This window comes from Nocardioides caeni, assembly GCF_004912195.1.
In the GTDB taxonomy this organism is placed as follows: domain Bacteria; phylum Actinomycetota; class Actinomycetes; order Propionibacteriales; family Nocardioidaceae; genus Nocardioides; species Nocardioides caeni.
In genome coordinates, this window is record NZ_STGW01000020.1 from 1 (window position 1) to 40,518 (window position 40,518).

Sequence of the window (40,518 nt, forward strand, 5' to 3'; positions counted from 1 at the left end):
TAGGTGTGCACGTCGTGGCGCAGGTGCATCCGGGAGATGAGGACCGACTGCTGGCGGCAGTATTTCGTGATCCCCTCCTTGCCGTGGCGGCGCCCGATTCCCGAGCCCGGCTTGGCGCCGCCCATCGGCAGCTCGAGGGCGGTGTAGTTGACGACGGCGTCGTTGACGTTGACCGCTCCCACCTCCAGCCTCCGGGCCACCGCCTCGGCGCGGGCGAGGTCCTTGCCGAAGACCGACCCGGACAGGCCGTAGTCCGAGTCGTTCGCCAGTCGGATCGCCTCCTCGGCGTCGGCGACCTTCATGACCGGCATTGTGGGCCCGAAGGTCTCCTCGCGCATGATCGCCATGTCGTGATCGACGTCGACGAGCACCGTCGGCGGGTACCAGTTCCCCGGCCGATCCGGCCGCTTTCCGCCGGTGAGGGCGCGAGCGCCCGCGGCAAGGGCCTCGGACACGTGCCGCTCGACGATGTCGACCTGCGGAGGGAAGGTGAGCGCGCCGACGTCGACACTGCCCGGTCCCATCGGCACGCCCTGACGCAGCCGGGAGACCTTCGTCGTCACCCTCGCGACGAAGTCGTCATAGATCGGGGCCTCGACATAGACCCGCTCGATCGAGATGCAGGTCTGGCCGGCGTTGAGCATCGAGTAGTAGGTGGCATGGGTCGCCGCCCGCTCGACGTCCGCGTCGGCGAGCACGATCATCGGGTCCTTGCCACCCAGCTCGAGGGACGCCGGGATCAGCCGCTCGGCAGCCCGGACGCCGACCTTGCGGCCGGTCGCGGTCGAGCCGGTGAACATGATCATGTCGACCTCGTCGATGATCGCGGCTCCCGTCTCCCCACGGCCGGTCAGCACCTGGAAGACGTCGGCGGGCAGCCCGCAGGAGAGCAGACCCTCGGCGAGCTGCAATGAGGTGAACGGGGTGTATTCCGACGGCTTGAGGAGCACGGAGTTGCCGGCCGCCAGCGCCGGGATGCAGTCGCCGAAGGAGTTGGTCAACGGATAATTCCACGGGCCGATGACACCGATGAGCCCCATCGGCCGATAGCGCTGGATCAGCCGCTTCCCGGCGACCAGGGGCTGTGCGGTGCGGATCCTGGTGTCCGCGAGGTAGGTCGGCGCCTCCTTGGCCCAGAAGCCGAAAGCCGCGGCGCCGTAGTTGATCTCCGCGAGCAGTGCATCTTCATAGGCCTTCCCGGTCTCGGCCGAGATGGTCGCGACGATCTCGTCGGCGTGGTCCATGATCCAACGCTGCATGCGGCGCATGATCGCCGCGCGGCCGCCGTAGCCCAGCGCCTCCCAGGCCGGTTGGGCTGCACGGCCCCGGGCTGCAGCGTCGGCAACCGCGGCTGCCGACAGGTCGGGCACGGGGCCGATGATCTCGCCCGTCGCGGGATTCTCGACCTCGATCGAGACCGCGGCCGAGGCGGCAGCCAGTGTGGCCATGAGAGCTACTCCTTTGACTTGATGCACGACACGCTGTTGCGGCCGCTCCCCAGCCTGCTCCCCATCGAACCCGCAGTTCACGGACGTCCGTACAAAAGTTGGTCACCCCATCGTGGCGATGGTCCAAGCCGGGTCCCGATGGTGGACGGGACGGCGGGCCGGGAATCATCAGACCCGCCTGCAGGCGTCGGGTGATCGCCCGGTCGGGGCACTTCGGAGAGGTCGGCAGCCGGACACAAGCAAGGCCCCACGACTTTGGATGATGATCCAAGTCGCGGGGGCCCCGAGCGAGCGTAGTTTGCTCGTCATGCAGACCACGACCGATCCCTCGGAGACCGGCACCCGCGTGCAGCTTCGCCAGCCGGTGACCGGACTACCGGACCCCGGTGAGCGCGTGCCGTCCATGGCATGGCCCACGGGTGTCCTCTATGTGGGCACGCTCGGACTCTTCGCCCTGGGCATGGCGGGCTACTTCGTCTGGGACTGGTCGCTGTGGCTGACCGTCCCCATCGGCGCCGCCGTCACCTTCTTGATGTTCAGCGTGCTGCATGAGTCGACGCACCACGCGATCAGCAGCAACACCCGGGTCAACAACCTGTTCGGGCACCTGTCGGTCCCGTTCGTGGTGGCGTGGTCGACCTACCCGCTGGTGAAGTTCATCCACATCGAGCACCACCGCAACACCAACGAGCCGAAGTCGATCGACCCCGACGCCTGGTGCGACGAGGGCCCGAAGGTGCTGCTCCCGCTCCGCTGGATGACGATCGACATCTGGTACGTCGTGTTCTACATGCGGCGCCTCAAGGACCGACCCAGCAAGGAGGTCGTGACCACCTTCACCCTCTTCACCGCCGTGTGGGGGTTGTTCGGGACGATCATCGCCCTCGGCGGTGGCGTCGACCTGCTGCTCGCCCTGCTCGTGCCCAACCGCTTCGGCGTGATGGTGCTCGCCTGGTGGTTCGACTACCTGCCCCACCACGGGCTGACGAAGACCCAGCGCGAGGACAAGTACCAGGCCACCCGGGTTCGAGTCGGCGGGGAGAGCGTGCTGACCCCGCTTTTCGTCTACCAGAACTACCACCTGGTCCACCATCTGCACCCCAGCATCCCCTTCTACCGCTACATCGTCGCGTGGAAGCGCAACGAGGAGGCCTACCTCGACCGCAATGCCGCGATCTCCACGTGGTTCGGCCGGTCGCTGACGACCAGTGAGTACCGCACCTGGCGGCGCCTGACCGACAAGCTCGAGCTCGCCACTCCCGGCACGGCCGAGCGGCCGGTCTTCCACCCGCTGCGGGTGAAGTCGGTGGAGCCGATCACCTCCGAGAGCATGGCCGTCACGTTCGACGTACCGCCCGATCTGGCGCACCGCTATCGCTATCTCCAGGGCCAGCACATCACCCTCCGTGCGGTGATCAACGGCCGCGAGGAGCGCCGTAGCTATTCGCTGATCGAGCCGGTCTCCGCCAACACCCTGCGTGTCGGCGTGAAGCAGATCCCCAACGGCGTGTTCTCCACCTATGTCAACAACCAGCTCGCCGCCGGGGACATCCTCGACGTGATGACGCCCACCGGCATCTTCAACGTGCGCCTCGACAAGGACTTCGAGCACCACCACGTCGCGCTGGCAGCGGGCTCCGGCGTCACGCCGATGATGTCGACCATCGCGACCACGCTGGAGACCGAGCCCAAGAGTCGCTTCACCCTGATCTATGGCAACCGCACCACCGAGTCCACGATGTTTCGCGACCGGCTCGACGCGTTGCAGGAGCAGTACGGCGGCCGGCTGACCGTCCACCACGTCCTCTCCGACGAGCTCGGCGGAGGCCTCACCGGCCAGATCACCCCTGAGCTCGTCAAGGAGCTCATCAAGGACCCGCGCGGGGTCTATGCCTGGTTCCTGTGCGGGCCGCAGGCGATGATCGACACGATGCGCACCGCGCTCGGCAACATGACCGACCTCAGCAGGGTGCTCAGCGAGGTCTTCTTCGTGGTCGACTCCGGCCCCGGCGTGAGCGTCGACGTCGACATCGAGAGCGAGGTCGTCGTCGCCCTCGACGGCGTCGAGACGAGTCTCAGGGTCCACTCGCAGGGCGACACGATCCTCGATGCCGCGCTGCAGGCGGGCATCGACCCGCCGTACTCCTGCGCAGGCGGAGCCTGCGGAACCTGCAAGGCGAAGGTGCTGCTCGGCAAGGCCGTCATGGACCAGAACCACGTGTTGGACGAGACGGAGGTCGAGGACGGTTTCATCCTCACCTGTCAGGCCCACCCGGTCACCCAAGAGGTCCGGATCGACTACGACGCCTGAACGTTGGCCCTTGGCTGGCGATGCAGCGGCATGCTCATCGGACCTCCCGGGTCAGTCCGGCAGGTTCATCTCCACCTGGGCCAGCACCGGGTCGCGCAGGCCGGCGGCGTCGTGGTCCCACCAGACGTCGCGATAGACGACGCGACCGGTCATCCACGGCTCGCGGGCAGGCAGCGCGACCATCTGGAACGCGGGGCCCGGGATGCGGCGCGACGGTGACTCGATGCCGTGGACGGACGCGGGCTCCCAGCCGCGGCGGCCGTAGTAGCCCGGGTCGCCCTCGAGGACGACGAGCGGCGCGCCGAGTCGCTCCGCCTCGGCGACCGCCGCGGCCAGCAGGGCGGCGCCGACACCGGTCCCCTGTCGCTCGGGTACGACGGACAGCGGACTCAGCACGAGCACGTCGACGAGCTCGGGGCGGGTGTCGAGCCAGGCATGGCTGAGGCCGACATGGCCCGCGATCGCACCGTCCCCATCCTCCGCGACGAGCTCGGCCCGGGCGTGGCCGCGCGCCACGACGTCCGCCCACAGGGCGGCGACGTGGTCGCCCTCGTCGGCGAAGGCGGCGGTGATCACCGCCGCGACGGCGTCGCGGTCGACGTCCAGGATCGGGCGGATCAGCGGAGCAGTCATGGGCACAGCATGCCCGCCACGAGCCGGGCCGGTCGGCGGGCGTCGTACCGCGGGCGAGAGACCTCCGTACCTCGGGTGAGAAACAGGCGTACTTCGGCGGGTCAGGCGGTGGGGTGCTCCTGGGCGAACGCCTGGACGGAGGCGAGGTCGTAGTGGCCGGCGTCGGTGCCGAGACCCTGGGCGACCTGGGCGGCGGTGGCGCAGCCGAGACGGGCGGAGGCGACGGGGTCGTGGCCGAGCGAGAGCCCGCGCAGGTAGCCGGCGGAGAAGGCGTCGCCGCAGCCGGTGGTGTCGACGACGTCGATGGCGTGGGCCGGGACCTCGGTGACGCCGTCGGCGGTCGCGACCAGGGCGCCGCGGCGGCCCTGGGTGACGGCGACGCAGCCGACGCCCATCGCGACGAGCGCCTGCGCGCCCTCCGCGAGGGTGGCGGCGCCGGTGAAGCCGAGCACCTGCTCGTCGTTGGGCAGCAGGTGGTCGGTGTGGGGGAGGGCGGCCCCGATCCAGGCGAGCATGTCGGGGTCGCCCGGCGCCAGCACGTCGACGGAGGTGGTGACGCCGGCCGCGCGGGCGCGGGCGAGCAGCTCGCCGGCGGCGTCGCCGCCGAGGAACTCCGGCCCGCCGAGGTGCAGGTGCGTCAGTTCGTCGAGCAGGTCGGCCGGAAGGTCGTCCAGCGTGAAGGTGCCGTTGGCTCCGATGCAGTGCCACGCCGGCCGATCGCCGTTGGACCGCACCGGCAGCACCGATGCCGACGTCTGCGTGTCCTCACGCTGGACGAGGCCGCGGGTCTCGACACCCTCGCGGCCGAGGAGCGCGATCAGGTTCTCGCTCAGCAGGTCGGTGCCCACGGCGCCGTAGGAGTGCACCTCCGCGCCGAGCCGGGCGAGCACCAGTGCCGCGCCGCCAGCGGTGCCGGCCGGGGACATCCGGATCGTCTCGACCAGCTGACCGTCGGATCCCTCGGGGATCGACTCGATGCCGATGACGTGAATGTCGAGCACGTGCACGCCGACGGTGGCGACCTTCATCGGTTCTCCTGGGTGCTGCCGTAGTTGCGTTCGATCGCGACGCGGATGACGTCGGCCTGCTGGTCGTCGGTGAGGACACGCGGCGTGCCGAGGGCGCTCGCTCGGTGGTGGAGCTGGCACAGCCACTCCAGCAGCAGGGCATTGTCGACCGCCTTGCCGAGGGTCGCTCCCACCGCCACCGAGCCGTGGTTGGCCATCAGCGCCGCGCTGCGGCCGGCGAGGGCGGTGCGCACCGAGGCGGCGAGCTCGTCGGTCCCGAAGGTGGCGTACGGCGCCACGGGGATCGCGCCGCCGAGCGCGAGCTGTTGGTAGTGCAGCACCGGCAGCTCGTCGAGCACGCACGCGACCGCGGTCGCGAAGGGCGCGTGGGTGTGGACGACGGCGCCCACCTGCCCCAACTGAGTGGACGGCCGGTCGGCGTAGATGCCGAAGTGCAGGGCCAGCTCCGAGGTCGGTGCGAGGTCGCCCTCGACGACGGCACCGTCGAGGTCGACGAGGGTGACCTGTCCGGGCGTGCACGAATCCAGGTGCGCACCGGTCGCGGTGACGGCGACGAGATCGCCCAGCCGCGCGCTCACGTTGCCGGCGGTGCCGATGAGGAGGCCGGCAGCCGCGAGCTCCCGCGCCGCCTCGGCGACGTCGCGGCGCAGCTCGCCGCGCTCGGCGGGGGTCGTGCTCACCCGGCCACGTCGATCCGGCCGAGGTAGGCGGTGACCACCTCGATCGCCTGCTCGACGAGGAAGGTGTCGCCCTGGGGGTCGTGCTCGAACGCGAGCTGGAAGGCGCGGTCGCCGAGCTCGACGGCCAGGCCGGCGATGGCGGACAGCTCGTCGGGGGTGAAGGCGCCCGGGGCGATCAGGCCGGCGTCGTCGGCGAAGGCGAGCAGGTTGGCGGCGATGCGCTTGTTGTGGTGACGGCCGTAGTCATAGATCGCACTGTTGGTGCGCCCGCGCATCCAGATCTGCATGAAGGCGGGCCGACGGTGATAGACGGCCACGAAGGCTCGCATCGACGTCTCGACCAGCGTCGCGAGCGTGATCTCGCCCCGCTCGGCGGCAGCCGCGAGGTCGAGCGCGACCTGGTCGTCCATCTCGGCCATGTCGCGCTCGCAGAGGGCGAGCAGGACCGCCTCCTTGTCGGAGAAGTACTGATAGAGCGAGGCCACCGGCAGCTCGGCACGCTCGGCGATCGACCGCGTGGTCAGGCCCTCGACGCCGTCGGAGAGGACGAGCTCCGAGGTGGCGTCGAGGATGCGCTCGACCCGCTCGCGCGATCGCGCCTGCGTGGGTAGCCGACGGCGGGTCCCGGTCGTTGAGCCCCCAGCTGGGTCAGGAGACGCAACGGTGGCGGAGGACATGGCGAGAGTGTAGCCTCCAATCCGAATCTGACACAGATTCATGTTCTTCCGTCGAGGTCACCGGAGGTGTCGACCATGGAGATCGCCAACGGACCCGCCTGGGATGTCGGCCGGCGCGGTGTCCTGCTCGGTGGCGCGGCGGGTGCGCTCGCCCTCGGCTCCCTGGCCACCGAGGCCCTCGAGGCCGAGGTCAACGCCGCCACCCGCGGCGGCCGGCTGCCGGCCGCGGTCGACGTCGTCGTGGTCGGCGGAGGGATCTCCGGCCTCGTCGCCGCTCGCCGGGTCGCGCGCTCCGGCCGCTCCGTCCTCGTCGCCGAGGCGCGCGACCGCGTCGGCGGCCGGGTGCTCAACCACCACCTCCGCACCGGCGGCACCATCGAGGCCGGCGGCGCCTTCGTGGGGCCGACCCAGGGTCACATCAAGGCGCTGGCCAAGGAGCTGGGCATCGCGACCTTCGACGAGTACGTCGCCGGGCAGAACGTCTACCTCTCCTCGCTCACCGGCCGGCAGCTCTACACCGGCACCGTCCCGCCCGACCCGCTGATCCTCGTCGACGCGGCCCTGCTGCAGATGCAGCTCGACGGGTGGGCCGCCGACATGCCGGTGGACGCGCCGTGGGCGCACCCGAAGGCGAAGGAGTGGGACGCCACGACGTTGGGCGACCACATCCAGCGCACCTCCCTCAACGGCACGGGCGTCAACCGGCTCCTGGCGTGCTGGACCCAGCCGACCTTCGGCGCCGACCCCGACCAGCTCTCCCTGCTCTTCGTGATCCACTACCTCGCCTGCTCGGGCGACGAGCGCAACGTCGGCACCTTCGCGCGCAGCTCCGACACCATCGACGGCGCGCAGGAGAGCCGCTTCGTCGGCGGCTCGCAGCGCATCCCGCTCGGCCTGGCCCGCCAGCTCGGCGACCGGGTCGCCCTCAACGCCGCCGTGCGCCGGATCGAGCACCGGCCCGGCCACGCCCTCGTGCACACCGCCCGAGGCCGCGTGCGCGCCAAGCGGGTGATCGTGGCCGCCCCGCCCAAGCAGGTGCTCGGCATCGACTTCGCGCCGGGCATGCCCGTTGGGCGTCGTACCCTCCTGCAGCGGCAGCAGATGGGCCGGCTGATGAAGTGCGACGCCGTCTATGAGACGCCGTTCTGGCGTGAGGCCGGGCTCAGCGGCTTCGGGATCGCCGACTCCGGCGCCGTCCGCGCCGCGTTCGACAACGGCGTGAAGAACACCGATCACGGCATCCTGCTGGCCTTCGTCGGTGGCTCCACCTGGCGGCAGTACGGCAATCTCTCGCTGGCCGAGCGCCGTCGCGCCGTGCTGCAGGGCTTCGCCGCGATGTTCGGCGAGCAGGCGCTGCACCCGATCGAATACACCGCGCAGGACTGGACCAAGGAGCGGTGGACCAAGGGTGGCCCGACCGCGATCTGCCCACCGGGCGTGCTGTCCACCCATGGACGCCACCTGGTCCGACCGTTCGGGCGCGTGCACTGGGCCGGCACCGAGACCTCGACCTACTGGACCGGCTACATGGACGGCGCGGTCCGCGCCGGCAAGCGCGCCGCCGTCGAGGTCCTGGAGCAGCTGCGATGAGCGCCCCTACGACGCCCCGCCGCACGATCGCGCTGGCCGCCCTCACGGCCGTGGTCGGCCTGGCCGGCTCGCTGCTGACCGCGCCGACCGCTGCCGCGCCGGCCCGCGAGGTCGGGCACACGCGGGTGCTCGCGCGGATCCAGAAGCCCGGCTTCCCGGCCTACGTCCACGTCCACACCAACGGCCGCGTCTACGTCGGGACCTACACCAACCCGGCGGGCGATGCGATGCGCTCGCGGGTCTTCGAATACACCGGCAGCGGCACCCTGCTGCGGTCGTGGACCGTGCCGGGTCAGGACCTCGCCGCCCCTCGCGGCGTGCAGGTCGCGACCTCGGACGCACGCGGACGACTCGTGGTGCTGGAGAAGTCGCGCGGACGGGTGCTGACGCTGGATCCGCGCACCGGCCGCTTCCGGCTGCAGGCCACGATCCCGGACTCCCCGGACGCCGGGAAGCCGATCCCCAACTACGCGGCCTGGGGCCCGGACGGTGCGCTCTATGTCAGCGACTACGGCCAGGCCGTGATCTGGCGGATCCCGGCCGCGGGCGGTGTGCCGCGCGCGTGGTTCCGCAGCGCGGCGCTCGACGGCCTGGAGTTCGGCACGACCGGCATCGTCTACCAGCCGTCGACGCGCTCCTTCCTGATCAGCCAGCAGACGACGTCCGATCCGCTCGACCTGCTGCGCGGCCACCTCTACCGGCTCCGGGTGCGTGCCGACGGCCGTCCGGGTGCGCTGAGCACCGTGTGGACGTCGGGTCCGCTCGACCTGCCCGACGGCTTCGGCATCGCCCGCTCGGGCAACATCTACCTCTCGCTGCTCGGCACCAACCAGCTGGTGAAGCTGAGCCCGCAGGGCCGGGTCGTCCGCCGTTTCCCCGCCGCCAACGGCTCGGGCGTCGATTTCGACAGTCCCTCCAACGCCACCTTCCTCGGCACCCGCGTCCTGGTCGCCAACCAGTCGGCGGTGATCAGCACCCCCGACCACCACGTGATCCTCGACGTCGAGGTCGGCGAGCGCGGCCTGCCCCTCCACCTTCCGACCCGCTCCCGCCTGCGCTGAGACACCCCCCGGTCATCGAGGAGCGAGCGCCAGCGAGCGTCATGAGATGCCTGTGCGGACCTTGCGGAGGTTCCCGCCGGGGTCTCGTGACGCCCGCTCGTTCCTCGCGGGCTCCTCGACCAACGACGGGGCCGAGTCACCTTCCCCGGCCGAGGTCGTTGGACCTCGGGTGGGCGCGCTCGGCGTCCCCCGGGGAGGGAAGTCATGAAGCGTCATCTGGCCCGTTGTGCGACCGTCGTCGCCGCGATCCTCGGCCTCGGTGTCCTCGCGCCGACCGGGGTCGCGGCCGCGGACGACGAGCCGTTGCCCGTGCCGTACTCGTTCCTGCCCAACGCCGCATTCGGCGGCCTGCCCGGTGCGAACGCGCCCGGCACCAACGACTGGTCGTGCAGGCCGACCGCCCGGCACCCCCGCCCGGTGGTCCTGGTCCACGGCCTGATCGGCAACCGGTCCACCAACTGGCAGACCTACGGGCCGCTGCTGAAGAACAACGGCTACTGCGTCTTCGCCCTCACCTACGGCGTCGAGTACGACGTCACGCCCGCCAACCTCTTCGGCGGCGTCGAGGACATGCGCCGGAGCGCGGGCGAGCTCAAGACGTTCGTCGACAGGGTGCTCCGGGCGACCGGTGCCCGGCGGGTCGACCTGGTCGGCCACTCCGAGGGCACCGTGATGCCGCAGTGGTATCTCAAGTTCCTCGGCGGCGCGACGAAGGTCCGCAACTACGTCGGCCTGGCGTCGGCCTACAAGGGCACCTCGATCGCATCGATCGGCGACGGGTTCGCGCCCTTCCTCCCCGACGGCATGCTGCCGACCCTCTGCAAGTCCTGCCTGCAGTTCTCGCCCAACTCCGGCTTCATGAGGAAGCTGCACCAGGGCGGCCTGCTGCAGGAGGGCGTGCGCTACACCAGCATCGTCACGAAGTACGACGAGCTCGTGCTGCCCTACACCAACGGCACCATGAAGGGCGTGAAGAACATCGTCCTGCAGGACGTCTGCCCGCAGGACTTCTCCGAGCACTTCCAGATCGCGTCGAGTCGCAACGCCGCGCGTCTCGTCCTCAACGCGCTCGACCCGGCCCACTCCAGGCCGGTCAGCTGCGCGCTGGTGCTGCCGTTCGTCGGGGAGCTGATCCCCGGCCTGTTGTGAGGCCTCGCCAGAAGTTCGCGATTTCGCCGCGGCGCAGGGCCCTGCTCGCCTAGCCTTGTCCTCGTCGTGGAGGGACGGCGGTTCGACGGTCCCCATTTCTGGAGGGGACTGCAGCATGCTCGCGCTCGTACGTCGTCGTCGCGCGTCCGCGACCACGACCACGACCACGACCATGGTGAGGGCGTTCGTCCTCGCGGCGGTCGGCGCCGTCGGCGCCTCGCTGCTCGCGATCGTCGGGTCGGGTGTGTCGGCCGCACCGGCCGGGGCGGCGCCCGGCGCCGCGCCGCTGCGGGTGATGGTCGTCGGGGACTCGATCTCGCAGGGCTTCGGTGGCGACGCGACCTGGCGCTACTGGTTCTGGCGCGAGACGCAGCGTCAAGGCGTCCCCCTCGACTTCGTCGGGCCGGACACCGGCTTCGTGACCGGCTACGGCACCCGCTACGAGTTCGCGGACCCTCGCTTCGACCGTGACCACGCTGCCCGCGGGGGCTCGACCATCAACAACCATCTCGCGCGGATCGACGGGCTGATGGCCACCTATGCGCCGCAGGTCGTGGTGATCGAGCTGGGCGTCAACGACGCCCTGCGCGGCGACAACGGAGCGACCATCGCCGCGGAGCTCGAGGAGATGGTGGAGCGTGTCTGGAGCAGCGCTGCCGGGACCCGTGTCGTCCTGGCCGGGGTGCCGCGGATCGTCGCCCGGCCGGAGGTGTCGGCTGCGGCCGCGGAGGCCAACCGGCTGCTGGCGCAGCGGTTCGCCCTGGACTCGCGGGTGCTGCGGGTGGTCGACACCGCTGCCCCAGCGACGAGGACGGGGCGTCTGACCTCCGACGGCCTGCACCCGAACGCCACGGGCCAGACCCACCTGGCCCAGCGCTTCGCGGAGGCCTTCCGCAGCGGCGGCTACCTCCCGCAGGAGCCGGCGATCTTCCACGAGCGCACGTGGTCGCCCAAGGTCATTCCTCGCGTCGTCCCCCGCACCGTGGGAGGCCGGCGGACGGTCGTCGTCGACTGGCGCGTCGCCGCGGCCGAGGTGCGGATGCGGCGGGTCCGCATCCGGATCTCCCAGCGCGGCTCCGGTCTGGTGCGCGACACGGCGTGGCTGCCCAGCCGCAGCGACCGGATCTCCCTGCGGGTCGGCCCCGGCGTCTACGACGTGCAGCTCGTCCCCCGGCGCGCCAGCATGATCGGAGCGCCCGGCCCGCGGGTCCGGGTCCGGGTGAGATGACGGCGGCCAGCCGCCCGGTCCCGAATAGGCTTCGGCCATGTCTGACCAGTCCTCCGCCACCTTGACCGCCCGGGAAGCCATCACGGCCGTCCAGGGGCACGAGGCGTGGGCGATCATCCGACGCTCGACCCGGGCCGGCGACAAGGACACGGTCGGCGTCCTCGGCGGCACCCGCAGCGTGGTCGACTCGATCGCCGACATCCCGCTCGAGACCGGCGTCGCCGCGCCGGGCCGCACCTGCGACCGCCTGGTCGCCGTGCCGTTCCGGCAGGTCACCGAGCGCGGCTTCGAGGCGCACGACGACGGGACGCCGCTCGTGGTCGTCGACGTGCAGGCCGAGCACGAGTTCTCGGTCGCCGAGGTGATCGCGGCCATCGACGAGGTGCCGGTCGACTTCACCGACCGCGGCGGCTTCGACACCGACGACGACGCCTACGCCAAGATCGTCGAGCAGATCATCGACGAGGAGATCGGGCAGGGCGAGGGCGCCAACCTGGTCATCGGCCGCAACTACCGCGCCGTCGTCGCGGACTGGAGCGCCGAGGTCGCGCTCACCGTCTATCGACGTCTCCTCGAGCGCGAGCGCGGCGCCTACTGGACCTTCATCTTCTTCACCGGCGACCGCTACCTGATCGGCGCCAGCCCCGAGCGGCACGTCTCCGTCCACGGCGGCGACGTCCGGATGAACCCCATCTCCGGCACCTTCCACCTGCGCCCGCCGGCCGGCGAGACCCGCAGCACGCAGGCACGTCTCGCGGAGTTCCTCACCGACGAGAAGGAGATCTACGAGCTCTTCATGGTCGTCGACGAAGAGCTCAAGATGATGTGCGAGATCTGCACGGAAGGCGGCCAGGTGCTCGGCCCGTTCCTCAAGCCGATGACCCACCTCATCCACACCGAGTACCTCCTCGCGGGCCGCACCACCCGCGACGTCCGCGAGGTCCTCCGGGACACGATGTACGCCGCCACGGTCACCGGCTCGCCCGTCGAGAACGCCTGCCGGCTCATCAAGCAGTACGAGCCCGAGGGTCGCGGCTACTACGCCGCTGCGCTCGCGATCTTCGGCCGTGACGCCGACGGCGCCCCCGTCGTCGACTCCCCGATCGTCATCCGCACCGCGGACGTCGACCTCGACGGCCGGCTCAAGGTCACCGCCGGGGCGACCCTCGTGCGCGACTCCGTGCCGTCGTACGAGGTGGCGGAGACCCACGCCAAGGCCGGCGGCATCCTGTCGGCCTTCGGGCTGGCCGCCGCCGCACCCACCCCGACGACCGACGTCGCCACCCTCGTCGCCGACGAGGAGGTGCTGATCGCGCTCAACGCCCGCAACAACCGGCTCTCCGGCTTCTGGCTCGCCGACCAGGCGGGCACGCCGGTCGACCCGCGGCTGATCGGCAAGACCGCCGTCATCCTCGACGGCGAGGACGACTTCGTGAACATGCTGCGCCACATGCTGATGCGGATGGGCATCGGCTCCAGCGTGATCCGGCACGAGCAGTACGTCGACGGCTGCCTCGACGGCTTCGACCTCGTCATCGTCGGCCCCGGGCCGGGCGATCCGCGCGACGACGCGGACCCCAAGATGGCCAACCTGCGCGCAGCCGTGCGTTGGCTGCTCGACCACGAGCAGCCGTTCCTCGCGATCTGCCTGGGCCACCAGGCGCTGTGCCACACCCTCGGCATCCCGCTGGCCTACAAGGACATCGTCTTCCAGGGCACGCAGGCCGCGGTCCTCCTCGACGGCAAGCCGCAGCGGGTGGGCTTCTACAACACGTTCGTCGGTCGTCCCGACGCGTCGACGCCTCTCCCCGACGGGGTCCGCGTCGACGCCGACGCCGGGTCCGGCGACATCAACGCGCTGGCGGGTCCGCACTATCGCGGCGTGCAGTTCCATGCCGAGTCGATCCTCACCGAGCGCGGCTTCGAGATCGTGCACGACCTGGTCGTCGACGTCCTGCTGTGACGACCGGTGGTCATCGAGGAGCGAGCGCAGGACCCTTGGTCATCGAGGAGCGAGCGCCAGCGAGCGTCACGAGATGTCGGTGCTCACCTCGACGGGGCGACCACAGGGGTCTCGTGACGCCCCGTTCGTTCCTCGCGGGGCTCCTCGACCACCAGAGGCGCTCGTTCCTCGACCACCGACGGAGCGAGTGCCGTGACCGCTGACGTGGTCGTGGTCGACCACCACGACTCCTACACCTGGAACCTCGTCCACCTCGTCGCCGGTGTCACGGGGGTGCTGCCGACGGTGGTGCAGTGGGACGAGCCGGTCGACCTCGCGTCGTACTCCCACATCGTGCTCTCGCCGGGGCCCGGTCACCCGGACGAGTACCGCTGGGAGCACTTCGGGCAGGACCGGCCGGTGCTCGGCGTCTGCCTCGGCCTGCAGGCCATGGTGGTGGCCTTCGGCGGCGAGGTCGGCCGGGTCGGGCCGGCGCACGGGACGATCGAGCAGGTGACCCACGACGGGCGGGGAGTGTTCGCCGGCCTGCCCGCGACCTTCGACGCGGTGCGCTACCACTCGCTGGCGGCGGTCCGGCTGTCCGACCAGCTCGAGGCGACCGCCTGGGCCGGCGACGGCACGCTGATGGGTGCGCGCCACCGGAGCCTGCCGATCGAGGGCGTCCAGTTCCACCCCGAGTCGGTGCTGTCGGAGCACGGCGCGAGGTTGGTCGCCAATTTCCTCGGCGCGGCCGGGCCCGACGGGCCCGGCCGTCCGGAGGCGGGCGTCAGCGGACCTGCTGGTTGAGCTTCATCAGTCGGACGTTGAAGTCGGCGTCGAAGGCGATCGCCTCGATGTGCAGTGTGTCCCTGGTCAGCCCCCTGATCGCCGCGGTCCGCCAGGCGCCCGGCCGGGTGGGCTCGGTGAAGCTGGGTTGTGCCCGGCTCTTTGCGAGGGTCCTCTGCAGCGCCGAGGTGCCCTCGAGCCAGCGGCGCTTCGAGAAGTCGTAGGTCCACCAGATCCTGCCGCGCTTCTGGGCGACGAAGGCGCCGACCATCACGACCCCGTTGCCGACGTCCGAGCTCGTGCCCCGGATGACCCGCCACGACGAGGCCAGGCCGGGCCTGGCCGGTCGCGTGATCCTCACGGTGGGGGCGATGTCGTCGAGCCGGACCCAGACCGTCGGCAGCGCGACGTCACTGGTGTTGCCGAACTCGTCGGTCAGCCGCACGACCGGGGTGAACTTCCCGGCGCGCGAGTAGGTCAGGTGGAAGGGCGTGTCCGCCGCCCAGTCCCGGGCCGCGGAGCCGTCGCCGGGCAGCACGCTCCGGCTCACGGTGTCCGGGTCCACGCTGACCTGGGTGATGGAGAACGCCGCGCTTGCCGGCTCCTCCTCGTCGCCGAGGTAGGAGAGGAAGGCGGTCGTGCGGGAGAGCTGGAAGCTGCCCTCGGGAGCCGTGGTGTCCAGCGGCGGCGGGGTGAACTTCACGACGGCGACGTCGCCGGTGGCCGGCGCGATGGGCTGCACGGCGATCCAGTAGTCGACGCCGTCCGTCAGGCTGCTGGACACGAGGGTGGCCGAGGTGGCCGCCGTGTCCTTGTTGCCGAAGGCCTTGCCCGGGTCGGAGGTGCCGTCCTCGCGATTGGCGATGAGCACGCTGTATCTCGTCGCGTCCGGGTTCGCCGTCCAGGCTGCGGAGATCTCCCAGCCGTCGTTGCTTCCCGGCTTCTGCACGACGGTCACGCTCAGGTCCGTGACCGGGTCGTCGGGGGCGGCCTGCGCGGGCGCGAGTCCGCCCAGCAGCAGGGTGACCACCAGGGGTGGCAGGACGAGGGACGGGCGAAAACTCATGTGCAGGAACCTTCGATGGGGGGTGGCGGCCGGGATCGACCGGCCCCCATGAGACGACACCGACTCTGCCCGCGTCAGGCGATTCGCGAAGTCGAGACCTTCGTCATGGTCGGGCGCTGCTGTCGAGTGGTGCCCGACGGCGGGGCGTGCAGCCGGGAGGGGTTGGCGGAGCCGTGGGAGGCTGGGTGCCATGGTGACCCAGGGCGACCCCGTCGAGGCGTTCGCACGGGTCCAGGCGCGGCACGACCGTTGCGTGTGGCTCGACGGAGGTGGTGCCCGCGACTGGTCGCGTCGCCGCTCCGTGATCGGTTGGCTGGACGAGGACGACGTGTCGTTGACCTACTCCGCCGCGCGGCGCGAGGTGACCCGCCACGCAGGCGGTCGCTCCGTGCTGGTCGGGGACGACCCGTTCGTCGTCCTCGAGGAGGAGCTGGCCGCGGGTCGCGCGAGTGACCAGTGGTTCGGCTACTTCGGCTACGCCGCGCGGCCCGACCTGCCAGCCGACCCGGACCCCGATCTCCCCGACGCGGTGTGGATGCGACCCAGCCACCTGCGGGAGTTCGACCACACCGTGGAGGCCGACGCGCGGGTCGGCGTCTCCGGGCGCGGGATCGGTGAGGCGGGGGAGGGCGCCGGCGCCTCCGAGCCGCCCGCGTCGTACGCCGCCGCCTTCGCGCGGGTCCAGGAGCACCTGCATGCCGGCAACTCCTACGAGGTCAACCTGACCTACCGCCAGCGGGTGGCGAGCAACCTCAGCCCGGCGGCCGCCTACCTGCGGTTGCGGGCGCTGAATCCCGCTCCCTACGCGGGTTTCCTCCAGCACGACATCGCGGACGCCCCGGCCTGGCTGCTCAGCTCCTCGCCGGAGCGCTACGCGCTGATCACCGACGACCGCGTCCTGGAGACCAAGCCCATCAAGGGCACCACGCCCCGCGGCGCCACCCCCGACGACGACACCGCGGCCCGCGAGCACCTCGCCGGCGACCCCAAGTTCCACAGCGAGAACCTGATGATCGTCGACCTGCTGCGCAACGACCTCGCGATGGTCTGCGACGTGGGCACCGTCGAGGTGCCGGTGCTGATGGACGTCGAGTCCTATGCCTCGGTCCACCAGCTCGTGTCGACCGTCCGCGGCCGGCTCCGCGCCGACGTGACCACGATGGCCGCGCTGCGCGCACTCTTTCCGGCCGGCTCGATGACCGGCGCCCCGAAGCTGCGGACGATGGAGATCATCGGCGAGGTCGAGGACCGCCCGCGTGGCGCCTACAGCGGTGCCTTCGGCTGGGTCTCCGGCGACGGCCGCGCCGACCTCGGTGTCATCATCCGCACCCTGGCCACCGCCGACGGCCGCGACTACGTGCTCGGCACCGGAGGCGGCATCACCGTCGCCAGCGACGAGGCCGAGGAGTGGGCCGAGACCGAGTGGAAGGCCGCCCGGCTGCTCCAGGCGGTCAGCCCTTCGCTCGTCGAGTAGCCGGCGAGTCTCAGCTCCCTTCGCCGCGCACGTCCGAGGCCTCGGCATGCTGTGACAGCCGGGCGAGGGTGGCCTCGACGCCGCGCACGATCCGCTGCTCGTCGTAGGGCTTCGGGTCGACGACGTCGACCTGCTGGATGAGGCCGCCGTTCTGGACGAAGCCGGTGACATAGAGCTGGTCCTTCGTCGCGTTGACGACGACGCGCGCATCGTCGGCTCCCGCGATCGCCGGCTCGGTGACCTCGGTCCCGTTGCCGACCTGCATGGTCTTCCAGGCCTCGTCGAGGGTGCCCGAGAACAGCAGATAGCTCGAGGTGAGCGCGGGCTCGTCGCCCTCGGGGTCCTTCGGGGTGAAGCGGCACTCGGGGGACTGCTCGGTGCCGGCGTCCTTGGTCGCGTCGGTACCGAACTGCTTCTTCACGAAGCCGACCCCGAGTGCGTCGCACGGGTTCCACAGCGCGGGGGTCTCGGTCGGGAGGTCGGGCTTGGCGCCGACCTCGTCGTCGCCTCCGCAGCCGGCCAGCGCCAGGACGGGTACGACGAGTAGTGCGGCCGCGCGCCGCGGGGTCCCGGCCGCCTCACGCATCGCTCTGCTCCCGTCCGGGCAGGCGCAGCACCAGTCGTGCGCCACCGGTGGCGTTGGCCGTCGCCTCCACCGTGCCGGCGTGCCGCTCCGCCACCTGCCGCACGATCGCCAGCCCGAGGCCCGAGCCGGGCAGGGTCCGGGCGTCGGGCGAGCGCCAGAAGCGGTCGAAGATCTGGGCCCGGTCGTCCTCCGCGATCCCGGGTCCCTGGTCGTCGACGGTCAGCACACCGTCGCTGAGTCGCACCGTCACCTGGCCTCCTTCGGGGCTCCACTTGGCAGCATTGTCGAGCAGGTTGGTGATCGCGCGCTCCAGCTCGGCGGCCTCGCCGACGACCCACCACGGGCGGGTGAAGACCTCGAAGTCGAGGCTGGGCGCGCGGCGTCGTACCCGCTGCACGGCGTGGTCGACGACGTCGGCGAGGTCCACCGGCTCGACCTGGACCTTCACCGGCTCGTCGCGGGCCAGCTCCGTGAGGTCACCGATGAGCGTGGTCAGCTCCTCGATCTGGGCCTTGACGTCGTCGAGCAGCTCGTCGCGCGACTCGGCGGGCAGCTGGGGTCCGGCACCGCGAACGCTCATCGTCAGCAGCTCGATGTTGGTGCGCAGCGCGGTCAGTGGCGTGCGCAGCTCGTGGCTGGCGTCCGCGACGAGCTGCCGTTGTCGCAGCCGACTGGCGTCGAGGGCGCGCAGCATCTGGTTGAACGCCGTCGCCAGGCGGGCGATCTCGTCGTCGCCCTCGATCGGCAGCGGCCGGAAGTCCTCGGTGCGGGCCACGTGCTCCACCGAGTCGGTGAGTTTCCGGACCGGCCGCAGGCCGTTGCTCGCGACCAGCCAGCCGGCCATGCCGGCCGCGATGACCCCGAACGCGCCGAACGCCAGGGTCACCCAGCCGAGGGTGGCGAGGATCCGGTCCTGGTCCTCCAGGGGCTGCGCGATGATGAGCGCGATGCCGTCCTGCTGGGTGGGGACGGTCACGACCCGATAGCGGTCGCCGGCGACCACGATGGTGCGCAGCGACTCCTCGGTCTCGCCGGCGGCGACCTCGAGCTCCGGCGTGCCGAGCTCCATCGTCGGCCCGCGGTCGATGACCTTGAGGATGCCGCGGTCGGTCAGGAAGGCGATCCGGACGTCGGCCGCTCCGAGCGCCCACGGCGGCACGCCCTCGACGCTCGCGCTGAGCAGGATGTCGGTGCGGGCGGCCTTGTGGGCGCGGTCGACCAGCGAGTCGTCGAGCGTCTGCTGCATCTGCACGCGGGCGGTGATGTAGGCGCCCACCGCGACCAGCGCGACGGACAGACCGACCGCGATCGTGGTGAGCAGGATGACCCGGCTCGCGAGCGAGCGGCGATAGTGCCAGCGCCCGTCGACGGCGACTCCGGTCATCTCGGTCGGTCCGGCTCAGGACTCGGTGGCGCGCAGCACGTAGCCGATGCCGCGCACGGTGTGGATCAGGCGCGGCTCGTCCTCCGCCTCGGTCTTGCGGCGCAGGTAGCCGACGTAGACCTCGAGGGAGTTGGCGGTGGTGGGGAAGTCATAGCCCCACACCTCCTCGAGGATGAAGCTGCGGTCGAGCACCCGCCGCGGCCGCCGCAGGAACATCTCGAGCAGCGTGAACTCGGTCCGGGTGAGCTCGATCCGACGGGTGCCGCGCAGGACCTCGCGGGTCGTGACGTTCATCGTCAGGTCGGCGAAGGAGAGCACCTCCTCCTCCGCACCCTCCTCGGCCGGCACGACCCGACGCAGCAGCGCGCGCACGCGGGCAAGCAGCTCCTCGAGCGCGAACGGCTTGGTGAGGTAGTCGTCGGCGCCGGCGTCGAGGCCCTCCACCCGGTCGCCCACGGCGTCGCGCGCGGTCAGCACGATGACCGGGACGTCGTTGCCCGCCGTCCGCAGTGCGCGCGTCGTCTCGAGGCCGTCGAGCTTGGGCATCATCACGTCCATCACCACGACGTCGGGCGCGACGGCGCCGATGCCGGCGAGGGCCTCGGCTCCGTCGGCGGCCAGGTGGACGTCGTAGCCGTTGAACTCCAGGGAACGACGCAGCGACTCGCGGACCGCACGGTCGTCGTCGACGACGAGGATGCGGGCGGGCGCGGCAGGACGACTCACGCCCCCATCATGGCCGATGGGCCTGAGCGGTCGCTGAGAGGCGCGGAGCCGCCCCGCATCCGGGGCCAATCACCCACGGGTCCCGACTTTCCAGGCGGCGTCTTCGCCTCGTGGATGCTGACCGTCGTGGACATGCGTCCAGAATGCTTGGCCCGACTTGCTCTGGTCAACGGAAGGCGAGAGGACTCCAGGGCTGCGGAAGGTCAGAGGTAGCGGCCTGCGAGCCGCGCCGCCCGCGCGGCGTACTGCCCGCCGAAGAGGCAGGCGTGCACCAGCAGCGGGAAGAGCTGGTGGTAGGCCACCCGGTCCTCCCAGCCGTCGGCCAGGGGCGCGACCTCGTCGTAGGCGCTGACCACCTGGGGCAGCTGGGGGAGCCCGAAGAGCGCGAGCATGGCGAGGTCGACCTCGCGGTGCCCGGCGTAGGCGGCGGGATCGATCACGACCACGCGGTCGTCGTTGGTCCACAGCACGTTGCCGTTCCACAGGTCGCCGTGCAGCCGGGCGGGGGCCTCGACGGGGACGATCTCCGGCGCTCGCGCGGCCGCGGTGTCGATGACCGCCGCGTCCTCGGCGCTGATCATGTCCTTGTCGCGCAGCACCTTGAGGTAGGGAGCGACGCGGCGCTCGGCGTGGAACTCCGCCCAGGTCGGGAGGGTGCGGTTGAGCATCGGCAGACGACCGATGTAGCCGTCGTGCTCGGCGCCGAACCCGTCGGCACCGGCGAGGTGGGTCCGGGCCAGCGCCCGGCCGAACGCGCCGGCCGCCTCGGCGCCCGGCCGTCCGGTCTCGATCCAGGCGAGGATCAGGCAGTCGTCGTCGGCGCCGAGCACCTCAGGGGTCGCGACGCCGCCGGCTTCGGTGGTCTCGGCCAGCCAGCGCAGGCCGGCCGCCTCACGCTGGAAGAACTGCGGGGGCGCGCTGGTGAGCGTCTTGAGGAAGGCGGTGCGACCGTTGGAGAGGCGCAGCTTGACCGCCGTGGCGACGTCACCGCCCGCGACCGGGCTGGTGGCGACGACCGACGAGCCCAGGAGCTGCTCAGCTCGGGCGGCGACCGTGGGCTGCCGCGTCATCACTCACACCCCCCGGCGGAACCCGTCAGGCCTTGCCCTTGAGCGCCTTCGGGATCTCGCGACCCTGCTCGATGGCGCGCTCGGGTGCCTTGACCTTCTTGAAGCTGCGGATCGCGACCAGGACGAGCACGACGGCCAGCAGGACGTAGAAGCCGGTCACGATGAGGAACGCCCAGTGCAGGTCGAGCCCGTCGCCGTTCCAGTGGATCAGGTAGGCCGCGGCGACGGAGAACATGATGATCGCGAGGACCAGCAGGAAGCCGGCCGCGGCGACGAGCCCGAGTCCGACGCCACCCGCGGTCACGCTCACCTTCAGCTCGGCCTTGGCCAGCTCGATCTCCTTGCGCACCAGCGTCGAGAGGTCGGTCTGCGCGTCCTTGATCAGGCGCCCGATGGTGGGCTCTTCCGCCTGTCGTTCGATGGCCATGGGGCCGACCTTACCGACACGACTAGCGATGCGCCGATCTATGGCGCCGTCGCGAGCGTCGTGAGGCGAGTGCGCTGGCGAGCCAGTGGCGCGATGGCAGGCCGGGCGCCTCCCGAGCGTCCCTGGCGCCGCCAGCGTGCCGCATCGCGGCGCGCAGCAGGCGGGATAGGTCGGCGCACCGCTAGACTCGGGGGCAGGTGAGCCGGGAAGTCTGGTCGGCACGCGCGGGACGATCCTCGCTGCGTTGTGCTCCGTGACGACCCCAGGAGGTCCGATGTCCGACGCCCGCCCACCCCACGACCTGTGGCGCCAAGGCCCGGTCTGGACGGCCAGCGACAAGCCTCTCGCGCGGTACGTCGCCCGCCCGTTGCGCGACTTCCTCCGCATCGAGTCCGCCGGCTCCGTCCTGCTGCTGGCGGCGACGGTCGTCGCGCTGCTGTGGGTGAACCTGCCCGTGGACGGGTGGGCCGAGGGCTACGACCACTTCTGGCACACGCCGGTCGGCTTCGAGTTCGGCGACTTCCGGATGGAGGAGTCGCTGCAGCACTGGGTCAACGACGGCCTGATGACGATCTTCTTCTTCGTGGTGGGCCTGGAGATCAAGTACGAGCTGGTCCACGGCGACCTGCGTGACCCGCGCACCGCGGCCCTGCCGATCGTCGCCGCCGTCGGCGGCATGGTGGTGCCGGCGCTGATCTACGTCGCCATCGCCGGTGGGGGTGACACCGGCGCCGGGTGGGGCATCCCGATGGCGACCGACATCGCCTTCGCGGTCGGCGTGCTGGGCGTCCTCGGTCGTCGGATCCCCTCGGCAGCGCGGTTGTTCCTGCTGACGCTCGCGATCGTCGACGACATCGGCGCCATCCTCGTCATCGCGGTCTTCTACACCGAGGACGTGGCGCTGGAGTGGCTCGTGCTCGCGGTCGTGCTCCTCGTGGCCATGGCCGTCGCGCGAGCGGCGCGGGTGTGGTTCATCCCGGCCTACGTCGTGCTCGGTGTCGTCGCCTGGTATGCCCTGCTCGAGTCCGGCGTGCACGCCACCCTGGCCGGGGTCGCGATCGGACTGCTCACGCCCGCCGTCGCCCTGCTCGACGCCTCCGTCGCGAAGGACTACGCGGTCGCGGCGCTCACCGACAAGGACCTGGACGCCGAGGAGTCGCACCGGCTGCGCTTCTTGATGAAGGAGTCGGTGCCCGTCGTCGAGCGGCTGCAGGAGAGCCTCCACCCGCTGTCGTCGTACGTCGTGCTGCCGGTCTTCGCGCTCGCCAACGCCGGTGTCGTGGTGACCGGCGGGGTGCTCGGCGACGCCGTCACGTCGACCGTCGCGCTCGGCATCGGCGCCGGCCTGGTGATCGGCAAGCCAATCGGCATCGCCCTCGCCTGCTTCCTCGCGATCCGGCTCGGACTCGCTCGCATGCCCGAGGGCACCAGCTGGTCGCAGCTGGTCGGCGTCGGTGCCGTCGCCGGCATCGGATTCACCGTCTCGCTGTTCATCGCGGGCCTGTCGTTCCCCGGCTCCGAGGTCCTGACGGCCGATGCGAAGGTGGGCATCCTGATCGCCTCCGTCCTGGCCGCCGTGGTCGGTGTGGTGGTGCTGCTCGTCAGCGGTCGCAGTGTCGGCGAGCCGACAGAGCGGACGTCGGACGGCTGACGTCGGGGCGTCGGCCACCGGGTCATCGTGAGGTCATCCCACCTCCGCACCCGAAAGGCCGATGCCATGCTTCGCAACCTCACCCCGACCAAGGTCGTCGGATCGGTCGCCCTCGTCGCGCTCCTCGGCGCGATGGTCGGCGCGGCCCTGCTCGTCGAGACCGCGCCCGGCTACTACTGCACGGGCGACTGCACCAGTCGAGCCGACATCGTCGGCGCGATCTTCGGTCTCCACGAGACCGGCACCGTGATCGGCAACCCGGGCCTGCTGACGCTCTACCAGGTGATCGGCGCCATCGCCGCGGTGACGCTCGTCGTCAACAAGATCGTCGACAAGCGCATCGAGGACGCCCGTGGGGCGGACGTGGGGTCAGGACGCTGAGAGCAGTGCTGCCGAGCCGAGGATCCGCTCGACGGTGACCCGGAGTGCCACCCGCTCCGGGTTGGAGCTCGGCGGCCGGTAGCGGGCGGCGTACCGCTCACAGGCGCGAGCGATCGACGCCTCGTCCTCGAGCACCTCGGCGGTGCCGACCAGGGTGGACCAGCGGGCCCGGTCGACCGAGCTGATCGTCAGACGGGGGTCGCGGCGCAGGTTGGCGACCTTCTGAGACCCGCGGCGGGTGATCACCCAGGCGCACCCCTGCGCCGGGTCCAGGATCGCGCCGACCGGGACGGCGTGTGGGGCGCCGTCCCGGTCGAGCGTGCTGAGGATGCAGAGGTGGTATTCCGCCCAGAACTCCGCGAGCGGGGCGGGCAGGTCGGTCCAGTTGAACGACGGCAGGGCGGGCACGGGACTCCTGGCGGGGCTGGTCGGTCGAAAACGGATTCACCACGGTATGTAGGTGAGTAGGCGCATCCCGTGTGGAACTCCACTACAGAAGCGGACACTCGCCCACATACCGTGGTGAATCGTCGCCGACTCGCCCACATACCGTGGTGAATCGGCCTCGATCGGGACGGCCAGAGGATCAGTCCTCGGTGGAGGTCGCCTGGCCGGCCGAGATGAGGTCCATGATCGAGGCGTCGGCGAGGGTCTGCGTGTCGCCGACGGTGCGGCCCTCGGCGACGTCGCGGAGCAGGCGGCGCATGATCTTGCCGGAGCGGGTCTTCGGCAGCTCGGGGACGATCATGATCTGGCGCGGCTTGGCGATCGGGCCGATCTGGCTGCGGACGTGGTCGGAGAGTTCCTTGATGATGTCGGGCCCACCATCGCCGGCCTCGTTGCGGAGGATGACGTAGGCGACCACGGCCTGGCCGGTGTCGGGGTCGGTCGCGCCGACCACGGCGGACTCGGCGACCTTCGGGTGGGACACCAGTGCCGACTCGATCTCGGTGGTCGAGAGGCGGTGGCCGGAGACGTTCATGACGTCGTCGACGCGGCCGAGGACCCAGATGTCGCCGTCCTCGTCCTTCTTGGCGCCGTCGCCGGCGAAGTAGAAGCCCTGCTTCTTGAAGCGCGACCAGTAGGTGTCGACGTACCTGTCGTCGTCGCCCCACAGCGTGCGCAGCATGGACGGCCACGGCGAGGTGACGACGAGGTAGCCGCCGGAGCCGTTGGGCACGGAGCGGCCCTCGTCGTCGACGACGTCGGCCTCGATGCCGGGGATCGGGGTCATCGCCGAGCCAGGCTTGCCCGCGGTCACACCCGGGAGCGGGGAGATCATCACGGCGCCGGTCTCGGTCTGCCACCAGGTGTCGACGACCGGCGTACGGTCGCCGCCGATGACGTGGCGGTACCAGACGTAGGCCTCGGGGTTGATCGGCTCGCCCACGCTGCCGAGGATCCGCAGCGACGACATGTCGAAGGAGTCGGGGACCTCGCTGCCCTGCTTCATGAACGAGCGGATGGCCGTCGGCGCGGTGTAGAAGAGCGTGACGCCGTAGTCCTGGATGATCTTCCACCAGCGGCCGGGCTCCGGGCTGTCGGGCGTGCCCTCATAGAGCACCTGGGTGACACCGTTGGCCAGCGGTCCGTAGGCGATGTAGCTGTGGCCGGTGACCCAGCCCACGTCGGCGGTGCACCAGTAGACGTCGGTCTCGGGCTTGAGGTCGAAGACCGCATGGTGGGTGTAGGCCGCGCCGGTCAGGTAGCCACCGGTCGTGTGCAGGATGCCCTTGGGCTTGCCGGTCGTGCCGGAGGTGTACATGACATAGAGCGGGTGCTCGGCGTCGAACGCCTCGGGGGTGTGGTCGGTCGAGGCGGACCCGACGGCGTCGTGCCACCACACGTCGACGGCGTCGTCCCACGCCACCTCCTGGCCGGTACGACGGACGACCAGCACCTTCTCGATCTTGTCGGTCTTGGTGCGGGCCTCGTCGACGGCCGGCTTGAGGGCCGAGGGGGTGCCGCGGCGGTAGCCGCCGTCGGACGTGATGACGACCTTGGCCTCGCAGTCGTCGACGCGGGAGGCGAGGGCGTCGGCGGAGAAGCCGCCGAAGACGACGGTGTGCGGGGCGCCGAGGCGCGCGCAGGCCAGCATCGCGACGATCGCCTCGGGGATCATCGGCAGGTAGATCGCGACCCGGTCCCCCTTGCTCACGCCGAGGGCGGTGAGCGCGTTGGCGGCCTGGGAGACCTCGTCCTTGAGCTGGGCGTAGGTGATGTCGCGGGTGTCGTCAGCCCCGCCAGTGATCGGCTCGCCGACCCAGTGGATCGCGACCTTGTCGCCGCGACCTGCCTCGACGTGGCGGTCGACGCAGTTGTAGGAGGCGTTGAGGGTGCCACCGGTGAACCACTTGAAGAACGGCGGGTTCGAGTCGTCGAGCACCTGGTCCCACTTCGTGGCCCAGGTGAGCCGGTCGGCCTGCTCGGCCCAGAAGGCCTCCCGGTCGGCGGCCGCGGCGTCGTAGGCGTCGGCCGTCACGTTGGCGCTCGCCGCGAGGTCCGCCGGCGGCTCGAAGCGGCGCTCCTCCTTGAGGAGGTTGGAGATGGTCTGCTCGGTCGAGGACGGGCCGGTCGACTGGTCGCTCACGGTGTTCTCCTGCTCGGTTGGGTGCCACTGGTCACATTAGGACCCTCGGGAAGTGTGGTCACCTGGGGTTGCATCGGGGTTGCTCCGGTGGTTGAGGTGCCGCGAGCGAGGAACGAGCGAGTGGCCTCGAAACCTCTGTGCCGACCTACGCAAGGTGGGCCCGGAGGTTTCGAGGCTCCTCGCTGCGCTCGTCGCACCTCAACCAGCGGTGGCCTCGGTCAGTGGTCGACGGCCTGCTCGGCACCGGCCACGGTGAGGGCGCGGACCTCGAGCTCGGTGAAGCACTCCTCGGCGGAGGGCTCCTTCGAGGTGACGGTGCCGAGCCAGCCGAAGAAGAAGCCGAGCGGGATCGAGACCAGGCCCGGGTTCTCCAGCGGGAACCAGCTGAAGTCGACGCTCTCGGGGAAGAGGGCGGCGTTGGTTCCGTCGGCGTTGAGCTGGCCGGAGACCACCGGCGAGAAGAACACCAGCGTGATCGCCGAGAGCAGGCCGCCGTAGATGCTCCACACCGCACCGCGGGTGTTGAAGCGTCGCCAGAACATGTTGTAGACGATCGACGGCAGGTTGGCCGAGGCCGCGACCGCGAACGCCAGCGCGACGAGGAAGGCGATGTTGAGGTTCTGCGCCGGGATGGCCAGGATGATCGCGATGAGGCCGATGGTGCCGGCGGCGATCCGCGTCATCCGCAGCTCCTCCTTCTCCGTGGCCTTCCCCTTGCGGAGGACGTTGTTGTAGAGGTCGTGGGCCACCGACGTCGACGACGCCAGCGTGAGGCCCGCGACCACCGCGAGGATGGTGGCGAAGGCGACCGCCGCGATCACGGCCAGCAGGATCGCGCCACCCGTCGAGCCGGAGCCGCCGCCGACGGCCTCGGCGAGCAGTGGCGAGGCCAGGTTGCCCTTCGACTCCTTCACCGGGGCGAAGTCGTCACCCTTCAGCAGGGCCGCGGCGCCGAAGCCGAGGACCAGCGTGAAGAGGTAGAAGACACCGATGAGGCCGATCGCCCACAGCACCGACTTCCGGGCGTCGCGCGACGTCGGCACCGTGTAGAAGCGGATGAGGATGTGCGGCAGGCCGGCGGTGCCGAGTACGAGCGCGAGGCCGAGGCTGAGGAAGTTCAGCTTGCTGGTGAGGTCGGCGCCGTACTGCAGTCCGGGCTCGAGGAACGACGACGCACCCTTGTTGTCCGGACGCTCGCCGTAGGCCTGCGCCGCGGAGCCCAGCAGCTCGGAGAGGTTGAAGTCGAACTTCGCCAGCACCATCACGACGATGAGCGCGGAGCCCGCCATCAGCAGGACGGCCTTGACGATCTGCACCCAGGTGGTGCCCTTCATGCCGCCGACGGTGACGTAGAAGATCATCAGCACGCCGACGCCGAGGATGACGAGGTTCTTCACGGCCTGGCTGTCGACGCCGAGCAGCAGCGCGACGAGGGCGCCGGCACCGACCATCTGGGCGAGCAGGTAGAAGATCGAGACCACGACGGTCGACGTGGCGGCCGCCGTGCGGACGGGGCGCTGCCGCATCCGGTAGGCGAGCTGGTCGGCCATCGTGAACTTGCCGGAGTTGCGCAGCATCTCGGCGACGAGGAGCAGTGCGACCAGCCAGGCGACGAGGAAGCCGATGGAGTAGAGGAAGCCGTCGTAGCCGTAGATCGCGATGGCGCCGGAGATGCCGAGGAAGGACGCCGCCGACATGTAGTCGCCACCGATGGCGAGACCGTTCTGCACGCCGGAGAACGACCGGCCGCCGGCGTAGTAGTCCGCCGCGCTCTTGGTGTTGCGGCTGGCCCAGATCGTGATGGCGAGGGTCAGCGCGACGACGCTGAGGAAGAGGATCGTGGTGAGTGCCTGGTGGTCCATCAGTGCTTGCCTCCGTGTCCGGACCGGCTGGTCAGCTCGACGAAGCGCTCGTCGAGCTCACGGGCCAGGGGGTCGAGCTTGTCGGTCGAGTAGCGGCTGTAGAGCCACGCGATCGCGAAGGTCGTCACGAACTGCAGCAGCCCGAAGACGAGGGCGACGTTGATGTTGCCGACGACCTTGGTGGCCATGAAGTCGCCACCCCAGTTGGAGAGGACGACGTAGAGCAGGTACCAGGCCAGGAAGGCGATCGTCGCGGGGAACACGAAACTGCGGTAGCGCCTGCGGAGCTCGGCGAACTCGGCGCTGGCGTGCAGCTCGTCGTACGCCGGATCGTGGCGGGCCGCCACGTCGTCTGCGTCGTGGGGCGAGAGGTCGGATGACACGACGGGCCTCCTCGGGATCGGTGATGTGACCGCGGTCACGGACGTTCCGACGCTAGGAGCGCCCCGGTCCGCGCCGGGAGGGGTGCGGTCCGGTGGCGCGCCCAGCGGGGACCGGTTGTCGATGAGCGGTCGGTCCGCCGCGACCAACGGTCGTTGGATGTGAGGGGGCCCACAGGTCGTCGCCGTGACAGACCATCTCCGTTCTGATTAGGTAAGCCTTACCTGTCTCGGATCTCAGGAGTTCTCGCCATGCCCCAGCTCCCGCTACACCATGTCTTCCACCCGGCCAACGCGGACCACTACGCCGCGTCGCTCGGCGCCGGCATGGACCACCTCCTCCGCCACCTCAAGGGCGTCGACCGACCGGCCACCGGCACCGGTCCGGACGAGGCCGCGGCCCGGGTCGACGCGGTCGACCTCGACCGCCCGCTCGGTGACGTCGACGAGGTGCTCGCGGAGATGTCGACACTGTGGCTGGACGACGCCGTGTGGTTCCACGAGCCGCGCTATGCCGCCCACCTCAACTGCCCGGTCGTCGTACCAGCGCTCCTGGCGGAGCTCTTCGTCGCCTCGGTCAACAGCTCGCTGGACACCTTCGACCAGAGTGTCGGCGGCACCTTCATCGAGCGCCGCCTGATCGACTGGACCGCCCAGCGCATCGGGTTCGGTGGCGGCGACCACGTCCCCGACGGCGTGTTCACCAGCGGCGGCAGCCAGTCCAACCTGCAGGGCCTGCTGCTGGCCCGCGGGCGCCACGAGGGCCTGCGCTCCGAGCGGCTGCGCATCCTCGCGTCGGCCGAGAGCCACTTCTCGGTGCAGAAGTCGGCCCGGCTGCTCGGCCTCGGCGACGAGTCGGTGGTCAGCGTCCCCACCGACGACCGGCACCGGATGGACCCCGAGGCGCTGCGCCGCTCGCTCGGCGCGTGCGTCGACCTCGGGCTGGTCCCGATGGCGATCGTCGCGACGGCCGGAACCACCGACTTCGGCGCGATCGACCCGCTGCCGCGGATCGCCGATCTCGCCCGGGCCTACGATGCCTGGCTCCACGTCGACGCGGCCTACGGCGGCGGCCTGCTGGTGTCGCCGCGGCGTCGGCACCTGCTGGACGGCATCGACCGCGCCGACTCGGTGACCGTCGACTACCACAAGACGTTCTTCCAGCCGGTCTCCTCCAGCGCGATCATCGTGCGCGACGGGGCGACCCTCGCGCCCGCTCGGTGGCACGCCGACTACCTCAACCCGCGCGAGGCGACCACCCCCAACCAGGTCGACAAGAGCCTGCAGACCACGCGCCGCTTCGACGCCCTCAAGCTGTGGCTGACGCTGCGGTCGATGGGGCCCGACCTGCTGGGGGAGTACGTCGACGCCGTCATCGACCTCGCCGGGTCGGTCCACCGTCAGACGGCCGGCGAGCCGGACCTCGAGATCGCGGCCGCTCCCGAGCTCAGCACCCTCGTCTTCCGCTACGTGCCGACCGACCGGTTGCTCGACGAGGCCCGGCTCGCGCAGCTCAACAACCGCATCCGTGACGAGCTCTACGCCTCCGGCGCCGCGATGGTGGCCGCCACCAAGGTCGATGGCGTACAGCACCTCAAGCTCACGCTGCTCAACCCGATGGCCACCGTCGACGACATCGTCGGCGTGCTCGACACGGTGCGGGCCTTCGGTGCCCGCCTGGTCGACGAGGTCTGTCCGGTGGTCGAGGAGCTTGCGCAGCAAGCGCCGCGAGACCTGGTGGCCCTGCGTGCGGAGGCGGTCCGGTGATCACCCACGACTTCATCGGCATCGGGCTCGGCCCCTTCAACCTCGGTCTCGCCGCCCTCGCCGATCCGCTGCGCGGCAGCGACGTGTCACCAGAGCTGGACGGTGTCTTCCTCGAGGCACGCGACGGCTTCGACTGGCATCCCGGGATGCTGCTCGACGACGCGACCCTGCAGGTGCCCTTCCTCGCGGACCTGGTGACGATGGCCGACCCGACCTCGCGCTGGTCCTTCCTCAACTACCTCAAGCAGTCCGGGCACCTCTACCCGTTCTACATCCGCGAGAGCTTCTACCCGCTGCGCCGGGAGTACGACGACTACTGCCGCTGGGTCGCCGAGCGGCTCGACAGCATCCACTTCGGGCAGCGGGTCACGAGCGTCGAGCACGACGGGGCGGCGTACGTCGTGCGCTGCGACTCCGGCGAGACCCGGCGCACGAGGCGCCTGGTGCTGGGCATCGGCACGTCGCCGCGGGTGCCCGACGCGCTCGACGCGGTCGCCGGGCGGGCGCACACCACGCACTCGGCCGACTACCTCGCCCACAAGGCCGCGCTGCAGCAGCAGGAGCGGATCACGATCGTCGGCAGCGGCCAGAGCGCGGCCGAGATCTACCACGACCTGCTGTCGGAGGCGCCGGACCACTCCTACGAGCTGGTCTGGCTCACCCGCAGCCCGCGGTTCTTCCCGATGGAATACACCAAGCTCACCCTCGAGATGACCTCGCCGGAGTACGGCGCCTACCACCGCGCACTGCCGATGGAGACGCGCGACCGGCTGGCCCGCGACCAGCGGCACCTCTTCAAGGGCATCAGCGGCGACCTGGTCGACGCGATCTTCGACCTGCACTACCAGCAGCGGGTCACCGGGGACGGACCGCGCACCACGCTGCTGACCCACACCGAGGTCCGCGCGTCGCGGCCCACCCGGGACGGCGCCGAGCTCGACCTGCTGCACACCGAGACGGGCGAGTCGTTCGGTCTCACCACGGGCGGTCTGGTGCTCGCCACCGGCTACGCGCCGACGGAGCCGTCCTTCCTCGACGGCATCGCCGACCGGATCCGCCGCGACGCGCGCGGCCGCTACGACGTCGCCGCCGACTACTCCGTCGACGTCGTCGGTGGTGAGGTGTTCGTCCAGAACGCCGAGGAGCACACGCACTCCCTGCTCGCCCCCGACCTCGGCATGGGCCCCTACCGCAACTCGGTGATCATCGCCGCGATGCTCGGCCGCGAGGCCTACCCCCTGGAGAAGCGGATCGCCGTGCAGACCTTCGGGGTGCCCGACCACCTGCGCCGCCCGATGGCGCTCGAGGCCGAGGAGGCCACCCGATGAGGAGCGACATCACGATCGAGCCGCTCGACCTGGAGCGCGACCTCGACCTGTTGCACGCGTGGGTCACCCACCCGCGCTCGTCCTTCTGGATGATGCAGGACGCGACCGTCGACGACGTCCGCTCGGAGTACGGCGACATCGTCGCCTCCGACCACCACGACGCGTGGCTCGGCCGGATCGGCGGCCGACCCACCTTTCTCGTGGAGACCTACGACCCGCGCCGCGCGCCGGGCCTGGCGGACCTGCCCGAGCTGATCGACGGCGACCTCGGGATGCACGTGCTCGTCGCACCGCCGGCCGGCCGACCGGTCGCGGGCCTGACCACTGACGTCTTCGACGCGGTGATGGCGTTCTGCTTCGACGACCCCACGGTGCGCCGGGTCGTCGTCGAGCCCGACGTCCGCAACCACCCGATCCGCGACAAGAACGTCGGCGTCGGCTTCACCGAGCTCCGCGAGATCCCGTTGCCCGGCAAGACCGCGATGCTCTCGGTGTGTCCGCGGGAGGACTGGGACGCACCGATGGTGGTGCCCGCCGGGGCTGCTGTCGGTCGACCGATGACAGGCAGCCTCCTTCGGTCGTCGAGCAGCCCGCGAGGAACGAGCGGGCGTATTGAGACGCCCGACCACCTCACGCCCGACCACCTGACGCCTGAGCTGCTCGACCGCGCCCAGCGGCACCTGGTGGCCAAGGCGCTGGGCGAGTTCTCCCACGAGCGGCTGATCGCGCCGACCGACCGGGGCGAGGGGTGGTGGCGGGTCGAGACCGACGCGTCGTCGTACGACTTCACGGCGCGGGTGCACGCGCTGGAGCACTGGGTGGTCGACGCCGCCTCGATCGTGCGGACCCGGGACGGAGAGGTCGTGGCCGCCGATGCGCAGGAGCTGATCGCGGAACTAGCGCCGGTCCTGGGGATCCCGGACGCGCTGCTGCCGACCTACCTGGAGGAGATCGCCTCCACGCTCGCCTCGACGGCCTGGAAGGTGCGGCACCGCCGGACGCCGGTGGCGGACCTGGTCGACGCCGGCTACCAGGAGCTGGAGTCGGCGATGACCGAGGGGCACCCGGCCTTCGTCGCCAACAACGGTCGGATCGGCTTCGACCTCGACGACTACGTCGCCTATGCGCCCGAGACCGGCAACACCGTGCGGCTGCACTGGCTCGCCGCCCGGCGCGAGCTCACTCGCCTCTCGCTCGGCGCGGGTGAGACCGAGCAGTCGCTCCATGACGCCGAGCTCACCGACGCCGACCGGAGCTCGTTCGAGGCGACCCTCCGCGCGCTCGACCTCGATCCTGCCGACTACCTCTACCTGCCCGTGCACCCCTGGCAGTGGACGCACAAGCTGGCCATCACGTTCGCCCCCGACCTGGCGCGGCGCGACCTGGTCCACCTCGGCGAGGGCAGCGACGAGCACCGGCCGCAGCAGTCGATCCGCACCTTCTTCAACGCCAGCCGGCCGGAGCGGCACTACGTGAAGACGGCGCTGGCGATCCAGAACATGGGTTTCGTCCGCGGTCTCTCGCCGGCCTACATGGCGGTGACGCCGGCGATCAACGACTGGGTGGCCGAGACCGTCGCTGCCGACGGGGAGCTGCAGGACTGCGGGTTCGGCATCCTGCGGGAGATCGCGGCGATCGGCTACACCGGCGATGCCTTCCACCGCTTGGCCACGCCCTCGCCGTACCGCAAGATGATCGCGGCGCTCTGGCGCGAGAGTCCGGTCCCGCGGCTCGAGGAGGGCGACCAGCTCACGACCATGGCGGCGCTCCTGCACCGCGACGCCGACGGCGACGCCCTCGTGACCGCGTGGATCAAGGCCTCGCCGCTGGCGGCGGCGGACTGGGTGCGGTCCTACCTGCGGTCCTACCTGCGTCCGCTCGTGCACTGCCTGCACCGCTATGACCTGGCGTTCATGCCGCACGGCGAGAACCTGCTGCTGCGGCTGCGCGACCACGTGCCGGTCGCAGCGTTCATGAAGGACATCGGCGAGGAGATCGCCGTGATGGGCGACCTGCCGCTGCCGGCCGAGGTGGAGCGGGTGCGCGGCGACTTCCCGGACGACGTGAAGGCGCTCGCCGTCCACACCGACGTCTTCGACGGGGTGCTGCGCTTCCTCGCAGCGATCCTCGACGAGGACGGCGTGCTGGCCGGCGAGGAGTTCTGGGACCTGGTGCGGGAGACCGTGGAGGCCCACGCGGCCGACCACCCCGAGCTGGCGGACGCCGCCGAGCGCTACGACCTGCTCCGGCCCCGCTTCCGGCACAGCTGCCTCAACCGCCTCCAGCTGCGCAACACTCTGCAGATGGTGGACCTGACGGACCAGGCCGAGTCGCTGATCTTCGCCGGCACCCTGCGCAACCCGATCGCGCGCCCGGACGGCGAGAGCCCTCACCCATGAGCATCACCCGTGATCGCTGGGGAATCCCCACGGTCGTCGCCGGCTCGCTGCTGGAGGTGGCGCGGGCGCAGGGGCGAGCCATGGCCGCGGACCGCGCCGGGCAGCTCGAGCTGGAGCGCCGGCGCGCGGAGGGGACCTGCGCCGAGGTCTACGGTGCCGCCGCGCTGGAGTGGGACGTCTTCGCGCGCCGGGCTCAACTGGTCCGCACAGCGCAGCGGGCGCACGCCGCGCTGTCCGGGGAGAGCGTCGCCTTCTTCGGTGCGTACGTCGAAGGGCTCAACGAGGTCCTCGACCGCGACCGGCGCTGGGAGGCATGGACGCCGTTGGCCGTCTTCGCCGTGCAGCACGTGCTGTTCTCGGGCTTCCCGAGTCAGCTGTGGCGTCGCCACCTCGCCGCCTCGGCCGCAGCGGAGTGGCTCCCGCTGTTCCGCCACGAGGGGCTGCCCGGCGGCAGCAACGCCTTCGTCGTCGCGGGGTCGCGGACCGCGAGCGGGCTGCCGCTGATCGCCGGCGATCCGCACCGGATCATCGAGGCGCCCAACTGCTACGCCCAGGTGCGCCTCGTCTGCACCGACCCCGCCGACTCCTTCGACGTCGCCGGCTTCACCTTCCCCGGGCTGCCGGGGGTCCAGCACTTCGCGCACGCCGGGGAGGTTGCCTGGGCGATCACCAACGCGGTCGCCGACGACGAGGACATCCGCCCGGTGGTTGCGGGCGACATGGTCCGGCGGGAGCGCACGACCGTGCGGGTCCGGCAGGACGACGGCTCGCTGCAGGCCATCGACATCGAGCTCGCGGAGACCGACCACGGGCCGGTCGTCCTCCACGACGCCGGCGAGGACGGCGAGGACGGCGAGGACGGCGCGGCGTCCTACAGTCTCCGCTCGCCGTCCTGGGTGCTGGGTGACCTCGGCCTCGACGCCGTCGTCGACCTGCTGCGGTCGCGCAGCGCCGACGACGTGACGGCCGCCTTCGGCCGCTGGGTCGGGCCGGTCAACAACCTGCTGGTGGCCGACCGGGGCGGCGTCGTGGAGCACCGAGTGGTCGGGCGGGTCCCCCAGCGTGACGCCGATCGGCGGTGGACAGGCTGGGTCGAGGACCTCCCGCGCCGGACCGGCGACGTGCTCGTGACCGCCAACCACCGCGCCACCACGGAGTTCTCCCGGATCGGCAGCGACTTCGCGCCGCCCCATCGGGCGCGGCGGATCGAGCAGCTGCTGGCCGAGCGCCTCGCCGAGGGGCCACTCGCGGTGGACGCCGCAGCGGCCGTCCTGGCCGACGACCGGCAGAACGCCGGCACCGCCCTGCTCGACCTCGTCGGCTCACTGACCGGGCTGGGGCCGGCCGCGACCGCGCTGCGCGACCGGCTGCTCGTCTGGGACCGGTCGATGGCGGTCGGCAGCGTCGACGCCGCCCGCTTCGCCGAGGTGCGTGCGGCGGTCGTGGACGCCTTCGCCGCCGCCCCCGCCCTCGCCGGACTCGACGGCTCGCCCCACGGTGAGCTGTTCGCGCCCTGGTTCGACCTGCGCGGCCGGGTCCGGCTGTGCCTGCCCAACCTGCTGGCCGCCGACCGACCCTTCGGGCTCGATCCCCGTGCCCTCGTGGCCGCCGCGCTCGAGGAGGTGGCGGCCGGGCCCGACCCGGCGCCGTGGGGTGAGTGGCACGTCGTACTCCCGTTGACCCCGCACCACCAGTTCGGGCTCCCGCTGCCCGACGGTCTGCCGGCCGCTCCGTCGCTGCCGGTCCCCGGCGACGACGACTGCGTCCTCGCCACCAAGTCGCTCGGTGGGCGGGGACCCTGCGTCCAGGGCCCCGTCGCCCGCTACGTCTTCGACCTCGCCGGTGACAGCCGTTGGGTCGTCCCCCTCGGCGCCGCGGGGGAGCCCGCCGACCCCCACCACCACGACCAGCAGGCCGTCTGGGTTGCCGGCGGCGTCCTGCCGCTCGAGCGCCACGACGTCCGCCCCCAGGAGAACCCGTGAACGTGAGCCTGCGCCCCGTCGATCCGGCAGCCGACGCGCCGACCATCACCAGGTGGGTGGTCGCCGACCGCGCCTCCTTCTGGGGGATGGGCGACCTGGGCGTGGAGGACGTCGCCCAGATCTACGGCTACATCGACGAGCAGGATCATCTCGCGTCCTACGTCTTCGAGGTCGACGCGGCCCCGGTCGGCCTGCTGCAGACCTACGACCCGGAGGTCGACGAGATCGGGGCGTTCTATGACCGCCGCCCCGGCGACGTCGGGGTGCACCTGCTGCTCTCCGACGACCCCGCCCGGATCGGGCGTACGGCGGAGGTGCTCGCCGCGGGCTTCCGCTTCCTCACCGCCCTGCCCGGCATGCAGCGCCTCGTGCTGGAGCCCGATGCCCGCAACGAGGCGTCCCTGGCCCTGCTGGACAGGCTGGGCGCGGAGCGCGGCCCGCTGGTCGACCTGCGGACCTCGATCAGCGAGAAGCCGGCGCAGTTCTACTTCTTCGACCGCCAGCGGGCGCTGGATGTGGCCAGCTCAGGCGAGCAGTGCTGACAGGTCCAGCTCGATCGAGCCGAGGTCTGTGACCGCGACGGCGCCGGTCGGTTCGTCGTCGGTCAGGCTCAGGCCGATCTCCCAGCGGTCGCCGGCGTTGATCAGCACGGTCAGGGTGCGGGCCGTCCGGTCCACGATCCAGTAGTGCGCGATGCCGGAGAGGCGGTAGTCGTCGGTCTTGCGATAGAGGTCCTCGGCCCGGGTCCAACGGGAGAGGATCTCCACCACGAGCACCGGGAGGTTCGGTGACCACACGTCGTCGTCGCGGACGACCTGGACGGCGACGTCGGGGACGCGCAGCGAGCCGGTCGGCAGGTCCACGCCGCGGTCGTAGCGGACGATCGCCTCAGGGAACGCCTGACGCAGGGCGATCGCGATCTCCAGGCCGACGCCGTTGTGGTCGCCGCGGGCCGGCGGACTCATCAGCGCCACTCCGTCGACGTACTCGGCGCGGACCTTCTCCGGCAGCCGGTCGAACTCGGCGCGAGACATCGGCCGACGCTCGAAGCGGGTGGGGTAAATGGTCTCCATGGCCTGATCCTGACGAATCGACACATCCAACTCCTCCAGTGTGCACGCCGCTCCCGAGATGGAGAAGCGAAACGAGGCTACGCAGCAGGCAGGTCCGGCACCGCCGTCCTCCACAGCGGGTGAGCCCGTGAGGTCCGTGAGCCCGTGAGATCGAGTTGACGCAATGAAATCGGCAGGCACGCCGGTGCGAAACGAGCGGCGCACAGGATCGGGGTCATCATCCGATTCCCGGCGTCTCGAGACGTTTGCTGCGCAAGCTCCTCGACGACCGGCACCCGCGAGGAGCCTGCGTCATGACCCTCACCACCAACGGCCCCGACGAGTCCGTCGTCGCTGCGCCGACCGCCCCCGCCGCGCAGCGCCGCGGTGGGCGCTGGATCGATGACTGGCGTCCCGAGGACCCGGAGTTCTGGGAGTCGACGGCCGCGCCGATCGCCAAGCGCAACCTGATCTGGTCGATCTTCGCCGAGCACCTCGGCTTCTCGGTCTGGCTGATCTGGAGCGTCTCGTCGGTCTTCCTGGTGGCACAGGGCTTCGCCTTCACCCCGTCGCAGCTGTTCTTCCTGGTCGCGATCCCCAACCTGGTGGGTGCACTGATCCGGGTGCCCTACACCCTCGCGGTCGGCCGGTTCGGCGGACGCAACTGGACGATGATCAGCGCCGGGCTGCTGCTGATCCCGACGTTGTCGTTCGCCTACGCCGTCACCCAGCCCGGCACGCCGTACTGGGTCTTCTGCGTGATCGCCGCGACCGCCGGCTTCGGCGGCGGCAACTTCGCCAGCTCGATGGCCAACATCAACTTCTTCTACCCCGCCCACCTCAAGGGAGCCGCGCTCGGCCTCAACGCCGCCGGCGGCAATCTCGGCGTCGCGATCATCCAGCTCTTCCTGCCCGTCATCGTCGGTGGCGCCGGCATCTTCGGCCTCGTCAAGGCGTCCGAGGGTGGCATCCACCTCCAGCGCGCCGCCTGGGTCTATGCGGGTCTCGCGGTCGTCGCCGTGCTCGCCGCCTTCTTCTTCATGGACAACCTCTCCAACGCGCGCACCGACACCAAGCAGCAGCTCAGCGTGCTCAAGCACCGGCACACGTGGGTGATGTCGCTGCTCTACATCGGCACGTTCGGCTCCTTCATCGGCTACTCCGCCGCCATGCCGCTGCTGATCAAGCTCAACTTCTGGCGCCAGCCCGTCCCGGCCGTCGAGGGCATCGGCATCAACTTCGCCTTCTACGCCTTCCTCGGAGCCCTCGTCGGATCCGTCGCCCGACCGCTCGGCGGCCACCTCGCCGACCGCTTCGGCGGCGCCCGGATCACGGTCCTGGCGTTCGGCGGCCTCGTGCTCGGCACGCTCGGCATCCTGCTCACGCTGGGTCAACTGCAGGAGCTGCCCCCGGCACCCGACAAGGCCGCCCTCGCCGCGATCGCCGCCGACCCGGCCGCCTTCTCCTACCCCGACAGCGTGCGTGCCGCCGTCGAGAACAACGCCGACGTGTTCCCGGTCTTCCTCGGCATCTTCCTCTTCGTCTTCGCCTGCACCGGGATCGGCAACGGCTCGACCTACAAGATGATCCCGGCGATCTTCCGCAAGGACGCCGTCGTCGCGACCGCCGAGGGCAGCCCCGAGCGAGAGCTCGCCGTCCTCGACGCCACCAAGAAGTCGTCCGCCGCCGTCGGCATCATCGGCGCGGTCGGCGCGATCGGCGGCTTCCTCATCCCGATCACCTTCAACAGCCCGTGGGTCACCGCGCCGCTCGACGCGACCAGGAGCGCCTTCACGATCTTCACCGCGTTCTACGTGGTGTGCCTGGTGGTGACCTTCACGGTCTACCTCCGCAGGCGGAAGGGCGCCGCCGCCGACAGTGGGTACGTCGGAGTCTGACTCGCTGGTTGGGGTGCCGCGAGCGAGGAACGAGCGAGTGGCCTCGAAACCCCTGTGCTCACCTGGCGGAGGTGGGCCCGGTGGTTTCGAGGCTCGTCCCTTCGAGGCTCGCTGGCGCTCGCACCTCAGGACAAGCGCGCGCTCCTCGCACCTCAACCATCGGAGGGTGTCGACCGGCGGAATCTCAGATCACGCCGAGGGCGAGCATCGCGTCGGCGACGCGGATGAAGCCGGCGATGTTGGCGCCGTCGACGTAGCTGCCGGGAGACCCGTAGGCATCGGCCGTCTCCAGGCAGCGGTCGTGGATGGCGGTCATGATCTCGGCCAGCCGCGCCTCGGTGTGCTCGAACGACCACGAGTCGCGCGAGGCGTTCTGCTGCATCTCCAGGGCGCTCGTCGCGACCCCGCCGGCGTTGGCGGCCTTGCCGGGCGCGAAGGCCACGCCCGCGTCGGTGAGGACCCGGACCGCGTCGGGGGTGCAGGGCATGTTGGCGCCCTCGGCCACGACCGTGCAGCCGTTGCCGACGAGGGTGACCGCGGCCTTCTCGTCCAGCTCGTTCTGGGTGGCGCAGGGCAGCGCGATGTCGCAGGGCACGTCCCAGATCGACCCGCCGGCGATGTGGCGGGCGCTGCCGCCCCGCTCCTCGGCGTACGACGTCAGGCGCTCGCGTCGCGTCTCCTTGACGTCCTTGAGCAGCTCGATGTCGAGCCCCGTCTCCTCGACGACGTAGCCGCCGGAGTCGGAGCAGGCGATGACGGTGGCGCCGAACGCGGCGGCCTTCTCGGCGGCGTGGATCGCGACGTTGCCCGACCCGGAGACGACGACACGCTTGCCGTCGAAGGACGAGCCACGGGTGCGGAGGATCTCGTTGGCGAAGAAGACCGTGCCGTAGCCGGTGGCCTCGGTGCGGACCAGCGATCCGCCCCAGCTGATGCCCTTGCCGGTCAGCACGCCGGACTCGTAGCGGTTGGTGATACGCTTGTACTGCCCGAACATGTAGCCGATCTCGCGGCCGCCCACGCCGATGTCGCCGGCGGGGACGTCGGTGTATTCGCCGATGTGGCGATAGAGCTCGGTCATGAACGACTGGCAGAAGCGCATGATCTCGCCGTCGGAGCGGCCCTTGGGGTCGAAGTCGCTGCCGCCCTTGCCGCCGCCGATCGGCATGCCGGTCAGGGCGTTCTTGAAGATCTGCTCGAAGCCGAGGAACTTCACGATGCCGAGATAGACCGACGGGTGGAAGCGCAGCCCGCCCTTGAACGGGCCGAGCGCGGAGTTGAACTCGACCCGGAAGCCGCGGTTGAGCTGCACCCGGCCGGCATCGTCGACCCACGGGACCCGGAAGATGATCTGGCGTTCGGGCTCGCACACGCGGCGGATGATCGCGGCGTCGGCGTACTCCGGGTGGAGCCGGACGACGGGATCGAGGCTGTCGAGCAGCTCGCTGGCGGCCTGGTGGAACTCGGTCTCGCCGGGGTTGCGGGAGAGCACCTCGTCGAAGATCGGCTGCAGGGTCGCGTTCAGGGTCACCGCCCTACGGTCTCATCGACCCCTCTCAGCCCGTTCGTGAGGTCGTGAGAACTCGTTGACGCCCGCGTGCGCGCGGTCGACCGCGACCCGAAATGTCGACCGGGTCCAATGGGCAGGTGAGCGACACCTCCGCCGTGCGAACCCACTGCCCCTACTGCAGCCTGCAGTGCGGCATGAAGGTCGCACGCAAGGGTCGCGCGGGCATCGAGATCGGCGCCTGGGAGGAGTTCCCGGTCAACGAGGGCGCCATGTGCCGCAAGGGCTGGACCTCCGGCGAGCTGCGCGGCTCGCGGGAGCGGATCACCAGCCCGATGGTGCGCGACCGCGACACCGGCGAGCTGCGGGCCGTCGGGTGGGACGAGGCTCTCGACCTCGTGGCCGACCGGATCCGCGAGCTCCAGCTCGAGCGCGGCAATGACGCCGTCGCCGTC

At 70.9% G+C, this 40,518-nt stretch carries 34 protein-coding genes; 17 read left to right on the forward strand and 17 right to left on the reverse strand.

Annotated elements, in window-relative coordinates; translation table 11 throughout:
- On the reverse strand, positions 1-1,448 hold a 1,448-nt coding region (locus tag E9934_RS18160; RefSeq protein WP_136564322.1), incomplete at its 3' end, for an aldehyde dehydrogenase family protein.
- A gap of 307 nt (positions 1,449-1,755) precedes the next feature.
- On the opposite strand from E9934_RS18160, the gene E9934_RS18165 reads away from it, so the two are divergent.
- Positions 1,756-3,759, forward strand: coding sequence for a fatty acid desaturase (locus E9934_RS18165; RefSeq protein ID WP_158295060.1), 2,004 nt, complete (start codon positions 1,756-1,758; stop codon positions 3,757-3,759).
- A gap of 51 nt (positions 3,760-3,810) precedes the next feature.
- Here E9934_RS18165 and E9934_RS18170 read toward each other — a convergent pair whose 3' ends face one another.
- From E9934_RS18170 to E9934_RS18185, 4 genes are all read right to left on the reverse strand, one after another.
- The gene (locus tag E9934_RS18170; protein WP_136564324.1) at positions 3,811-4,392 is read right to left on the reverse strand and encodes a GNAT family N-acetyltransferase; all 582 of its coding nucleotides are present in this window, start codon (positions 4,390-4,392) and stop codon (positions 3,811-3,813) included.
- 101 nt (positions 4,393-4,493) lie between these two features.
- Positions 4,494-5,420, reverse strand: a complete 927-nt coding sequence (locus E9934_RS18175) for a carbohydrate kinase family protein (RefSeq protein ID WP_136564325.1) — start codon at positions 5,418-5,420, stop codon at positions 4,494-4,496.
- Complete coding sequence (locus E9934_RS18180; RefSeq protein ID WP_136564326.1) at positions 5,417-6,100, reverse strand: class II aldolase/adducin family protein; 684 nt, start codon at positions 6,098-6,100, stop codon at positions 5,417-5,419. The genes E9934_RS18175 and E9934_RS18180 overlap by 4 nt, the downstream gene beginning before the upstream one ends.
- Positions 6,097-6,777 (reverse strand): TetR/AcrR family transcriptional regulator, encoded by a 681-nt coding sequence (locus E9934_RS18185; protein ID WP_158295061.1) that lies wholly within the window; start codon positions 6,775-6,777, stop codon positions 6,097-6,099. Before E9934_RS18185 ends, E9934_RS18180 begins: the two co-directional genes overlap by 4 nt.
- A gap of 75 nt (positions 6,778-6,852) precedes the next feature.
- Here E9934_RS18185 and E9934_RS18190 point away from each other — a divergent pair, with 75 nt between their 5' ends.
- The 6 genes from E9934_RS18190 (at position 6,853) to E9934_RS18215 (ending at position 14,554) form a co-directional block, all read left to right on the forward strand.
- Entirely contained in the window at positions 6,853-8,367 is a 1,515-nt protein-coding gene (locus E9934_RS18190; RefSeq protein WP_136564328.1) for a flavin monoamine oxidase family protein, read from the forward strand.
- Positions 8,364-9,428, forward strand: a complete 1,065-nt coding sequence (locus tag E9934_RS18195; RefSeq protein WP_136564329.1) for an SMP-30/gluconolactonase/LRE family protein — start codon at positions 8,364-8,366, stop codon at positions 9,426-9,428. Before E9934_RS18190 ends, E9934_RS18195 begins: the two co-directional genes overlap by 4 nt.
- A gap of 204 nt (positions 9,429-9,632) precedes the next feature.
- Positions 9,633-10,577, forward strand: coding sequence for an esterase/lipase family protein (locus tag E9934_RS18200; protein ID WP_136564330.1), 945 nt, complete (start codon positions 9,633-9,635; stop codon positions 10,575-10,577).
- A 115-nt stretch (positions 10,578-10,692) separates the two neighbouring features.
- Positions 10,693-11,805, forward strand: a complete 1,113-nt coding sequence (locus E9934_RS18205) for an SGNH/GDSL hydrolase family protein (protein ID WP_136564331.1) — start codon at positions 10,693-10,695, stop codon at positions 11,803-11,805.
- 37 nt (positions 11,806-11,842) lie between these two features.
- Positions 11,843-13,768 (forward strand): anthranilate synthase family protein, encoded by a 1,926-nt coding sequence (locus E9934_RS18210; RefSeq protein ID WP_136564332.1) that lies wholly within the window; start codon positions 11,843-11,845, stop codon positions 13,766-13,768.
- 192 nt (positions 13,769-13,960) lie between these two features.
- Positions 13,961-14,554 (forward strand): anthranilate synthase component II, encoded by a 594-nt coding sequence (locus E9934_RS18215; protein WP_136564333.1) that lies wholly within the window; start codon positions 13,961-13,963, stop codon positions 14,552-14,554.
- Here the strand turns inward: E9934_RS18215 and E9934_RS18220 are convergent.
- Positions 14,535-15,599, reverse strand: coding sequence for a hypothetical protein (locus E9934_RS18220; RefSeq protein ID WP_136564334.1), 1,065 nt, complete (start codon positions 15,597-15,599; stop codon positions 14,535-14,537). The genes E9934_RS18215 and E9934_RS18220 overlap by 20 nt on opposite strands.
- Positions 15,600-15,789: 190 nt before the next feature.
- Here E9934_RS18220 and E9934_RS18225 point away from each other — a divergent pair, with 190 nt between their 5' ends.
- A complete protein-coding gene (locus E9934_RS18225; protein ID WP_136564335.1) occupies positions 15,790-17,073 on the forward strand; it encodes an anthranilate synthase component I family protein in 1,284 nt (427 codons plus the stop codon).
- A gap of 10 nt (positions 17,074-17,083) precedes the next feature.
- Here E9934_RS18225 and E9934_RS18230 read toward each other — a convergent pair whose 3' ends face one another.
- The 5 genes from E9934_RS18230 to E9934_RS18250 form a co-directional block, all read right to left on the reverse strand.
- A complete protein-coding gene (locus E9934_RS18230) occupies positions 17,084-17,659 on the reverse strand; it encodes a hypothetical protein (RefSeq protein ID WP_136564336.1) in 576 nt (191 codons plus the stop codon).
- Positions 17,652-19,043: a HAMP domain-containing sensor histidine kinase gene (locus E9934_RS18235; protein WP_136564337.1), complete on the reverse strand. Its 1,392-nt coding sequence runs from the start codon at positions 19,041-19,043 to the stop codon at positions 17,652-17,654. The genes E9934_RS18230 and E9934_RS18235 overlap by 8 nt, the downstream gene beginning before the upstream one ends.
- Before the next feature lie 15 nt (positions 19,044-19,058).
- On the reverse strand, positions 19,059-19,769 hold the full coding sequence (locus E9934_RS18240) for a response regulator transcription factor (protein WP_136564338.1): 711 nt from the start codon (positions 19,767-19,769) through the stop codon (positions 19,059-19,061).
- Positions 19,770-19,972: 203 nt separating this feature from the next.
- Entirely contained in the window at positions 19,973-20,839 is an 867-nt protein-coding gene (locus tag E9934_RS18245) for a fructosamine kinase family protein (RefSeq protein ID WP_136564339.1), read from the reverse strand.
- 25 nt (positions 20,840-20,864) lie between these two features.
- Positions 20,865-21,266, reverse strand: a complete 402-nt coding sequence (locus E9934_RS18250; RefSeq protein ID WP_136564340.1) for a phage holin family protein — start codon at positions 21,264-21,266, stop codon at positions 20,865-20,867.
- A gap of 274 nt (positions 21,267-21,540) precedes the next feature.
- Between E9934_RS18250 and nhaA the strand changes: the two genes are divergently transcribed.
- Positions 21,541-22,917 carry a Na+/H+ antiporter NhaA gene (gene nhaA / locus E9934_RS18255; protein ID WP_136564341.1) on the forward strand — a complete coding sequence of 459 codons (1,377 nt, stop codon included), beginning with the start codon at positions 21,541-21,543 and terminating at the stop codon, positions 22,915-22,917.
- Positions 22,918-22,983: 66 nt separating this feature from the next.
- Positions 22,984-23,298 (forward strand): hypothetical protein, encoded by a 315-nt coding sequence (locus tag E9934_RS18260; protein ID WP_136564342.1) that lies wholly within the window; start codon positions 22,984-22,986, stop codon positions 23,296-23,298.
- Here the strand turns inward: E9934_RS18260 and E9934_RS18265 are convergent.
- The 4 genes from E9934_RS18265 to E9934_RS18280 form a co-directional block, all read right to left on the reverse strand.
- Complete coding sequence (locus tag E9934_RS18265; RefSeq protein WP_238695048.1) at positions 23,287-23,706, reverse strand: pyridoxamine 5'-phosphate oxidase family protein; 420 nt, start codon at positions 23,704-23,706, stop codon at positions 23,287-23,289. The genes E9934_RS18260 and E9934_RS18265 overlap by 12 nt on opposite strands.
- Positions 23,707-23,884: 178 nt before the next feature.
- On the reverse strand, positions 23,885-25,888 hold the full coding sequence (gene acs / locus E9934_RS18270; protein WP_136564343.1) for an acetate--CoA ligase: 2,004 nt from the start codon (positions 25,886-25,888) through the stop codon (positions 23,885-23,887).
- 218 nt (positions 25,889-26,106) lie between these two features.
- Positions 26,107-27,750: a solute symporter family protein gene (locus tag E9934_RS18275; RefSeq protein WP_136564344.1), complete on the reverse strand. Its 1,644-nt coding sequence runs from the start codon at positions 27,748-27,750 to the stop codon at positions 26,107-26,109.
- Positions 27,750-28,133 (reverse strand): DUF485 domain-containing protein, encoded by a 384-nt coding sequence (locus tag E9934_RS18280; protein WP_202977381.1) that lies wholly within the window; start codon positions 28,131-28,133, stop codon positions 27,750-27,752. Before E9934_RS18280 ends, E9934_RS18275 begins: the two co-directional genes overlap by 1 nt.
- Before the next feature lie 249 nt (positions 28,134-28,382).
- On the opposite strand from E9934_RS18280, the gene E9934_RS18285 reads away from it, so the two are divergent.
- Genes E9934_RS18285 through E9934_RS18305 form a run of 5 tightly spaced genes read left to right on the forward strand, consistent with a single transcriptional unit; the run spans position 28,383 to position 36,148 of the window.
- Positions 28,383-29,897 carry a pyridoxal phosphate-dependent decarboxylase family protein gene (locus E9934_RS18285; protein WP_275106651.1) on the forward strand — a complete coding sequence of 505 codons (1,515 nt, stop codon included), beginning with the start codon at positions 28,383-28,385 and terminating at the stop codon, positions 29,895-29,897.
- A complete protein-coding gene (locus E9934_RS18290) occupies positions 29,894-31,225 on the forward strand; it encodes a lysine N(6)-hydroxylase/L-ornithine N(5)-oxygenase family protein (protein ID WP_136564345.1) in 1,332 nt (443 codons plus the stop codon). The genes E9934_RS18285 and E9934_RS18290 overlap by 4 nt, the downstream gene beginning before the upstream one ends.
- Positions 31,222-33,624, forward strand: coding sequence for a GNAT family N-acetyltransferase (locus tag E9934_RS18295; protein WP_136564346.1), 2,403 nt, complete (start codon positions 31,222-31,224; stop codon positions 33,622-33,624). Before E9934_RS18290 ends, E9934_RS18295 begins: the two co-directional genes overlap by 4 nt.
- Positions 33,621-35,606, forward strand: a complete 1,986-nt coding sequence (locus E9934_RS18300) for a penicillin acylase family protein (RefSeq protein WP_136564347.1) — start codon at positions 33,621-33,623, stop codon at positions 35,604-35,606. The genes E9934_RS18295 and E9934_RS18300 overlap by 4 nt, the downstream gene beginning before the upstream one ends.
- Positions 35,603-36,148, forward strand: a complete 546-nt coding sequence (locus E9934_RS18305) for a GNAT family N-acetyltransferase (RefSeq protein WP_158295062.1) — start codon at positions 35,603-35,605, stop codon at positions 36,146-36,148. The genes E9934_RS18300 and E9934_RS18305 overlap by 4 nt, the downstream gene beginning before the upstream one ends.
- On the opposite strand, the gene E9934_RS18310 is transcribed toward E9934_RS18305, so the two are convergent.
- Entirely contained in the window at positions 36,131-36,679 is a 549-nt protein-coding gene (locus E9934_RS18310) for a Uma2 family endonuclease (protein WP_136564349.1), read from the reverse strand. The two genes, E9934_RS18305 and E9934_RS18310, sit on opposite strands and share 18 nt — an antisense overlap.
- 293 nt (positions 36,680-36,972) lie before the next feature.
- On the opposite strand from E9934_RS18310, the gene E9934_RS18315 reads away from it, so the two are divergent.
- Entirely contained in the window at positions 36,973-38,556 is a 1,584-nt protein-coding gene (locus E9934_RS18315; protein ID WP_136564350.1) for an MFS transporter, read from the forward strand.
- A 184-nt stretch (positions 38,557-38,740) separates the two neighbouring features.
- Here E9934_RS18315 and gdhA read toward each other — a convergent pair whose 3' ends face one another.
- Positions 38,741-40,081 carry an NADP-specific glutamate dehydrogenase gene (gdhA, locus tag E9934_RS18320; RefSeq protein ID WP_136564354.1) on the reverse strand — a complete coding sequence of 447 codons (1,341 nt, stop codon included), beginning with the start codon at positions 40,079-40,081 and terminating at the stop codon, positions 38,741-38,743.
- A 122-nt stretch (positions 40,082-40,203) separates the two neighbouring features.
- On the opposite strand from gdhA, the gene E9934_RS18325 reads away from it, so the two are divergent.
- Positions 40,204-40,518: molybdopterin-dependent oxidoreductase (locus tag E9934_RS18325; RefSeq protein WP_238695049.1), on the forward strand; the 315-nt coding region annotated here is incomplete at its 3' end.

Excerpts from the sequence above, each read along its gene's own strand:
- E9934_RS18165 (WP_158295060.1), top strand. The coding sequence starts at position 1,756 with ATGCAGACCACGACCGATCCCTCGGAGACCGGCACCCGCGTGCAGCTT.
- E9934_RS18170 (WP_136564324.1), bottom strand. The coding sequence starts at position 4,392 with ATGACTGCTCCGCTGATCCGCCCGATCCTGGACGTCGACCGCGACGCC.
- E9934_RS18175 (WP_136564325.1), bottom strand. The coding sequence starts at position 5,420 with ATGAAGGTCGCCACCGTCGGCGTGCACGTGCTCGACATTCACGTCATC.
- E9934_RS18185 (WP_158295061.1), bottom strand. The coding sequence starts at position 6,777 with ATGTCCTCCGCCACCGTTGCGTCTCCTGACCCAGCTGGGGGCTCAACG.
- E9934_RS18190 (WP_136564328.1), top strand. The coding sequence starts at position 6,853 with ATGGAGATCGCCAACGGACCCGCCTGGGATGTCGGCCGGCGCGGTGTC.
- E9934_RS18195 (WP_136564329.1), top strand. The coding sequence starts at position 8,364 with ATGAGCGCCCCTACGACGCCCCGCCGCACGATCGCGCTGGCCGCCCTC.
- E9934_RS18200 (WP_136564330.1), top strand. The coding sequence starts at position 9,633 with ATGAAGCGTCATCTGGCCCGTTGTGCGACCGTCGTCGCCGCGATCCTC.
- E9934_RS18205 (WP_136564331.1), top strand. The coding sequence starts at position 10,693 with ATGCTCGCGCTCGTACGTCGTCGTCGCGCGTCCGCGACCACGACCACG.
- E9934_RS18210 (WP_136564332.1), top strand. The coding sequence starts at position 11,843 with ATGTCTGACCAGTCCTCCGCCACCTTGACCGCCCGGGAAGCCATCACG.
- E9934_RS18220 (WP_136564334.1), bottom strand. The coding sequence starts at position 15,599 with ATGAGTTTTCGCCCGTCCCTCGTCCTGCCACCCCTGGTGGTCACCCTG.
- E9934_RS18225 (WP_136564335.1), top strand. The coding sequence starts at position 15,790 with ATGGTGACCCAGGGCGACCCCGTCGAGGCGTTCGCACGGGTCCAGGCG.
- E9934_RS18230 (WP_136564336.1), bottom strand. The coding sequence starts at position 17,659 with ATGCGTGAGGCGGCCGGGACCCCGCGGCGCGCGGCCGCACTACTCGTC.
- E9934_RS18235 (WP_136564337.1), bottom strand. The coding sequence starts at position 19,043 with ATGACCGGAGTCGCCGTCGACGGGCGCTGGCACTATCGCCGCTCGCTC.
- E9934_RS18245 (WP_136564339.1), bottom strand. The coding sequence starts at position 20,839 with ATGACGCGGCAGCCCACGGTCGCCGCCCGAGCTGAGCAGCTCCTGGGC.
- E9934_RS18250 (WP_136564340.1), bottom strand. The coding sequence starts at position 21,266 with ATGGCCATCGAACGACAGGCGGAAGAGCCCACCATCGGGCGCCTGATC.
- nhaA (WP_136564341.1), top strand. The coding sequence starts at position 21,541 with ATGTCCGACGCCCGCCCACCCCACGACCTGTGGCGCCAAGGCCCGGTC.
- E9934_RS18260 (WP_136564342.1), top strand. The coding sequence starts at position 22,984 with ATGCTTCGCAACCTCACCCCGACCAAGGTCGTCGGATCGGTCGCCCTC.
- E9934_RS18275 (WP_136564344.1), bottom strand. The coding sequence starts at position 27,750 with ATGGACCACCAGGCACTCACCACGATCCTCTTCCTCAGCGTCGTCGCG.
- E9934_RS18285 (WP_275106651.1), top strand. The coding sequence starts at position 28,383 with ATGCCCCAGCTCCCGCTACACCATGTCTTCCACCCGGCCAACGCGGAC.
- E9934_RS18295 (WP_136564346.1), top strand. The coding sequence starts at position 31,222 with ATGAGGAGCGACATCACGATCGAGCCGCTCGACCTGGAGCGCGACCTC.
- E9934_RS18300 (WP_136564347.1), top strand. The coding sequence starts at position 33,621 with ATGAGCATCACCCGTGATCGCTGGGGAATCCCCACGGTCGTCGCCGGC.
- E9934_RS18310 (WP_136564349.1), bottom strand. The coding sequence starts at position 36,679 with ATGGAGACCATTTACCCCACCCGCTTCGAGCGTCGGCCGATGTCTCGC.
- E9934_RS18315 (WP_136564350.1), top strand. The coding sequence starts at position 36,973 with ATGACCCTCACCACCAACGGCCCCGACGAGTCCGTCGTCGCTGCGCCG.